The following is a 56,526-nucleotide window of genomic DNA, read 5'->3' as shown; positions in this document are numbered from 1 at the left end:
TCGCCGCCGCCGACCACATCCCGTGTGCGATCGCCCGGGGGAAGCCGAACGCCTTGGCGCCCAATGCCGAGGTGTGGATCGGGTTCTGATCACCGGAGGCGTTGGCGTAGCGGGTGATCGTCTTCTGGTCCACCTTCCAGGTCCGCAGCGGGGGCGGCGGCACCTCTTCGGGTTTCGGTTCGGGTTTGGGGCCGCCCGACAGCGAGGTCTTCTGCTGGTGCAGGAAGGTGGTGACCTGCCGCCACACCAGTTCCCGGCCCACCCGGATCTCGCTGATCGCGTCGACCAGCAGGCCCTTGGGGTGTTCGCGCAGGTTCTCGATATGCGCGGTGATATCGAGCGGTTCGCTCACCGAGATCTCCCGGGTGCGTTCGATCAGGTTCTCCGCGTGCACGGCACCGACCGCGACGAACGGGAAGTCGCGCTGCACCACGAGTTTCATCACCAGCGGGAAGGTGATGATGAACGGGTAGGTCAGCGGCAGGGTGTCGCCGAAACGCAGACCGGTGGCCGCACAGTAGGCCGCCAGGTGCTCCGGGTCGACCCGGTAGCCGTCGAGCCGGACTGCGCGGTCCGGGATCTCGGATTTCCGCGACGAGACCAGCGGTATCGCGCCGAGCACGGCCTGTGCGTACAGGCCGCCGTTCTTCGGTGGTGCGTCGAGGGTGATGGTCTCGGTCATCACGCGCCGATCATGCTCTGGCCGCAGACCCGGACGATATTGCCGTTCACCGCGTTCGAGGCCGGGCTGGCGAAGTAGGCGATGGTTTCGGCGACGTCGATGGTCTGACCGCCCTGGTTCAGGGAGGCCATCAGCCGGCCGCCCTCCCGGGTGGCGAGCGGGATCGCGGCGGTCATGGCGGTTTCGATGAAACCGGGCGCCACCGCGTTGATGGTGATGCCCTTCGCGGCCAGTTCGGGGGCCTCGGCGTTCACCATGCCGATGACCCCGGCCTTGGAGGCGCCGTAGTTGGTCTGCCCGCGGTTACCGGCGATACCCGCGATGGAGGAGACGTCCACCACGCGGCCGCCTTCTTTCAGCGCGCCCGCGGCCACCAGTCCCTGGGTGATGCGGTGCGGCGCGGCCAGGTTCACGTTCAGCACCGCGTTCCAGCGGCCCTCGTCCATGTTCGCGAGCAGTTTGTCGCGGGTGATTCCGGCGTTGTGCACGATGATGTCGATACCGCCGAAACGTTCGGTGGCGAATTCGGCGAGCCGCTGCGCGGCGTCGGGGGCGGTGACGTCGAGGGCGAGCGCGGTGGCGCCGACTTTGTTCGCGGTTTCGGCCAGCGCCTCGCCGGCCGCGGGGATATCGGCGACGATGACCTTCGCGCCGTCGCGGGCGAAGACCTCGGCGATGGTGGCACCGATACCGCGGGCGGCGCCGGTGACCACGGCGACCTTGCCGTCGAGCGGCTTGTCCCAATTCGCCGGCGCGACCGCGTCGTCCTTACCGACGCGAATCACCTGACCGTCCACGAACGCCGATTTGGCGGACAGCACGAACCGCAGCGTGGAGGCGAGGCCGGTGGCCGCCGGGGAGGCGTCGGGGTGCAGGTACACCAGCTGCGCGGTGGCGCCGCGCAGCAGCTCCTTGCCCACCGACCGGGTGAAACCCTCGAGCGCGCGCTGGGCGATCTGGCCGTCCACGGTGCCGGCGAGTTCAGGCGTGGTGCCGATGACCAGGACCCGGCCCGACGGCGCGATACTGCGCATCGCCGGCTGGAAGAACTCGAACAGCTGCGACAGGTCCTCGATGCTGCCGATACCGGTGGCGTCGAAGACGAGTGCGCCGTATTTGGTGCCGGTGGTGAGGGAATCGGCGAAGGTGTAGTCCTCGGCCAGCAGTGCCCGCAGCGGTTCGGCGACCCGGCCTTTACCGCCGAGCAGCACCGGCCCCGGCAGCGGCGGCTCACCGGCCACGTAGCGCCGCAGCTTCTCCGGTTTCGGCAGGCCCAGCTTGTTCGCGAGGAACCCGCCCGGCGCGGAGTTGACGAACGATCCGTAGAGGTTGGGTGCACCCTTGCTCTTGGCTGCCACAGTTCCCACCTTTTCTGTTGCTCGATGTGGTGTGTCGGAAGTCGCCGGAGGCGGTGTCGACATTGAACTTACTCCAGAGTAAGTTTATCGTAAACCGAGCGCGGGCGGGCGTCGGAAGCCGCGGCGCGCAGCCGCGGCCCGGGCCCGGAGCACCCGACCCTCTCGCCAACTCGACAACCTGGGAGACCCGAGTGACCACCACATCCCGTTCGACCCGTCCGGTAGCGATCCTCGGCGGTAACCGCATCCCGTTCGCGCGTTCCGACAAGGCCTACGCGCACGCCTCCAACCAGGACATGTTCACCGCCACCCTGGACGGGCTGGTGAGCCGTTTCGGTCTGCAATCGGAACGGCTGGGCATGGTCGCCGGCGGCGCGGTGCTCAAGCGGGTCGGCGAGCACGGCCTGATCCGGGAGAGCGTGCTGGGTAGCCGGCTCAGCCCCTACACCCCCGCCCACGATCTGCAGCTGGCCTGCGGTACCGGCCTGCAGGCCGTCGTCACCGTCGGCGACGCGATCGCGGCCGGCCGCATCGAGGTGGGTATCGGCGGCGGTACCGACACCACCTCGGACGCGCCCATCGGGGTCAGCGAGCGGATGCGCGAGTGGATGCTGAACATCAACCGCGCCCGCACCAATGCCGAGCGGCTCAAGTTGGTCGGCCAGCTGCGCCCGGGCATGGTCGGTATCGAGATCCCGCGCAATGCCGAACCCCGCACCGGGCTGTCGATGGGCGAGCACGCCGCCATCACGGCCAAGGAGTTCGGGGTCTCCCGGGACGCCCAGGACGAACTGGCCTATCTCTCGCACAAGAATATGGCCGCCGCCTACGAGCGCGGTTTCTTCGACGATCTGGTGACCCCGTTCCTCGGGCTCACCCGCGACGACAACCTGCGCCCGAACTCCTCGCTGGAGAAGCTGGGCACGCTGAAGCCGGTCTTCGGGGTGAAGCTGGGCGACGCCACCATGACGGCGGGTAACTCCACTCCCCTCACCGACGGCGCGTCGGCGGTGCTGCTGTCCAGCGACGAATGGGCGGCCGAGCGCAACCTGCCGGTCCTCGCGCATCTGGTGGACAGCGAAGTCGCCGCGGTCGATTACATCCACGGCCCCGACGGCCTGCTCATGGCCCCCACCTACGCGGTCCCGCGGCTGCTCGCCCGCAACGGCCTGACCCTGCAGGATTTCGATTTCTACGAGATCCACGAGGCCTTCGCGTCGGTGGTGCTGGCCACGCTGCAGGCCTGGGAATCGGATCAGTACTGCAAGGAGCGGTTGGGCCTCGACGGTGCGCTCGGCTCGATCGACCGCACCAAGCTGAACGTCAACGGTTCCTCGCTGGCCGCCGGGCACCCGTTCGCCGCCACCGGCGGCCGCATCGTCGCCCAGGCCGCCAAACAACTGGCGGAGAAGGGGTCGGGCCGGGCGCTCATCTCCATCTGTGCGGCGGGCGGCCAGGGCGTGGTCGCCATTCTCGAGCGCTGAACCGGCCGGGTCCGGGTCCGTCCGGCGGGTGAAGGAAGCGCCCACAGCCGGACCGGCGCAGGGGACAGGAGGTGCCCCGATCGGGAAGGTCGGGGCACCTCCGTTCCCGGTGTGCCCGGTGTCGCGCGTACGCGGTCCCTTCAGCGTGATCGTCGATATCGAACGAGGCAGGTCCGGGGCGCCGAGCGGTATACCCGCCGGTGATCCGGGCGGCCGGCAGTGTGTCTTTCCGGTCAGCGGGGGAGAAGCCGGCACGGGCACCGGGGCCGGGAGGTCCGGCGCAGTCGACGTCGGTGTCGAGGGGGCCGCGGGCAGGCGAGTCGATCGGTGCAGTCCGCGCCGGCCGTTCGTGGCGGTCGACGGCCTAACTCTGTCCGGGCAGCTCATGATGCCCGCCGAAGGCCTCACGCATCGCGGACAGTGTCTTGTCCGCGTACGCCGATTCACCCCGGGAAGCGAAACGCTGGAAGAGCGCCGCCGAGAGCACCGGCGCCGGTACCCCGATATCCACCGCGGCGTCCAGAGTCCAGCGTCCCTCGCCTGAATCGGAGACCCGGCCGCCGAAGGAATCCAGATTCGGGTCGGCGTGCAGCTGGGTCGCCGTGAGGTCGAGCAACCACGACGCCACCACCGACCCGCGCCGCCAGACCTCCGCGACCTCCGCGATATCGATGTCGTACCGGTAGTACTCCGGATGTTCGAGGGGGGTCTCCTCCGCGGAGTACTCGCCACCGGCGCGGGTGCCGTAATCGGCCTTGTGCATGATGTTGAAGCCCTCGGCGTAAGCCGCCATCACGCCGTACTCGATCCCGTTGTGCACCATTTTCACGAAATGACCCGCCCCCGCGGGACCGCAGTGCAGGTAGCCCTCTTCGGCCGGGCCGGGCTCGCCGGTCCGCCCCGGGGTGCGCGGCGCGGCCGCGACCCCGGGCGCGATGGACCGCAGTAGCGGTTCCACGTACCGCACCGGCGCCGCCTCGCCGCCGATCATCAGGCAGAACCCGCGGTCGCGGCCGAACACGCCGCCCGAGGTCCCGATATCGAGATAGTGGATACCGAGCGGCGCCAACTGCGCGGCCCGGGCGATATCGTCGTGGTACCGGCTGTTGCCGCCGTCGATGACGATATCTCCGGGTTCCAGTAGTTCCGCCAGCTGATCGACCGTGCGACCGGTGAGACCGGCCGGGATCATCACCCACACCACGCGGGGTGTGTCGAGGTCGGCGACGAATTCCGCCAGGTCGGTGCTGCCCCGGAAACTGTCACCGAGTTCGGCGGTGAGGTTGTCGATCACGTCGGCGTGGCGTTCGCAGCCGACCGCCGTATGCCCGGCCGCGACGACCCGCCGCACGATATTGGCCCCCATCCGGCCGAGCCCGATCATGCCCAACTGCATCTCGCGTCCCCTTACTGATAGAGGTCGGATCGCATGCCGTCCCCGATTGTGCCCGCACCTCGAGAACTTTCGTCGGGATCGCGTGTAACGACCCGCGCGCGGCACCGATATACCGGTCGGCTCCGTGCATTCGCCTGACCCCCGACCCGGCGACTGCACGGGGCCACTTCGCTGTCCAGGGCTTGGTTCGGGCGATATGTCCCAACTGCGACGTCGGAGGCTGTCCAGATGGCGCAGCTGTGATCGATCCGGCACTGAAGATTACAGTTCGGACAACTATCGTTGGCGAAGGCTCGCACCCCGCGAGTCCCCGAAGTATCGATTGGGGAGGACGGTTCGTGAGCAGCGAATCGAACACCGAACGAGGTGACAGACGCGACCACGGCCGCCCGCAGCCGACCGACGGCGGCCTACGTCAGCTGCTCGACACCGGCCGCGCCCAGCAGGGTCAGCAGTCGGCCCCACCCACCGAGCCGGTCGAACAGGCCGGCAATGTCGCGCCCGGTTGGCGCGGGGGGAGTTCCTGGTTGAATCCCCGCGCCGGGTCCGCGGCGCAGCGGTCCGAGGCGGACCAGGCCCCACCGGCATCGGGTCCGGCTTCCGGCAGTGGCCCCTCCCGAACCTCGCCCCACGCTCCGGATGTCTCCCGCCCGGCCGAGCGCCCGGGACCTCCCGGCCGCGGACCCGGCGCTCCGGCACCGTCTGGTTCAGGGCCGGCGCCCGGCGGTGCCGAACCCGCCCCCACCGGCGCGTCCTCGGCTCCGGGTGGACCTACGGGCCCCACCGCTGCGGGCCGACCGTCCGGCCCCGGCCCGCGCTCCGGCCCCGGGCAGGCCACGCCTGCCGGCTCCGCCCCGGCCGACCCCACCGGACCCGAGTACACCACCCAGCAGTTCGCGCGACCCACTGCCGCGTCTGCACCCGCCGTCTTCGCCGACGCGGACCCGGACGACGCACCGACCGAGGTCTTCGATTCGAGCGCGCTGACCCAGCGGCTCTCCGGCGGACCGTCCTCCTGGCCCGGCCATCCGAACAACCCGACCAGCGCGGACATCCTGGCGCAGGGCGAGAAATCGGGGCCGCCCGGGCCGCCGCGTGGTCCGGGCAAGGGCCGGGGCACCGGCGGGTCCGGTGACGACGACGGTCGTTTCGCCGGTGCCCGCACCTGGCTGCGCGACTCCGCGAACGCCCGGCGCGTCCTGCTGGCCGCCGCGATCGTGTTCGGTGTCGCCCTCGTGGGCTATATCGCCGACCTGGTGATGACCTCGGGCAAGATTCCGCGCGGCGTCGAGGTCGCCGGGGTCGCCATCGGCGGGATGGACCAGGACGCCGCCCGCGCGAAGCTGCAGGAAACGCTCGACCCCCGGTCCGGCGAAGCGGTCCCGGTGAAGATCGCCGATGTGCAGACCGAACTGGTGCCCGCGGCGGCCGGTCTGGGCGTGGACTGGGACGCGACCTGGGAGCGCGTGGGCGGTCAGCCGCTCAACCCGGCGTCGCGGCTGCTGTCCTTCGTGGCCACCCGCAAGGTCACGGTGGCCAGCTCGGTCGACGAGACGGCGCTGGACCGCACATTCGAGGAACTGAAGGTGCACGACCAGCCGCCGGTCGAGGGCGGTATCCATTTCGAGGGCACCCGGCCGGTCGAGGTGAACCCCGTCTCGGGGCGGGTCCTGGACATCGCCGCGGCCCGCACGGTCCTCACCGAGCAGTGGGCGACCGCGAGCACCCTGGATCTGCCGGTCGCCGTGGCGCCGCCCGCCGTCCGCCAGGACGCGATCGACGCGGCCATGCACCAGATCGCCGAGCCCGCGGTGAGCGCGCCGGTGTCCTACACCGGCAAGGGGAACGGCACCGCCGGTCTGAGCCCCGAGCAGATCGCCACCATCGTCGGTTTCGTACCGGACGGGCACGGTGGGCTGCGGGTCGAGTTCGACCACAAGGTGGCCACCGACCTGCTGGCCCCACAGCTGGCCGCCACCGAGGTCGAACCCAAGGACGCGACTTTCACCTTCGCCGGTGCGCCCACCGTCGTCCCCGCCGTGGTCGGCGACAAGATCAATTGGGCCAAGACGCTGGAGCAGCTGCCGGCGATGCTCGCCGCGACCGGCGCCCCGCGCACCACACCGGCGATCTACGAGCGCATCGAGCCCAAGCTCACCACCCAGGCCGCCGAGGCGCTCGGTATCAACGAAACGATGGGCGAGTTCACCACCAGTGGTTTCACCGGCCCGTCCGGGGTGAACATCCGCACGGTCGCGCAGGAGGTCGACGGCGCGGTCGTCAAACCGGGCGACACCTTCTCGCTCAACACCCACACCGGTCCGCGTACCGCCGCCGAAGGCTATGTGGAATCCGGGATCATCGACCACGGCCGCCCCAGCAAAGCCGTCGGTGGCGGGATCAGCCAATTCGCCACCACCCTCTACAACGCGGCCTATTTCGCGGGCCTGGAGGACGCGGGCCACACCGAACACAGCTACTACATCTCCCGTTACCCGGCGGCCCGGGAAGCGACCGTGTTCGACGGTGCCATCGACCTGCAGTTCCGTAACAACACCCCGCACGGCATCTACATCCAGGCCTTCGCCGACAGTTCGGAAGTGACCGTGCGCATCTGGGGCACCAAAACGGTGAACGTGGAATCGATCACCGGCGACCGGACCAAGCCGACCGAACCGGAGACCATCACGCTGCCCGAGGGCGACGACTGCATCGCCTCGACGGGCGCACCCGGGTTCACCATCTCCGATACCCGGGTGATCACCGATATCAACACCGGCGCGGAGATCTCCCGCCACACCCGGACCGTGAAATACGACCCGGTGCCGGAGGTCAAGTGCGAGTCGCCGGACAAGGAGAAGCAAGAGGAGGCCGGCGACGAGCCGAGCGGCGGCAGCCGGCCCAGCGGCAGCGCGCCCAGCAGTCGGCCGAGCAGTCGGCCCGGATCTCGCTGAGAACAGCCGGCCCGGATCTCGCTGAGAAAACCGACAGTGCCCGCCCCGGCAACCGGGGCGGGCACTGTCGTCTCCGCGGGGGTTACAGCGGGGTGCGCATCAGCAGCACGTTGTACTGGCGGTGCACGGTGAGCAGGAAGTACAGGTCGCTGCCGGTCTGGTACGGGAAGATCATCGGCGCGTAGGCCGTCGGCAGGGCGGCGGCTTCCAGCAGCACTCGCGGCGTACTCCACGGACCCTCCGGCGCGTCCGCGGTGCGCAGCACCACCGAGTTGAACGGGTCGGTCGTCAGCATCACGAATTTGCGCAGATGGTCGTTCCACTGCACCGACAGCTCGGCCACCCCGTCGACGACCGGCGCGGCGGCTGCGGCATCCCCGGGCTTCCAGCCGTGCCCGTCCCAGTACTCGTAGACGTCGATATTCGCGATATCGGCCTCCCGTACCCGGGATACGTACCCGGGATGGTTCCGGCCGGCCGGGGTGCCGTATCGATATACGAATCCGTCGTCCTTCACGAACGCGTTCTGCTGGAACCGCTCGTGGCCGTCCACATTCGCCCGGCGCGTGGTCGGCAGCTGGGCCCAGGTCCGTCCACCGTCGCCGGACGCGGCGAGCGTGGCGAAGTTGGTGGTCCACAGACCGTGATCGCCCCACTCCTTGACCGACATCATGCTCAGGTACTGCACGCCGCCCACCGAGACACCGGCGGTCGGGATCAAACTGATCTCGATCCCGGGAATCTTCGGGCTGGGCAGCGGATTCGGCACCGCCCCGTCGAAGACGATGCCCTGTGCCGGATCCTTGGTGTGGCTGAAGAACAGGGCATTGCTGGTCCACGCCCACACACTGCCGGCCAGCAGGTTCGGCACGCCCAGCCCCGCGGAATCACCGAACGCGGTCAGCAGCGTGCCGGCCCCGTCGTCCCACATCACCCCGAGATCGGTGCCCAGCACATTCACCTGCTGAGTCCTGTTGGGGCTGTCCATACCCGTCACCTGGTAGACGGCCTGGGTGTCACCGGGCAGCGTCGGCAGACCGCGGGGTTCGCCGTTGATACCGGGGATCGGATTCACATTGTTCGGATCCGCTGTCGCCGGACCGGCCAGCACCAGGGCCGCGACGGCACCGGCGACCCCGGTGCGCACTAGAACGGACAGCGGGCGGGGGGTCATTCTCGATGTCCTCCTGCTGGGTGGCGAGGTGGTTCAGGGGGTCATCTTGCCATGATCAGAGCCGCCCCGGGGGGTGCCGGGTTTTCGGCGCCGCCTTCGGCATCACGGGGTCCAGGCCCCCGAACGCGCTGGTCTGGCGCGACGAATAAGGGCAGGCGCAGCAGAGCGCCGAGGACATCATCGAGCACTACTGGAGAGCAACCTCTCTCGGCGGGCTCCGGTCGTGTCGAATCCGGCGAGCTCCGCTTCGGTCAGCTCGATCTCGGCGCCGATCTCCTTGCTCGGGTGGCCACGCACCGAGGGGTCATGTCAGCGGCGCGACGGCCCAGCGGGCAAGGTCGTTCGTGATGGCAGCTACGTGGTCGGGTTCGAATGTGGTCGCGGTGACGGATAACTCGGCGACGCGATCGGTGCGGAAACCCCGTACGCCTCCACGTGTTCTGCACCATCCGACGAGGTACCAGGAGCCACCACCTCCTTCGAGCGTGGCGTACGGCTCGACGAGGCGGGGAGCCGGGTCGTTCTCGTAAAGGATCTCCACGAGGGTGTGGTCGCGGACGGCATCGAGCCAAGCTACCGACGGTATGGACGATGACGACCTCGGGGTGCCAGGGCACCAGGTCGTGGACGGTGCGTTCGAGCTGTTGGGTGGAGGGCAGTCGGGTGGGGCCGAGTATCTCGATGGTGGCGGTGTCCGATTGCAGGGTTACGTCGGTGACCTGGGCACCGGGGACCCCGGCCAGCCAGCCGCGGGCGGCGTCGGCGACCTGTCTCGCCCACAGCGTGGACAGTGAGTTGACGACCATCGGGACGGCCACGATCACCAGCCCGGTGGCCAGGACGGCGTAGGCGCGGCCGCGTCGCCGTGCTCCGGTTCCGGCTTCGTGGGCGTATCCGGTGGCCACGAGTACCAGGGTGGCGGTGATGATCATCGCGACCATGTTCGAGGCGAACAGTACGAACGCGCCCAGCGCGAGCCCGGGCGCGTGCGAGCCCAGTCATACCCCGACCACGGCCAAGGGTGGGACCAGTGAAATCGCGATGGCGACTCCGGGCAGTACATCGCCGACATCGCGGCGTACCAGTGCGATCACCCCGACCAGGCCGGTGGCCAGTGCCGCGGTCAGGTCCGTCAGTTTCGGTGAGGTGCGGCCGGTGACCTGTGAGTTGGCCAGCACGCTGGTCGGGTTGGGTAGGAGCTGGGCGAATACGAAACCGACCGCGATCACCAGCACGATCCCGGCGGCGACGAGCAGCAGACTCCGGCCGATGAGCGCGCCGCGGCCGGTCGCGATCCCCAACCCCACACCCAGGATCGGCACCGACAGCGGCGCGACGATCATGGCGCCGATCACCGTGGCGGTGGAGTCACCGGCCACACCGGAAGCCGCGATGACCCCGGAGAGGGTGAGCATGATCCAGAACGCGGACCGTTTCGCGGTCCTGTCACCGGCGCCGAGGTCCAGGCGGTCGGTGAGCTCGGTCAGGGTCCGGCGCTGACCGGCCGGAACCAGCACCGTCACGGCCGGCCACCTGGGAGCGACCCGCTATGCGGGCATACCGGAGTGATGTTCACAGCGGCTCACCTCACAATCCTCGGCACGACGTAGCGGCAGCGTGGAGAAGGCTGTCCACCACAGTCGATCGGCGGCGGATGGGCACAACGCTATCCCCGGCCGGGCGCACCGCAGATCACCTTGCCAGGGCGAGTTCCATCGACCTCGCTCGATCACCGCAGTACACGCGATCGAGGGGCCGAGTCACCTCGATTCATCCTGTCCGGGTGAGGCGTGTCGGTGTGCTCGGTGTCGATCATGAGGCCATGACAGCAGAACCCGAACTCGGACCGGTGGAGTTGGTGGTGCTGTCGTTTCCCGGCACCCGCATCGACGACGCGGTCATCACAGCATTTCGTGAGGTGCTCGACCGCGGCTCGGTCACGATCGTCGACCTGGTCTACCTGAGGATGGATTCCACCGGCGCAGTGCGCCAGGTCGAGGTCGACGAATCACTGACCGACACCGGCCTCGACGGGCTCACGGTGCAACCACGCGGCCTGATCAGCGACAAGGACCTGCAGGTGGTGCGTACGGCCATGGATCCGGGCACCTGCGCGGTGGTGATCGTCTATGAACACAGCTGGGCGCGCACCTTGGCTGCCACTGTCCGCAACGCCGCGGGTGAAGTCGCTCTGCACGTGCAGGTTCCCCGCGACGCTGTCACCGCGGCACTGTCACCGGCATAACAGGGAAGAGGAGACGAGCTGATGGTTTTTCGTGGAGCACGCGTCGGCCGGCCCGGACTACTGGGCACCGTGGCCCGCACCGCAGTGGTGGCCGGAACCGCACGAGCCACCGCCAACGCCGTCGACCGCCACGCCCAGCGCCGCGCAGCCGAAAGCCAGGCCTACTACGACGAACAGCAATCCCCGCCCCCGACCACAGTGGCACCACCAGAATCCGATTCCCGAGATCTGGTGTCGAAGTTGCAGCAGCTCGGGCAACTGCACGCCGATGGAGCGCTGACCGACACGGAGTTCGCCGAGGCGAAACAACAACTGCTGCACTGATCTGCCCAGATGTCGAGCTTTCCGGGGCTCAGCGGCAGCAGTTGGGGTCGAGCACAGTGCAGAGTGCGGTGAGGGCATCGCGGCGGGCCCGGTGCAGCACACTCATGCCGTGGCGCTCGGACTCGATGAACCCGGCCTTGCGAAGTTGGGTGAGGTGATGGCTGACAGTCGATTCCGACACCCCGACTGCCGCGGCGAGGTCGCCGCCGGTGCGGCCGGTGCCGGGGTCGGCGAGCAGCAGCGAGATGAGCTTCACGCGAACCGGGTCGGCCAGCGCCTTCAACCGCAGGGCGACGTGTAGGGCCGCCTCGTCGTCGACCGGGCCGGCGGCCACGGGCGCGCAGCAGACGGGTGCGGTGATATCGAGGACAGGCAGCGCTTTCGGCATGCACCCGATCCTACCCGCGCTTATTGACTTATGTCGAAAAGGTGGCAGACTGGCTGCTGTCAGATATTCGATATATGTCACACAGGTGGTGGTCATGATGTCCCGGATACAGCTCGCTCTCGACGTCGACGATCTGGAGACCGCGGTCGGGTTCTACTCGGCCCTGTTCGGCACCACACCGGCGAAGGTGAAACCCGGCTACGCCAACTTCGCGATCACCGAACCGCCGTTGAAGCTGGTGCTCATCGAGAACCCCGGCCACGGCGGCAGCCTCAATCACCTCGGTGTCGAAGTCGAGTCCTCGGAGAAGGTCCACTCCGAGATCGCCCGACTGTCGGAGGCGGGACTGTTCACCGAGGAGCAGATCGCGACGACATGTTGCTTCGCCACCCAGGACAAAGTCTGGGTGACCGGGCCGAGTGAGGAGCGGTGGGAGGTCTACACCGTGCTGGCCGATTCGGAGTCCTTCGGCGCCGCGCCGGAGTTCCCCGAGATCTCCGACAAGGAAGCGGTGCAGGCGTGTTGTGGCACCGACGGCCGTGGTGACACCGAGACCGTCTGCTGCACCCCGGCGTGAGCACGGCAGTAGCGGCGCCGGCGCCGCGGTTGCCGATGCTGGACCGGCTGCTGCCGGTCTGGATCGGTGTCGCGATGACCGCGGGGTCGGCGCTGGGCCGCCTGGTACCCGGTCTGGGTGAGAGCCTCTCGGCGGTCGAGGTGGACGGGATTTCGCTGCCGATCGCGGCCGGGCTGCTGATCATGATGTATCCGGTGCTGGCCAAGGTCCGCTACGACCGCCTGCACACCGTCACCGGGGACCGGCGCCTGCTCGCGGGGTCGCTGTTGCTGAACTGGGTGCTCGGGCCGGCGTTGATGTTCGCGCTCGCGTGGCTGCTGTTGCCGGACCTGCCCGAATACCGGACCGGGCTGATCATCGTCGGCCTCGCCCGCTGCATCGCGATGGTCATCATCTGGAACGACCTGGCCTGCGGGGACCGGGAAGCCGCCGCGGTCCTGGTCGCGATCAACTCGATCTTCCAGGTGTTCATGTTCGCGGTGCTGGGCTGGTTCTACCTCTCGGTACTTCCGGGCCGGCTGGGTCTGGAGCAGGCCGCGATCGAGGCCTCGCCGGTCGATATCGCGGTCTCGGTACTGGTGTTTCTCGGAATCCCGCTGGCCGCCGGATATCTCACCCGCCGAATCGGGGAGCGAACCCGGGGCCGGGACTGGTACGAAACCCGGTTGCTCCCGAAGGTAGGGCCGTGGGCGCTGTACGGGCTGCTGTTCACCATCGTGATCCTGTTCGCCCTGCAAGGCGAGCAGATCACCGCCCGCCCGCTCGCTATCGTGCGGATCGCCGTGCCGCTGCTGATCTACTTCGCGCTCATGTGGGGCGGCGGCCTCGCCCTCGGCACGGCCCTGCGGCTCGGATACGCGCGGACGGTAACGATGGCGTTCACCGCGGCGGGCAACAACTTCGAGCTCGCCATCGCCGTAGCGATCGCTACCTACGGCGCGGCCTCCGGCCAGGCCCTGGCCGGTGTGGTCGGCCCGTTGATCGAGGTGCCGGTCCTGCTTGCCCTGGTCTATCTCTCTCTTGCCCTGCGCCGGCGTCTCGCCCCGGCGCCTCTCGGCTGAAAGGCGTCCGTCCTCATGGTCTCTGCTCCGAGCGTGCTGTTCGTGTGCGTCCACAACGCCGGACGCTCGCAAATGGCCGCCGCATTCCTCACCCACCTCGCCGGGGACCGGGTTCAGGTCCGCTCCGCCGGCACCGCACCCGCTGACACCGTCAACCCGGTCGCGGTCGAAGTCATGCGCGAGGCCGGGATCGATATCTCTGCCCGGACTCCGACGGTCCTGACCGCCGATACCGTCGAATCCTCGGACGTGGTGATCACTATGGGTTGTGGGGAGACCTGCCCCTACTTCCCCGCGATCCGCTACCTCGACTGGCAACTCGATGACCCCGCGGGCGCCGACCTCGCGATCGTGCGTCGGATCCGCGACGACATCGAGCACCGAGTCCGCAGTCTGCTCACCGAACTCGGAATCCCCGCGGGGACGTAGACATCGGACGGAACGCCTCCGGGCGGGCGACCCCCGGCGGCGTTCCGCTGTATCAGCTCCGTAGTAGTTCCGTATCCCCAGCGGTCGGCAACACCCAGACCTCCCGCTGCCCAATCGGCCTGGATGACCACATGCCGGTCCACAGCGCTCCGTAACAACGCCAGGAACACGATCGTCGCCGGCGCCGCGGCCGCCCCCACCCCCAGCGCGGCCCGGTCCCGGAGCAGGCCTTGTCGCGCGAGCACACCCTCGGCCCCGGGCGCAGTCGCCGCCCAGGTCGTGGTGGGTGGTCGCCGAGACCCGGGCGACTCGGGAGAGCGATCATGTACGTACGGAGACCGAACGCCGGCTCCGTGGTTCGGTTGATCAGGCGGGGAACACCACAGCGACGGTGGATTACTCGGCCGCCGAGGCGTGCGCGGCGACGACCCGCCAGCCGCGAGAGTCGTCGTACGCCCAAGTGCGGGTGTAACGCATCCGGGCCGCGAATGGTGACCCGTGAACGCTTCCCTCGACGAGGCCGAGAAACCACGTGACCCCGGTTGTCCCTTCCACCAGGACAGTCAGCTGTTCTTCCTCGAGCTTGTCCACGATCTGAGCTCTGGTGCGGTGCAGCTCGAGATCATCGGCCTTGGTGGCCGTGTCGGCGCCGAGCGTGAAGATCAACCGATCATCGAGTAACTCATCCAGCACCTGGACATCCCCAGCCAGCTGCGCGGCCTGAAGTCGCCGTTCGGCTTCTCGTAAGTCATTCTCCATGGCCCATACCCTGCCAGCTCGGGGTCGGCCGAACCCGTCCGTTTCGCTGACAGCAGACCTACGCCCGCGGATTCCGGACCCGACACCACTGCGCCGTCGATGCTCTGGCCCTGAGTGTCTCCGCTTTCGTCCGCTGGAGTTCGCCTGCCCGGCCACTACGGCCGGGAAAATGCCGTGGACGGGCCCGTGCTCAGCGCGGGCGGGCCACGTTCTGGGGGAACTGTCCCTGTACGTTGCCGGCTGGGTCGTAGAGACCGACGAGGACGGTGTAGCCGCCCTCCGCGGCGTACCCGATACCGAGTCGGGTGCTGGCCTTCCACACCAACTGTGTGAAATGGCCCGTCGCCATGCTGAAACCGGGCTTGTCGAAGTCGTAGTCCTTGATCTCGTCGTACCACATCGTCGTGCCCATCCGGACAAAGGAGACAGCGTCCCAGCTGCCCTGTCCCCCGACGAGGTTCTCTCCGGCCCCGTTCTTGTAGGGGCAGCTGTGATCGATCGCCTTCTTGGCGGCGTAGTACTTCGCGCATTGCGTGGCCTGGTTGTTCAGGCTCTGGGTCGAGGTCATGGCCGGGGAGCCGTGCTCGGCCCGGTAGTTGTTGTGCAGGGTGAGCCCGGTCTGCGCGTAATCGCTCTGTCCGGCGGCAGGGCCCCCGCCGGTGACGAGCGCGGCGAGCATCACCGCGGCAACAACCGATACCGATCGACCGACACGCACGACAACCTCCCGAGTCAGAGCAGGACACAACAGAAACGAATCACACCGACCTCGGAACCTGTACGGCCGTGAGCGTTTCGGAATCAGGCGAGCATACCCGCGCTCGCTGCACTGCTCCGCGAATCCTCCGACACGCACTCGACCCGGCAGCAGGCAACCCGAGAAGGCGGTCCAGCAAAGGCCGGGCAGTAGTGTCCCGCTGACGCCTCGACGCGGCGGTTACCGTGCGAGCGGCCGACCATCGATGAACAGGAGATGCTCAACGGTCGGCCTTCCGTGGAAGGCCGACCGCATATCGCATGAGTGAAGCTCGAGTCCCGAGGCCGAACCGGCGAGAACTCAGAACGCGGCTTCGTCGAGTTCCATGATGTCGTTGTCGAGGTTGGCCAGGACAGCGCGAGTGGCGGTCAACTCCGGCAGGATGTTGCGGGCGAAGAACTGTGCCACGGCGACCTTGCCCTGGTAGAAGCTCTTGTCCGCGCCCTCGGCGCCCGCGTCGAGGGCCGCGCCCGCGACTTCGGCATGGCGCAGCAGCTGCCAGCCGATGAGCAGGTCGCCGACCGAGAGGAGGAAGCGGACCGAGCCGAGGCCCACCTTGTACAGCTCGTCGGGCTGCTCCTGAGCGCCCATGAGATGTCCGGTGAGGGTGGCGGCCATGGCCTGCACATCCTCGAGCGCGGTCGCGAGCAGTTTCCGCTCACCCTTGAGGCGGCCGTTGCCCGCCTCGGAGTCGATGAACTTCTGGATCTGGCCGGCGACGTGCGCCAGGGCCGCTCCGCGATCGCGAGCGATCTTGCGGAAGAAGAAATCCTGGGCCTGGATGGCGGTGGTGCCCTCGTACAGCGAGTCGATCTTGGCGTCCCGAATGTACTGCTCGATCGGGTAATCCTGCAGGAACCCGGAACCGCCCAGGGTCTGCAGCGATTCGGTCAGGTACTGATAGGCCCGCTCGGAGCCGACGCCCTTGACGATCGGCAGCAGCAGGTCGTTGACGCGGGCGGCGGTGTCGGCGTCCGCGCCGGAGACGGCGGCCGCGATATCGGCGTCCTGGTGGGCGGCGGTGTAGAGGTACACCGCGCGCAGGCCCTCCGCGTAGGCCTTCTGGGTGGCGAGGCTGCGGCGCACATCCGGGTGGTGGGTGATGCTGACGCGCGGCGCGGTCTTATCGCTCATCCGGGTCAGGTCGGCGCCCTGGACGCGCTCCTTGGCGTACTCCAGTGCGTTCAGGTAACCGGTCGACAGGGTCGCGATCGCCTTGGTGCCGACCATCATTCGCGCGTGCTCGATGACCTCGAACATCTGCGCGATGCCCTGGTGGACCTCGCCGACCAGCCAGCCCTGGGCCGGCACACCGTGGCCGCCGAAGGTGACCTCGCAGGTGGCCGAGACCTTCAGGCCCATCTTGTGCTCGACATTGGTGACGAAGACGCCGTTGCGCTCGCCCAGTTCGCCGGTCTCGTGGTCGAAGTGGAACTTCGGTACGAAGAACAGCGACAGACCCTTGGTGCCCGGGCCGGCGCCTTCGGGACGGGCCAGCACCAGGTGCATGATGTTCGGGAACAGGTCGTCGGAGTCGGCCGAGGTGATGAAGCGCTTCACGCCTTCGATATGCCAGGAGCCGTCCTCCTGCTGCACCGCCTTGGTGCGGCCGGCGCCCACATCCGAGCCGGCGTCGGGCTCGGTGAGCACCATGGTGGCGCCCCAGCCCTGCTCGACGGCGATCTTGGCCCACTTCTTCTGCTCTTCGGTGGCGTTGTTGTAGAAGATATTGGCGAAGCCGGCGCCGGCGGCGTACATGAAGGCCGCGGGCTGGGCGCCCAGCACCAGTTCGGCGATGGCCCAGTAGGCGGCGCGGGGGAATTCGATACCGCCGAGCTCGGGGTCGACGGAGTAGGAGTCCCAGCCGCCTTCCTGCAGGGTGCGGTAGCTCTTCTTGAACGATTCGGGGAGGGAGACGGTATGGGTCTCGGGGTCGAAGACCGGCGGGTTGCGGTCGGCGTCGGCGAAGGATTCGCCCAGCGGTCCCTCGGCCAGGCGACGGACCTCGTTCAGCATCTCCTTGACGGTGTCGGCGTCGAGGTCGCCGTACGCGCCGGACTCCAGGATGCTGCCCAGGCCGAGCACCTCGAAGAGGTTGAACTCCAGGTCGCGGACGTTGCTCTTGTAATGACCCATTGTGATACTCACTCTCCGTTGAGTCGGGTGCGGTCGGTGTTCATACCGTTCCCGCCCGTCGGTTGCCGTCGGGTAGCTGTCGGATAACGGCAGGCTACTCGCGGGTAACTTATTCATTATATTACCGGTGAGTAAGGCAGTCGGCAACGGCGTCGCGTCGCATTGTGATGCGCGGAACAGGCACGGCGCCCCGACCAGCGGTTTCGCCCCGATCTCGGTGGGCGGCGGACGAGGCTCGCGGACATAACGGCCTGGTCGACGCACCTCCGCCCGCGCGCGGGTACGCGGATCGCGGCGGGCTCGGGCCGTTAGGGTGGGGCGTGCGGATCGAGACGGACTCAGGGCCCGCGGAGGCCGAGGTCGATTACCCGGACATCCCGGCGTTTCTGCTGGTCTTCACCCATGGTGCGGGCGGCGGGGTGGACTCCGCCGACATCACGACGGTGCGTGATACCGCGCTGGCCGCCGGCGGGGTGGTGGCCCGGGTGCTACAGCCGTACCGGGTGGCCGGGCGGCGCGCCCCCGGCAGACCCGAGCCCCAGGATCGCGCGTGGGTCGACCTCATCGCCGCGTTGCGCGCGCAACTCGGGCCGGAGCTGCCCCTCGTGCAGGGTGGGCGCAGCAACGGCGCCCGGGTGGCGTGTCGGACCGCGGTCGAGGTGGGTGCGCGCGGGGTGGTCGCTCTCTCGTTTCCGCTGCATCCGCCCGGAAAGCCGGAAAAATCCCGCCGGGACGAACTGCTGGCCGCCGGCGATATCGAGGTGGTGGTCATCAATGGCGGAAGCGACCCGTTCGGGGTTCCCGATGCCGCCGATGCCGCCGAGGTACGGGTGATCCCGGGCCAGCCGCATTCCTTCCGGAAGGGCTTCGACGCCATCGCCGAAACCCTCGTGCCATGGTTCCGGCGGTGGGGTTCCTGACGTCGCGGTCGGGTGCGGCGTGGTGCCCCGGCTACTGCTCGGGCAGGGGTTTCCGTGCCACGACCAGGGCGTCGATCGCGTCCCCGCCCTCGGTCGGGCGCAGCACCTCCTGGGCCGTGTCGATATCGAGCCCGGAATCGGCACCGAGATCGGCCACCACGTCCTCCGGAGTGAACAGGATCGCCGGATCCTGGGGACCCCCGTAGCCCCGGTCCGGGTTCTCGCGGTGATGACCGAGCACCAGCAGCGTCCCCCCGGGGGCGAGTGCGGTCGCGGCCTGCCGGAGCAGACGCCGGCGCTCGGGAGCCGGGAGGTGTAGGAACACCAGCAGGATCAACTCCCACGGGCCGGCGAGATCGAGGGCGGGATCGGTCAGGTCGGCGCACTGCCAGGTGATCCGTTCCCGGATCGACCGCGCGAGGCGGGTCGCCACCGTGCGGCCCTTGTCGATGCCCACCTGCGAGAAGTCGACGCCGTGTACCCGCCACCCGTGCGTGGCCAGCCACAATGCGTTCCGGCCCTCGCCACAGGCCAGATCGAGTGCGCGGGGCAGTTCCGGTACCTCCCCGTCGGGGCCGGGCAGACGTGGTACGCGCCGGTCCAGACCGTGTACGAACTCCACCACCGTGTTGTTCGGGGGTGCGCCCCACACCAGTTCGCTCTGCACGTAGCGCGCATCCCATTCGGCCGCCTTCATACGGCCAAGTGTATGGAGGCGGCCGGGCGGCCGGGGGCGGTCAGGCCGCTGCGGGTTCGGGTAGCCAGCGCACCGGGGTGGTTTCGCGGATGTGGATCAGCGCGTCGAAGGCCTCGCGCAGTGATTCCACCCGGAAGCGGGCTTCTTCGTCGCGGGCCGGGTCGTACACGCCGCTGATCACCCGCAGGCGGGCAGGCGCGGCGGCCCAGGACCGGACCGCCGCGGGCGCGCCGTCGCCGAGATCGACGAACCAGGCGGGCAGGTCCACGCTGCCGAGGGTGGCGTCGAGCAGATCGGGCAGCGGATCGGGCGCCTGGGCCACACCGAGGTCGCCGTGGTGGAAACCGATAGCCACCGACAGGTACGCCGAACCGAAATACGAGCGCAGCCGGGCGCCCTCGGTGCGCATCGGCGCCGCGGCACCGGCACCGGCACCGGCACCGGCGCCGACACCGGGCGCGGTCGCCGCCGTGTGCGCTGTCCCGTCCCAGTACACGATCCGGGCGCCGGTCCGTGCGTGATGATCGATCAGAGTCCGGGCCGGGTCGGGGTCGCCGCCGCCGAAGCCGCCCCGGCCCGCCACACTGCGCTCGTGGAAATCGACGATCGAGCGCAGCAGTTCCAGCGCGCTGGTGAGTTCGGCCGCAGCGTCGGTATCGGCCGGCCGGGGCAGCGACTCCACCAGGCCGAATGCGGCGCGGGCGTCTTCGGCGAACGGGCGTCCGGGATGGATACCCTGGTGGCGTTGTACGTGCTCGTCGATCCGGTGCGCGGTGCGGATCGGCGCCAGATGTGATTCCAGTTCCGCGAGCCGGCCGGGCGCCCAGCGACGCACCCGGGCGAGCACTTCGTCGTAGTCGGACGGTTCGGCCGCCGGTGGCTGCACGCCGATGACGCCGACCGGGTCGTCGGGGTGGGCCAGGTTGTAGGCGCGGATCCATTCGAGAGTGGCGACGGTTTCGCTTGTGCGCAGCGGCCGCCAGGCGCCGGCGAGGGCCCGGTGGGCATCGCCCGCGCCGGTGCGGACATAGGCGTCGAGGTGCGCGCCGGACCGGGCGTTGTCCTGGAGGGCCAGCGTCCGGAAACCGTGGTGAGTGACCAGTACCCGGAAGATCCGGTCCCGGACGCCGTAGGTCTGCCGGGAGAACCGGGTGGATTCGCCGAGTCCGATCACCGTGGCCGCGGCCAGGCGGTCGGTCAATCTCCGCAGGTCCGATCCGGTGTCGGCGGGGTCGGTGCCGAGTATGGGCTGCGCCGCGCCGCGCAGCCACTCGTGCACTGCGTCGATGGCGTCGGTCGGGTTCGAGGTGGTCACGAGGGGCTCCTGAGGTCTCGGTGGAGTATCGCGAACCAGCCTCATACCTGAACTATTGTTCATGTCAAGTCCGGTATCCGGATCGAACCGGGACTCTCACAGCTGTGTGCGCATCAGGACCACGTTGTACTGGTTGTGCACCGTGGTGAGGAAGTAGAGATCGTCTCCGGTCTGGTAGGGGAAGATCGACGGTGCGTATGCCGTGGGTAATTCACGAGTATCGATCAATACCCGCGGTTCGCTCCACGGCCCGGCCGGGGACGGCGCGGTTCGCATCACCACCGAGTTGAAGGGGTCGGTGGTGAGCGAGACGAATTGCCCGAGGTGGTCGTTCCACATCACCGACAGTTCCCCCACACCGTGCATGATCGGCTGTGCGACATTCACGTCGCGTTTCCAGGCACCGCCGTCCCAGTATTCGTAGGCGGCCAGATTCTGGATTTCCGGCTCGCGGACCCGCGAGATATAGGCGGGATTGTCGCGCCCTGACGGGGTGCCGTAGACGTAGACGAAACCGCCGTCTCTCACGAAGGCGTTCATCTGGAAATTCCGGTTCGCGCCCTCGTTGGGCCGGCGGGTGAAGGCGAGGTCGGCCCAGGTTTCACCGTTATCCGCCGACGCGGCCAGCCCGGAGTAATTGGTGGTCCATTCTCCGGGGGTGTCCCACGTTTTCACCGACATCAGGCTCATGTACTGGACGCCGCCCACCGAGATGCCGGCCGTCGGAATGCGGCTGATTTCCAGCAGTGGGATCTTGGGGCTGGGGATCAAGTCTCTGGCCTGGCCGAACACATCCCGGACGACACTGTCGAAGAAGATCCCTTGGCGCGGATCCTGGGTATGGCTGCGCACGAGTACATTACTGCGCCAGGCCCACATACTTCCCGCGAGAAGATTGGGGAAACCGACCCCGGCGGTATCGCCGAAGGCGGTCAGCATTTCCCCGTGCCCGTTGTCCCACATGATGCCCAGATCGGTGCCGAGCATGTTGTAGTTGTGGGTGCCGTTCGGGCTCGCCATACCGGTCACCTGGAAAACGGCCCGAGTGGCTCCGTGCAACTGGGGGAGACCGTTGGTGCCGTTGAGTACGGGAATCGGATTGATGGCGTTGGGATTCGCCGTGGCCGGTGCGGTGACTGCGATCAGTGCAGCCGATGCGCCCGCCAGCACAGAAATAAGTATCGAGCGGGTTCTCTTCAAGTCCGTCGGACCTCCGGGTCATGTCAAAGACACCGCGCGCATATGCGCGGCGTCTCGATGGATACACGGAACATTTCGACTGGCTGGCAGAACTCGGGTCATGCTATCAGTGCATCAATCCTGATCAGACGCATTGTGGGCGGTTCTGCGCCGGTGTCATCGGTGGCCCGGCGGCGGCATTGTCCGGCTTTCGGTGAGGTGGTCGCGGGATTTCGGTTACCGGGCGACATAGACCGCTCCATGGTCTAATCGAAAGTTAACCGCGGATTTCAGCGGGAGACTTCAGTGAGGAAGCGGAGGACGCATGCTGCCAGCCGGAATGGACCCGCGCACACCGGTGCTCGTCGGCGTCGGACAGGTTGTGCACCGATCCGGTGAACCGGGCCTGCCCGGACCCGTCGAACTGGCGGCCGAATCACTGCGCCGGGCCGGCGCGGACAGCGGGACCGGGGACGCGCTGCTGCGTTCGGCGGATGTGATCGCCTCGGTGGCCCCGGTGAGTCGCCAGTACGCCGACCTGGGTGCGCTCGTCGCCGCCGACCTGGGTGCCTCGCCGAAGCGGACGCTGCAATCGGCCCCTTACGGCGGGGACGCCCCGCAACGGCTGCTCAACCTGCTGGCCCGCGAGATCGCCGAGGGCCGGTCGGATATCGCCTTGCTCTGCGGGGCGGAATCGGTCGCCTCGTGGAATGTGGCGAAACGGTCCGGGGCCGATCCGGGCTGGCCGGAGCAGGACGAGAACGCCCGCCCCGACCAGATCGTCGGCGCCGACGACGCGCCCAACACCGAAATGGAGCTCGCGGCCGGATTGTGGGGCCCGATCTATGTGTACGCGCTGATGGAATCCGCCATGCGCAATCGGCTCGGCCTCGACGAGCAGACCCATCTGGCCCGGATCGGCGGGCTGTGGTCACGCTTCTCCGCGGTGGCGGCGCGCAACCCGTACGCGTGGCTGCCCCGCGAACGCGATGTGAGTGAACTGATCACCACCGGACCGGACAACCGGATGGTCTCCACCCCGTATCCGAAGCTGCTGATGGCGAACCTGACGGTCGATCAGGGCGCGGCGCTGATCCTGTGCAGCGCCGCGGCGGCGGACGCGGCCGGGGTGCCCCGGGATCTGTGGGTGTTCCCGCACGGCGGCGCCACCGCCACCGACACCTGGTTCCTCTCCGAACGCACGGATATGGCCGCGTCCCCGGCCATCGCCGCGGCCGGCCGGGCGGCGCTGGGCGGCGCGGGCGTCGGCATCGACGATATCGCCCATATCGACCTGTACTCGTGCTTCCCGGTGGCCGTGCAGGTGGGCGCCGCGGCGCTGGGACTGTGCATCGACGATCCGGCGCGTCCCCTGACCGTGACCGGCGGCCTGACGTTCGGCGGCGGCCCCGGCAACAACTACACCACCCACGGCATCGCCACCATGGCCGAGATCCTGCGGCGCAATCCCGGCGACTACGGCCTGACCACCGCGCTCGGCTGGTACATCACCAAACACGGGGTAGGGGTCTACTCGGCGAAGCCGCCCGCCCAGTTGTTCCACCCGGTGGAGGCCGAAGTGCCGGTCGCCCGGCGGGAGACCGCGCCCGGCTACACCGGTCCGGCGGTGATCGAGGCCTACACGGTTCCGTATCGCAAGGGCGGTGCGGGGGACGAGCCCGAAGCCGTTGTGGTGAGTGCGCTGAACCCCGCCGGTGCCCGCATACTTGTCCGGGCGACGGACAGCGAGACCATCGCGGCGGTCACCGCGGCCGACCGCTTGGGCGCCGCCATCGAGATCACCGCCGTCGACCGTTTCATTCTGCGTAGCGAGAGGACCGCCTGATGACCGAGACCGTGCTCCTGGACCGGTGCGACGCGATAACCGTGCTCACGGTGAACCGGCCCGCGGCGCGTAACGCCATCGATCTGGCCACCGCGAAGGCGATCGAGGCGGCACTCGACGAGTTCGAGGCCGATGATTCGGCCCGGGTCCTCGTGTTCACCGGCGCCGAGGGGACCTTCAGCGCCGGAATGGATCTCATCGCCATGACGCGCGGTGAGGTGCCGGTGACCGAGCGCCGCGGCCCGCTCGGGATCGCCTCCAAGCCACCGGCGAAACCGATGATCGCCGCGGTCGAGGGTTTCGCGCTGGCCGGCGGATTCGAACTGGCTCTCTCCGGTGACCTGATCGTCGCCGCCCGCGACGCGAAATTCGGTCTACCGGAGGTGAAACGCGGTCTGGTCGCGGCGGCCGGGGGCGTCATGCGGCTGACCCAGCGGTTGCCGCGCAGTATCGCCGCCGAACTGGCCCTCACCGGTGGGCGGATCAGCGCCGAACGTCTCTACCAGCTGGGTCTGGTCAACCGGGTGACCGAACCGGGTGAGGCGCTGGAGGTCGCATTGGAACTGGCCGGTGAGATCGCCGCCGCCGCCCCGCTGGCGGTGGCCGCGAGTAAGCGGATCATCGACGAGACCCCGGACTGGACCGCGGCGGAGGGCTTCGCCAAACAGGGTGAGATCGCCCTGCCCGCCCTGGTTTCCAAAGACGCGGCCGAAGGCGCGCTGGCCTTCGCGGAGAAACGCGATCCGGTCTGGCAGGGACGCTGAGGCTCGGATTCGGACCGGGCCGCCGTACGGGCCGGCCCGGTCGGCGCGCGGCTGCCCGGGTATGCCGGGTCCTGGTTCCTCCGGGCGCACCGACCATGGACGTTGATGACGGCGTGTCCAGCCGACCGAGGCGAAGACCTCCCGGGGGGCCCACCACTCCGGGAACGTCCTCGGCTACGCGGCATCGTCGCGCAGAGTGGGTAGCCAGTCCAGGAGTACCCGGGCGCAGCCTTCGGGGTCGTCGTAGAAGGGGGTGTGGCCGCTGCCCGCGAGCGTGATGTGCCGGGCTGCCGGCAGTACTTCCCGGGCCCGCCTGCTCTGGGTGGCGTAGGTGAGCAGGATGTCGCGGTTCCCCCAGGCGATCGTCACGGGGACCTCGGCGAGCGCGGCGGGGTCGTGCAGCCGCGCGTCGGTGAACGAGTCCAGGGCCGGGGAGAAACCCAGGGAGTCGATCGCACCGCGCGCGGTGTCCAGCGCGACCTGGGCGCTGACGGCCCACGGTTTACCGAAGACCAGGCCCAGGAAGGCCGTCCGGCCGGCCGGAGTACCGAGCACCTTGGGCATGGCCGGGCCGAGGAGGCGACCGAGTTTTTTGGACCGGCCCAGCGACTGCTGGCACCAGATCCGGCCGGCGGTGTCCCAGAAGAAGATCGGGGAGAAAGCGGTGACCGAGCGGGCCAGACCGCGGGCTGCCAGATTCAACGAGATGCCGCCGCCCATCGAATTGCCCGCCAGATGGGGTCGCTCGAGGCCTTGTTCGGCCAGGAAGCCGGCGAGTGCCTCGGTGAGCGTGTCCACGGTGGTGCGCGGGAGCGGGGCGGAACCGCCGAAGCCGGGCAGATCCACCGCGATCACCTCGTAGTGGGCGGCCAGGGCGCCGATGACCGGTTCCCAGACCTGCCACCTGCTGCCGACACCGTGGACCAGCACCAGTGGTTCACCGTGGCCTTCGCGATGGTGCTCGAGGATCGTCATGTTCGCCGCTCTCCGATCGGGACGCGATTCCGGGTCTCAGCCTAACAGCAGGCGCGGGCCTTCAGTTGGCTCCGCGCGGGCGCGCGGGCCCTGGGAAGACACGGCTCGGTCAGCCCCTGAAGGGGTCCGCTGCTGTGAATCACAGGCGAATTCCGGCCCCGGGTTGCACGCCGTATGTGAGTGCGACTACACACATGCGTGGACGTCGGCGGGTGGCCGCGGGTGCTGTTCCCCGGCCGACACGGCGTCCGTGCGATACATCTGAGAGAGGAACCCGGTGCGGAAGACCCTGATTGCCGCGACTTTCGTTATTTTGCCGCTGTTCGCGGCGGCCTGCGGTAGCGATACCGACTCCGCGCCGGCGCTGACCGAAGCGGACATGTCCAAATCCCTGCAGGAAAAGGGACTCCAGGACCCCGCTTTCGCCGACTGCGCCGCGAAACTGTACATCGACGAAGGCATTTCGCAGGACGGCCTGCGGACCATGGTCAGTGACAAATTCGATACCCGCATGGCGGATCCGGAAACTCTGGGCATGAGCACGGAGGACGCCGACAAAGCGCGGGCAGCGACCAACAAAATCATCTCCGAATGCCTCGGTAAGGGTCAGTAGCAGTTGTGCGGAAATGATTCTCGCTGAGCGCAATACTGCTTTCGGGAATCACTTCCCAGCAGCATGCCTGCATGACACCACAGAATCCGCCCTTCGCCGCGGCCCGTACGGCCGCGGTGATAGGCGCCGACCCGGCGGGCGTCACCGCCGCGCTGGGGTTGCTCGACGCCGGATTCGACGTCGCCCTCTACAGCGATCGTGACCAGAACGCGTTGCGCAATCGAACCCGGCCGGGTGCGCGGGCCGTCGCGGTGGCTCCGCAGCCGACGGGGCCGGCCGGAAGCGGTCGCCGTCCGGGCCGGGCGGCGCGGCCGGCCGGCCGTATCGCCTTCGACGGGTATGTCGGCGTCACGGTCGACAGTTCGTTCGAGACCTCGGGGCGGATCACCTCCTTCGTGGAGCGCGGCGGTGCCTTCCTGGTGGAATCGGTGACCCCGGAATCGCTGGGTGCGATCGCCGCGTCCACCGATCTCACCCTGGTCGCCGCCGGTCGCGGCCGCCTGGCCGGGTATTTCCCGGCCGCCGCGGACCGTCCCGTGCACCGGGGCTCGCCACGGTCCCTGCAGGGGCTCTACGTACTCACCCGGACCACCGGTTCCGATCGCGTCGAGCCGAACCCTCCCGCCGCGGGGCCGAGAATGGTGCACTGAGAGCACAGCACCAGTCGAGTCCGGCCCGAGCCGGAGACAGGAGGCTCCGGCATGTCCGTGGCAGTCGTGGTCGGTAATCCGAAACCGGTATCCCGAACCCTCTCCGCGGCCGTGGGCCTCGCCACGGCACTGCGCCCGGATGCCGAGCCGGCGGTCATCGACCTGGTCGAGTTCGGGCCCGGCCTGCTGAGCTGGGGCGATCCCGCCGTCACCGAGGCCGCCCGCACCGTCGCCGCCGCCGAGCTGGTCGTCTTCGCCAGCCCCACGTTCAAGGCCACCTACACCGGTCTGCTGAAACTCTTCCTGGAACAGTTCGACGGCGGCACCGGCCTGGCCGGAGTGCTGGGCGTGCCCTTGATGCTGGGTGCCGGTCCCGCGCACGCGCTCGCCCCCGACCTGCTGCTCAAACCGGTCCTGGTGGAACTCGGCGCGACCACGGCCCTGCCCGGGTTGTATCTGTCCGACCGGACTTTTGCCGAGGACGGCGTCCTGGACGCCTACGCCGAGCGATGGCGCCCCGTGGCGCAGGCGTTGTCGGCCACGTCGACCCATTCGAAGTGAAGGGCTGATCATGAACGATGTCTTCGAAACCCCCGCCGACGGAACCGGCCTGCGTCGCGCCTTCGCCAACTTCCCGAGCGGGGTCGTCGCGGTCTGCGCCGAGGTCGACGGGAAACCGGTCGGCCTGGCGGTCAGCACCTTCGTCCCGGTCTCCCTGGATCCCCCGCTGGTGTCGTTCTGCATCCAGAACAGCTCTTCGACGTGGCCCAAGCTGGTCGACGCCGGCTATCTCGGCCTGAGTCTGCTCGGCACCGACCAGCAGGACGCGGCGCGTTCGCTCAGCTCCCGGACCGGGGACCGCTTCCGCGATCTCGAGCTGCACGAGGGTACCGGTGAGGCGGTGTTCATCCAGGGCGCCTCGGTATGGATCGAGGGGTCGCCCGAAGCGCACGTACCGGCCGGCGACCACACCGTGGTGATCCTGCGGATCAACCGGCTGGCCATCCACCCCGACCGCGACCCCCTCGTCTTCCACGGCTCGCGGTTCCGCCTGCTGCACGCCAGCTGACCGGCACGGCCGCGGCGGTGCGCCCGCCGTCGGACGGCCGCGCGCCGCGCACGCGAATATCCGGCGGCGAAACCGGCGGCAATTCGCTGGAGGAGTGCGCCCGGCTTTGCGAGAGTAGCGGGATGTCACAGTTCACCAGCGAGCCGCCGGCGTGCTTCGATTCCTTCGACGGAACCCGCATCTATTACCGGCGGATGGGGTCCGGCTCGCCGGTGATCATGATCCACGGGTCCGGCGGCGGTCTGCACTCGTGGCAGCCGGTGGCCGAACACCTGGCGGACCGGTTCGAGTTGTGGCTGCCGGCCCGCCGCGGCTACGCGCCGAGCGGGCCCGGCCACGCCCCCAAGCACTACGCCGACGAGGTGAGTGATCTCGGGGTGATCATCGATATGATCGGCCGCCCCGCCCACCTGGTGGGGATGTCCTACGGCGCCACAGTCGCCCTGCACGCCGCCGCGTCCGGACTTCCGGTCCGCTCGCTGGCGCTGTGGGAGCCCCCGCTGTACGCGGCGGGCGCGGAGCTGGCCCCGGTCCTGACCCGGTTCGAGGAACTCACCGCGACCGGCCAGCGCGGCCGCGCGGTCCGGCTGCTGGCGGAGAAGGTGGCCCGGGTGCCGGCGGCGCTGCTGGAGGCCGCGGGGGAAACCGAACCGGACGAGAACGAGCCCGACGACTCCTACGGCTGGAGCCGCGATCTCGAGTCGATGATCGCCGATACCACCTATCTCGAACGCTGGTCGAGCCTCACCACCCCGGTGTTGCTGATGCGCGGTGCCGATACCTGGCAGCCGATGCCGGAAACCGTCGAACGCCTGGCCTCGGGCATGCCGCACGCGCGAATCGTCACGTTTCCCGGGCAGACCCATTTCGCGCCGTCGACGAGCCCCGAGGCCGTGGCGAGCACTCTCGCGGAATTCCTGTACTAGATCCGCAGGACCGCCGCGAGCTCGGGGCACAGCACATCCACGCTGGTTCCCAGTACCCAGCCTTCCTGGAAACCGGCCGGGACGCCCGCGTCGCCCAGCTGCCGGCGGGCGGTGCGGCTGCCGTCCGCGGTGGGGTTCGCGCGCAGCGTCCCGCAGGCCTGTGCGCCCAGGGCCGCGGCATCGGGGCGATCGGCACCCAGGACGGCCAGCCTGGCGTGCAGTACCGACTCCGGTGATATGCCGGGGGCCGGGACGGCCTGGGCCGCGGCCCCCGAGACGGTGCCGGCGACGGTCAGCGCGATTCCGGAAAGCACGGCGAAGGCACCGGCGGACAGATATTTCAGCAAAATGATCTCCTCTATTCGTGAAACCGGGACCGCCCGGGAATTCGGGTCGTCACGGTGTATGGCCCCGGCCCCGTTCGGCCGGCCGGGCGCCTTTCACGAATCACATCATTCCCCAGTGGTGACGAATCCGAACGCATTGCGCGGGAATGGCCCTCGTGCGTCGATGCCGTGACCTGATGGGGTCACTCCGGGGGGTGTGCGTTCGCGGGTGCCTCGGCCATCAGCAGCGGTGAGTCGTTCATCGGCGCCTCATCGATGTATTCCAGCCGAGGGTGTAGGCCGGCCAGTGCGGCCGGATCGTCGACCCGCAGTGGAACCGGGTGTCGTACTTGGGCGACAGCTTGTTCGGGTGTGGACGACCGCCGGCGGTCGTGGCCGCTGGCGGACCTGCCCGGCGGAAACATCTCGCCGACCGAGGATCTCATCGAGATGTTGCGCGTGTCGACGCCGCCTACGACGAGTTTCGGCGGCTCGGTCTCGCCGGTCAGAAAGGCCAGTCGGCGTTCCTGCCCCGCTCCAGCAATGGGATCGTGTCGAAGCCCTTGTCCGTCAGCCCGCCGAAGGTATGCCGGTTCGGCCCACCCGCAGCGTGGCCATACCGATATCCCGCCAGGTTCCAGGTGTACAGCGGCACCGACGCAGGCAGCGCGCCCCCCGGGTCGCCACCCCCGCCGGCCTGCTCGTCGGTGAGGATCACCACCCGGTCGTGCCGGTCGAACGTGGCCTGAACTGCGCCTGCCGTCGCGGTGCCGTTGCCGATGAAGTAGCCGTCACGCTGCCACCGGTCGATCGCCCGCAGCAGGGACTCGCCCGGCTGGAGCTCGAACCGCATCCCGTGGTCGGAGTAGGAGATGGTGTCGGTGCTGTGGCAGCGGCGGGCCAGGGCCAGCCCGAATACCACCGCTGCATCCCACCGTTTCAGGGAGCCGTCCTTGGAGAACCCTGCGTTCATCGAACCCGAGGTGTCGATGAGGATCAGAGTCCGGCCCGACAGCGCCGGGATATTCGCCACCGCCGCGTCGAGCGCCAGCTCCAGCGGATAGCTCCACCGCAGCGACGGGGCCGCGCGGTAGGCGGACAGGAACCGCATCGGCAGCTGCCGGGACTTCGCCACCTGCTCCGGATCCGACAGCCGAGCAGCGACCTTCGCGGCCACCGCGTCGGAGACCCCGGCCTGATCGAAGTTGCGGAGATTCCGCAGCAATGCCATGTACCCCATCGACGGGATGATCGACTCCCACAGATCCTTCGTCCACGGCCCGTTCACCAGGGACGGCACAGCCTCCCAGGTGACCCCGGCCGCGGACAAACGCTCGGCGAGGGAGCCGGTCTTCGCCAGGCTCCGGATCTCGTCCGGTCCCAGGGCCCGCAGGCGCGCGTTCGCCCTCAGTACGCCGAGCTCCTCGGGAATCGTCAACCCTTCGATCCCTATGCGCGCCTCGATGGCGTACTTGAAAAGCGCCGACTGCCCCTCCGACCGCGGGTCGACATGCGCCAGCTGCACGACGTCGGCGAACCGCACCCCGCGCGACTCGCTGTCCCACTTCAGGTAGGTGCGCTGGTTGTAGAGCCGGGCAGCGGCGTCGGCGACGCCACGCTTCACGGCCATGGGGAGCCTACGGCCGTAGTGGGTGTGCCAGTAGCTGATGAATTCACCGGGCTCGTCGGCGCGCTGGAGTATCGAAGCGATGAGCGCACGCGATCCGGGCTGCCCGGCCGCCAGCGAGGCCTTCGTGCCCTCGGCTGCCAGGACCAGGGAAGCGGACCGCAGGTTGGCCTCGCCCCGTAGCCAGCGCGCGAAACGGGTGAGCCAGTCGAAGTCGGTAACTGCGATCTGGCGGACCAGCTCGGAGAACCGGGAATCTCGGTTGCCGGCGGCCTCATAGAAGGTGCTCTCGCCGACCATGTTGGTGACCGCGAGAAGGAATAGTTCGGACTGTGCGTCCCGCGCGTACCCGGGTTCGCCTTCGTAGGTGGTGCCGGTTGCGGTGGAATCTGTCCGGATCGGAACATGTCCCACAGGGCGGGCGGTGCTCACGTTGAACTTTGCCATGCTGTTCCCCTCGTGGAGGAGAGTACAACTTCAGGGGCTCGCGCGTGTGGGCCCTGAGAAATAGTTGGTGAAGGACTTGTTCGATTGCTCTACCGACTGAGCTACAGGAGCAAGCTCCTGGCTGGACTCGAACCAGCGACACATCAACTAAGAAGTAACCCTCACCTGCGCAACAGGTCCCTACGCGAGGTGTGAATCGCCCGAGAAACAGACGGCAGAAGTAACGTTGGCGTCCTGGGCCGCTAGACGACAGGAGGCAAGCCTCCCGGCGGGATTCGAACCCGCGTTACCCCTTGAGCAGAGGAAGTAACTCCCACCTACGCAACGGGCGATACGCACTCTGAAGTTGTGCTCCCGAGAAAATAGTAGCCCGAGGTACGGATCTCATCCCAGAGATGGAGTAGCCCCGGATCTTCGCAGCGGAAGTAGGTCCAATGTAGCGCTTACCGCCGGGATCCCGAGCCAGTTCTGGGGAGCGTCAGTTACCGCCGATTTATGGCACTGCCTGCCAATATGCTGGCAGAAGAAAGCCCGTCCCCTCGAAGCGCCTTCGCGATGGCCGACCTACCGTCCCACCAGATCGGTGATTCAGGCTCCGCCGAGGACGAGTGCAATCGTCACCAATGCCGTGATCACTGCCGGTCCCGAGCCCGTCCGAACAGGGTGACGGCCAGCCGTCGATAACACCGCCTCTCCGTGCGGGGTGGGGTGAGGTGCCGTTGCGCGCGAGGATGAAGCCGATTCAGTCGACGGCCGGGAGGTCTGGGCATCGGGCCGGGTTCGACGCCGCCGGTGCCGAACAAGATATCGACGGCGGCCGTGGCCAGGCTGTTTCGGACGCATCTGGAGGTTTACTCATTGGCGTAGCCGGCATGCGACGGCTGTACCGGAAAAGTCGACGAGATGGCCGCGGTGGCCACGACGTCGCCGCTGTGCGGATAACTGGTCATGAGCCCGAACGCTTTGGAGTTCCGTCCACTTCGACGGATTCGGCAATCAGCGCATCGGTTGGGGACCACGGTGTTGTGCCCGCGCTGCAGTTATCGGGTCCACCCTGGTCCGTGTGGGCTTTCGGTGGAGCCGGTGACGGGAATCGAACCCGCGCCGTCTGCTTGGGAAGCAGAAGTTCTGCCATTGAACTACACCGGCATGCGCCCACAGGCGCGAAGGGCAGCTTAGCAGAGGCCGGGCCGGAGCTCTAAATCTTCCGGTTCACGCTCCGGCCGTCCGCACTCTCTGGGTCAGCGTTCGGACCAGACGCCGAGCTGGTTGCCGCTCGGGTCGGTGAAGTGGAAGCGGCGGCCGCCCGGGAAGTCGAAGGGGCCTTCGGTGACCGTGCCACCGGCCGCTCCGACGCCGCGGAGGGTGGTGTCGAGGTCGTCGGAGTACATCAGGACCAGGGGGCCGGCACCGGTGCCGGCCTCGTCGGAGACGGCAAGCCCGCCCGCTTCCCCGTCGGAACCGTCGAAGCGGCGGATACCGGCGTAGGTGGGCCCGTAGTCGTTGAACTCCCAGCCGAACGCCGACCGGTAGAAGGTCTTGGCGGCGTCGAGGTCGGTGACGGCGAGTTCGATGTAGTCGATGCCGTGATGGGTGTGCGCGCTCGTCTCGGACATGGGCGTACCTCCTGATTCGCTGCGGGTTCACCGGGCGGTGGATGGGCTCCGCCCGACGGGTGGAGTATGCCCGGGGGCGGTGACAGGAAACTGGACCGCGCGGACCGGGGGGCTCGCCTCGCGGGGCGGTCGCTACGCTCGTGGCGTGCTGCTTTCCGATCGTGACATCCGGGCGGAGTTCGCCGCCGGACGGCTCGGGCTCGAACCGTTCGAGGACAACCTGGTTCAGCCGTCCAGCATCGATGTGCGGCTGGACCGGATGTTCCGGGTCTTCAACAACACTCGCTACACACATATCGACCCGGCGCAGCGCCAGGACGAGCTGACGAGCCTGGTGGAGCCCGCCGAGGGGGAGCCGTTCGTGCTGCATCCGGGTGAGTTCGTGCTCGGGTCCACCCTGGAGGTGTGCACCCTGCCCGACGATCTGGCCGGGCGGCTGGAGGGCAAGTCGAGCCTGGGACGGCTGGGGCTGCTCACGCATTCGACGGCCGGTTTCATCGACCCCGGCTTCAGTGGGCACATCACCCTGGAGCTGTCGAATGTGGCGAATCTGCCGATCACCCTGTGGCCGGGGATGAAGATCGGGCAGCTGTGCCTGTTCCGGTTGACCAGTCCTGCCGAGAACCCGTACGGCAGCGCGGGCGCCGGGTCGAAGTATCAGGGGCAGCGCGGGCCGACGCCGTCGCGGGCGTACCTGAACTTCCCGACGCCGAGCCGGTGAGGATGCTGCGGGTCCGTCCGTGAGGTCGGCGGGCCCGTGACGGAGTCCCGGGCGATCGGGGGCGGCGTCACTGTGCCCGCCGAGCCCGTGCCGGAGCCACTCCGGGCGCGGATCGCCCGTGGGGAGTGCGAGACGTGGCCGATCAGCTCACGCGGCCGGTCGCCGGCCTTCGTCACGAACGCCGAGCGCGCCATGGTGATGCTGCTCGACGGCGCGGGGATGGGGGCGAGACGTGCGGGCGGATCCGGGGGTCGAGGGCTGGAGCGAGGGGTCCGTGCTCGTCGCCACGGGGGCCTGGCCACCGGACGCGCACCGGGTGGCCGATCACTGAGCCGATGCCGCTACGGGTGGTCCGCGCGCGGTCCGAGCACGAGGTCGGTGGTGCGGGCCAGCACCTCCGCGCGGTCGGTGCCGTCGAGCGGATCGGCGGCCAGGAAGTGCATACCGATCCGCGCGCAGAAGGCGAGCAGGCTGCGGGCCTCGACTTCCACGGGATCGGTGAAATAGGTGCCGATCATTTCGCGCAGTAAGGCCATGCGCTGGTTGTCCACCCGGCGCAGGCGGGCCGCGACCTCGTCGTCGCGCCGGGCCCAGTCGCGCACGGCGAGGTCGATGGGCAGGAGTTCGGGGGAGAGGGTGAGTGCGCCGGCCCGCTGGATCCTGGCCCGGGCGTCGCCACCTTCGCGCGCGACACTTTCCAGTACATCGTCGATGCTGCGCCGCTCCCAGGTGTCCAGCATCGCCTCGAGCAGCGCGTTGCGGTCGGCGAAGTACCCGTAGAAGCCGCCCTTGGTCACGCCGAGCGATTTCGCGAGCGCTTCGACGCGGACGGCATCGGGGCCGCCCCGGGCCAGGGTGCGTAACCCTTCGTCGATCCAGCCGGCGCTCGTCGTCCGTACCGCGCCCATGTGTCTCCCTTCACGCACCGCGATCTATACGCCACCGTATATTCGCGCTACTGTTTATATACGCCAGCGTATAACAGGAAGTGGGTGTCGAAGATGACCGAGAATTCCGAGCTTCGCCCGACCGCCGAGCCGGTCGCCCGCCGGCAGCACGAGATCGGCGAATCGGTCCGGGCGCACAGCGGTATGGCGGTATACGACTACGCCGACCAGTTCACGATCGATACGCCGCCCGGCGCGGCCGCGACGCCGGAAGAATGGGCACGCACCGCTCTCGGCGACGTGGCCGGCGCGCGGGGGCAGTTCGTCTGGCGGGTCGTGCTGGGGCTGCGGCTGCGGCGCCGATCGTCGGCCGGACAGGTGGCCGGCTGGCCGATCGTCGAACGCGGGGCCACCTGGATCACTCTCGGCGCCCGATCGTGGCTGATCAGCGGGCGTCTGGTGCTCGAACTCAGCGACGGGACCGCGTCGGTGGCCACCTTCGTCCACTACGAACGCCGGCTGGGTGAACGGATCTGGGCCGCTGTCTCCCCGGGGCATCGGCGTTTCGCGCCGGTCCTGCTCACCGAGGCATCACGGATCCTGTCCCCGCGATGAGGACGTGGCCCCTCCGGGCTCGGCGGCCGGGTCACGGGTAACTGTCCGGCGCTGCTTCCGCGGCGCCACCGGCCAGCAACGCGGCGGTGATCACCGAGGACAGCGGGGGCAGCAGGCCGTCGCGTTCCGGCGGTACGACCCAGTTGCACCCTTCGCGGTTCCAGCGGCCCAGCCCGGTGGGCAGCATGACGGCGCTCCCCACGCCCGGGATGTCGATATCGATGCGCTGCAACATCTCCACCACCTCCGGATCCGGCCGCCGGTCCGGATAGGCAAGGAAGCTCCAGCGAATCTGGCGGGCGAGCATGGGGACTCGGATCTCCCGGGAATCCAGCAGGTCGCGTACGGCTTTCGCGCGCTCGATCGGTAGGTGGACGACGCAGGCCCGGCTGGTGATCGGCAGCATGACGAAACCGCCGCGCTCGGTGGCCGGTAACCCGAATGCGTGGCGATAGTACGCGGCCCAGTCGTCGACCGTTCTGAGCTTTTCCACGTTCACGGTGAACCCCTTGCCTCCTGCTGCCGAGCCTCCCTGGCGTGCCGAGCCACGGCCTGTGCCGGTCTCGCCGACCTGTCTTTCCAGGATCTCGTCCGCACCGGCGCGCCGGAAGCGCCTACACGCTCCCGTTCCACTGCCCTTGCGCTGCCCTTGCCCGTAGTGGCGGGATTCCTTGTGGTTGCAGTCACATTCGGCTCGTACCCTGGAGAAGGCAATCGTTCGGAAAGGGTGACAACGTGGTCGGCCAGTGGTCTGGAAGGGAGGCCCGGGCGCTTCGCGAGGCCAAGCGGATGAGTATCCGGGAGTTCGCGGCACATCTGGGTGTGCACGAACGACTGGTGTCCAAATGGGAGGCCGGGGGCGAACGGGTGCATCCGCGTCCGGTCAATCAGGCTGCCCTGGATACCTGTCTGGCCCGCTCCGACGATGTCGAACGGAGCCGGTTCGCGGCGTTGAGCGTCCCCGAACCTGTTCCCGGTCCGCTCCCGGACGCCGGCCGGTACGCCGCGCCCGGCGGATATTCCAATGACGCCGAACTCCTGGCCCTCATCGATACCGGTGCGGCCCGCGGGGAAGGACTGGCGGCGATTTCGGAGAGGGATCTGATCATGGCGGCAGCGCACGAGGCGAGCGAACACGCGGGCCGGGCCGAGAGCACGAATATCGGTCCGAGCACGCTGGACCAGCTCGACGCCGATGTCACGCGCATCGCGAACGACTACGTGCACACCCCGCCCATGCCGATGATGGTGGAGATGCTGCGGGTGCGGCGCCGGGTGTACCGGCTGCTGGAGGGCCATCAGCGTCCCTCGGATACCGGCCACCTATATCTGTTGGCGGGCTCGCTGTCGGGGCTGCTCGCCAACGCGAGTACCGATCTCGGCTACCTCGATGCCGCCGGGGAACAGATCCGGGCTGCCTGGGCCTACGCGGAACTGTGCGGTCACAATGGGTTACGGGCCTGGGCGCGGGGGATGCACGCGCTGATCGAATACTGGTCGGAACGGCCGCACCGGGCCCTGCAGCTGGCGCAGCACGGCCAGGAGTACGCGGATTCGGCCACCGCCGCGGTGCGCCTGCACAATATCGAGGCGCGGATCTGGTCGAAGATAGGGAGCACCGCCGACACCGAACGGTGCCTCCGCGCCGCCGCCGACGCGAGTGCCCGGGCCGGAGCCGACAGCCTGCACGACGAGGTGGGCGGAGTGTTCGGTTTCTCCGACGCCAAAGCCGGCTATTACGCGGGCGCGACCTATATCCATCTCGGCCTGGCCGAACCCGCCTTGGCGGCCACCGAGCGCACCATCGAGCTCTACCGGACCGGCCCGGCGCGGCAGCGCTCCTACGGCGCCGAATCGCTGGCGCGCGTCGATTCGGCCGCCGCTCATCTGATCAACGGCAGCCTCGACGGCGCCGCGGCGGCACTGCTGCCCGTCCTGGCCCTCGACGAGGACAAACGGATCGCCCAATTGGAGGAACGCCTGACGGGCCTGCGGCGCCGGATCTGCGCGCCGGCCTTCCGCGGGGTCGCCGAGGCGCGGGCGCTCGACGAGCGGATCGAGGAATTCTGTGGATCGACGGCGTCGCGCAGCCTGCCCCCGGGTAGCGGGTAACCGGCCCTCTCGGTCCCGCGGGCGGGGAGCTGATCGAGCGAGCGCGGGTGCGCTGGGATATCGCCGGGGTTTCCCGGCCCGGTGCGGGCCGGGGCCCCGGTGCGCTCGGCTCGCGCGGCGGTAACGGTCCGGGGCCGGGCCGGGGCGGACCGGATATCCGCTTGCTCCTGGTGGCACCATGGATCGGGTGAGTACTGGCCATTCGCACCCCGCGCCCCGGATTCTGGAGCAGTCCAAGAAGCTGCAGAATGTCGTCTACGAGATCCGTGGACCGGTACACGCACACGCGGCACGGCTCGAATCCGAGGGTCACCGGATCCTGAAGCTCAATATCGGTAACCCCGCGCCCTTCGGCTTCGAGGCCCCCGATGTGATCATGCGGGATATGATCGCCGCCCTGCCGACCGCGCAGGGGTACTCCGAGTCCAAGGGCATACTGCCCGCTCGCCGGGCGATCGTGACCCGCTACGAGCTGGTCCCCGGCTTCCCGGAGCTCGATGTCGACGACGTCTACCTCGGCAACGGGGTCTCCGAGCTGATCACCATCACCATGCAGGCGCTGCTGGACAACGGGGACGAGGTGCTGATCCCGGCCCCCGACTATCCGCTCTGGACGGCGATGACCAGCCTGGCCGGCGGCACCCCGGTGCACTACATGTGCGATGAGGCCAGTGGCTGGCAGCCCGATATCGCCGATATCGAATCGAAGATCACCGAACGCACCAAGGCGCTGCTGGTGATCAATCCCAACAACCCGACCGGCGCGGTGTACTCGGCGGAGGTGCTGCAGCAGCTCGTCGACCTGGCGCGTAAGCACCGGCTGCTGCTGCTGGCCGACGAGATCTACGACAAGATCCTCTACGACGACGCCAAACACATCTCGCTCGCCACGCTGGCGCCCGATCTGTTGTGCCTCACCTTCAACGGTCTGTCCAAGGCCTACCGGGTGGCGGGGTACCGGTCCGGCTGGCTGGCCATCACCGGGCCCAAGGAGCACGCGGCCGGGTTCCTGGAGGGGGTGGATCTGCTCGCGTCGTCGCGGCTGTGCCCGAATGTGCCCGCACAGCACGCCATTCAGGTCGCGCTCGGTGGCTATCAGAGCATCGAGGATCTGATCCTGCCGGGCGGGCGGTTGCTGGAGCAGCGTGATGTGGCCTGGGAGCGATTGAACGCGATTCCCGGCGTGTCGTGCGTGAAACCCAAAGGCGCGCTGTATGCGTTCCCTAGGCTGGACCCCGAGGTACACGAGATCCACGACGACGAGAAACTGGTTCAGGACCTGCTGCTACAGGAGAAGATCCTGATGGTGCAGGGCACCGGTTTCAACTGGCCGCACCATGATCATCTGCGGATCGTAACCCTGCCCTGGGCACGCGATCTGGCCGTCGCCATAGAGCGTTTCGGCAATTTCCTCGCGAACTATCGACAGTAGCGAGGCGGGTTACCCCGGGTTAAAACCGACCTTCCATCCGGAATAAACCCAATTTTCCGAACCTACTGGCACAAAAGAGGATGCTGTGTGTACAGTGGTCCTCGGCACTTCAAGTGCCCGGCCAGGTTGTCTACCCCCCCTGGGCAACCTGGTCCTCGGGTTAGGCCGCCTACCCCCCTGGGCCGCCTGCCCGCGGGCGGCGGAGACATCCCCCTGCTCTCCGCCGCCCCTTCCCGAGGTCCTCGGAATTCAGCGAAATCGCAGCGTAAGCCGCATCTGCCGGTAACATGAGCCGATTGCGGATCCTCTAGGCTGACCGGGGTGAGCGACCACCATCACCATCACGACCACTCCGCGCCGATCGCCATCGGCGCGACCGCGGCCCGCGTCGTGGTAGGTCTGCTGGTCGCAATCGGCATCATTGTCGTCGTCGCCACCATCGCCCTGTGGCCCGACCGCCAACAGGTCGAGATCCCGCTGCCCATGCAGAACGCCGACGGGACCGCGGTGGTCACCGAAGCCGGGAAGGTGATCCGGCAGGATCTCGGCGCCTGCGGCAGTCCGTCCATCGGCCGGGTCTTCGACGGGGAACCCCAGCCGCCCACCATGCAGGTCTATGACTGCCAGCGCAGTCTGATCGCCATCGAATCCGGTCCGCACGAGGGCAAGCACACACTGCTGGAAATCGCGCCGGGCCCCGGGCAACCCGATCTGGCCGCCGGCGACGACCTGCGGATCGTGCGGCAGACCGGGCCGGACGGTACTCCCCTGTACTCGTTCGACGATTACGCGCGAGGGATGCCACTGAGCCTCATCGTGCTGGCCTTCGTCGTGGTGATCGTGGTGGTCGCCCGCTGGCGCGGGGTCCGTGCGCTGCTCGGCCTGGTTTTCGCCTTCGCGGTGCTGGTGGTCTTCCTGCTTCCCGCACTGCTCGACGGTAAACCCGCGATACCGGTCGCGCTGGTCGCCGGCTCACTGATCTTGTACGCGGTCCTGTACCTGGCGCATGGTGTGAATCTGCGCACCAGTTCGGCGCTGCTGGGCACCCTCACCTCCATGGTGGTGGCGGCGGTGCTGTCCTGGTTGACCATCGAGGCGACGGCACTGACCGGTCTGTCCGAGGAGCAGAACACCAATGTCGCGACCTACATCGAGCACGTCAGCATCACCGGTCTGCTGCTGGCCGGATTCATCATCGGTTCGCTCGGTGTGCTCAACGATGTGACCATCACCCAGGCGTCCGCGGCATTCGAACTCGCGGAACTGGACAAGAAGGCGAGCCGCCGCGAAGTGTTCGCCGCCGCCATGCGGGTGGGCCGCGACCATATCGCCAGTACCGTGTACACCCTGGTCCTGGCCTATGCCGGTGGAGCGCTGCCGCTGCTGCTGCTGTTCAGCGTCGCAGGCCGGCCGATCCGGGATGTGCTGGTGGGCGACGCGGTGGCCATCGAGATCGCGCGGTCGGCGGTCGGCGGTATCTGCTTGGCGCTGTCGGTGCCCCTGACGACAGGTATCGCGGTCATGCTGGCGCGGCCCTTCGGCAACAAACCCGCCGGCGGTCCGGCCGCTCCGGCCCGGAAGGCCGGAGCCGCCCGGCGCGCGGATACCGGTACGCACCGGAAGGTGCCCCGCCCCGGCGGTTCCGAAGGCGGCGCGCGGAAACGGTCCGGCCGTGGTTATCAACCGTGGCCGACGACCGGCGAACAGCCACGGGTACCGCGCGGCGGCTCCGGCGATCAGCGCCCCGGTTCCCGCACCGGTGAGACACCGGTCGAAAGGGGTGGGCAGTACGGGCCGCCGCGGTCCGCGCAGCGGTATCCCGGCCGGCCGGAGCCGGGGGACCGGCAATCCGGACCGGCGCGTCCCGACAACCAGTGGCCGTACAGCGGTGAGCAGCGCGAGACGCGTCGGCCGCGCTCGGGCCGGGCCGGCCCCGGCTACGGCGAGGGCTGACCGGTCGGGTCGGCCCGGAGAGTACGGCGCCTCGGCCGGTCAGCGGGTCGGGGGCGGCGGTGGGAACAGCGGGGGGAGCGTCGGGACGACGATCGGCGGCAGACCCGGCACCTGGAAGGTGTTCGGGCCGTTGGTGGTCGTGGGCGCCTCGGTCTCCCGCGGGGCCGCCACCGGAGGTGGCTCGGCCAGCGATTCGTGTTCCGGCGCGGTGGTCAGCGACGCGCCCGCCATACCGGGTCGCGCCGTAGGCGAGGCCGACGAGGTCACCGGCGGTGGGGTCGTACCCTCGACGGTGGTCGATTCCTGGCGGAACATGTGCTGGCCGTAGCCGAGACCGATACCGATCGCGGCCACCACCACGAGTGCGCTCACGGCCACCGCGGCGGCGCCGAGTTCACGGCGCCGCTGTGGAGGTTCGCGAAAAGAGCGCCGGGGCAGCAGCTTCTGCGGGATCCGGAGCGCGACGGTCGGCGGATCCTCCTCCGGCGTCAGCTGCGGGGCCGCGGATCCGACCGGGCGCGCCGCCACGGTCTGCGGCGCCGCGGCGGCGCCGCTGGGGTATTTCTCGAGGCCGGGCCGTTCGGGGACGGCACCGGTGTGCGCGACCGAGCCGGCCGGCAGGTCGACCGCGGTACCGGCGGGCGGGCCGAAGATACCGGGTTGCGGCATCGGCACATTCGGTCGTGAGACCGCCGGAGCGGCGACGGTCGCTTTCGTGGCCGCGTCGCCCGGTGTCACCGGGGGGATGTCGAGTTCGGCCCCGAAGATACCGACCTCCGGCGCGGGCGGCGGGGCCGTGATATCGGCCGGCCGCACCGCGGCGGTCGCGAGCGACGGCACCGGACCGTCCGAGCGCGGCGGGGCAGTGGCCGGCCGCGATTCCGGCGCCAGCCGCGCCAGCAGGGCGGCTCCACGCGCCGTCGCCGCCTCCGGCTCCGGCGGCACCAGCACCGGCATCTCCAGGATTTCCCGGAGTGTGCGGCTGACCAACGGGATACGGACGCCACCGCCCACCGCGAGAACAGCCTGCACCGCACGGCCCGAACGGCCGATGATCTCGCGGGTGGTGTGCACCGAGGTCTCGACGGCCCGGCCGATCAGGGCGGTGAAATTCTCCTGGGTGAGCAGTACCGGTCCGTAATCGCTGGGCAGTGCCACCGCGGAGGTCCCCGAAAGTTTCTCCTTCGCCGCCCGGCACAGGGCATCCAGCCGCGCCAGACCGTCCGGATCCGGCGGATGGGCGATCCGGCCGGAATTGATCTGCTGTTCGCGGATGAGTGAATCGAAGTATTCGCCGCTGATATCGCCGGTGCGTTCGGTGTACACGATCTGCCCCTCGGCGACCTCCACGACGGTGACCGACAGACCCGACGCGCCCAGGTCGTAGACGCCGAGCGTGCTGACGCCGGCCAATGCGCCGGAGGCGGTGGCGAATTCTATGGTGGCCCCGATATCGGGCACGATGTCGTAATTGTCGAGCCCGTGCTCGGCCATCGCCACGTGCATGGCCTCGGCCTGTAGTTCATCGCGGCAGGCCAGCACGGTCCGGACGATCCCGGGATCGGAGTTCAACGCGGCGGCCACCGAGAGCGCGGCCCGCTCGGCGCTCGGGGTCTCGGGCGGTACGACGAAGGTGCGCAGCTCGAACGACTGTGGGTCGGGCGTCGCGGCGCCCGCCGGTGGGCGCGCCAAGCGGATCGCGCCGGTTCCCACCGACACTCCCAATGCTGAACTCATCGGCAGCCCATCCGTACTTCCCGCTTCACGATCTGCGAGCGTCGCCCGGTCGATGGTGACGGCTCATCCCCCGAATCACTCTTCCGACACTACCGCTCGGTCCCGTCGCCGCGGGAGGCAGCAGTCACCGGCGTGAGCCCACCGGCCCCACGATGCTACGGGGTGCCCAGCCCCGCGTACACCCATCCGGCCGAGCGCCAGGCGGCCCGATCGAGACAATTGCGACCGTCGATGATCGAGCGTGTCCGCACCACGGCGTCCAGATCCCGCGGGTGCAGCTGTACGAACTCGTTCCATTCGGTGAGGACCAGCACCACATCGGCGCGATCACAGGCTTCCACCACCGAGGTGGCGTAGTTCAGGGTGGGGAATACGCGCCGGGAGTTCTCCAGGGCCTTCGGGTCGTAGACGGTGACGACCGCGCCGTGCAGCTGCATCATGCCGGCCACGTTCAGGGCGGGGGAGTCGCGCACATCGTCGGATTCGGGTTTGAAGGCGGCGCCGAGCACCGCCACGTTCGCCCCGAGCAGCGATCCGCCGCAGGCACGGGCCGCCATATCCACCAGCTTCGTGCGGCGGCGCATATTGATGTTGTCGACCTCGCGCAGGAAGGCCAGCGCGTGGTCGGCGCCGAGTTCTCCGGCCCGGGCCATGAAGGCGCGAATGTCCTTGGGCAGGCAACCACCGCCGAAGCCGAGCCCCGCGTTCAGGAAGCGGCGGCCGATGCGGGCGTCGTGACCGAGGGCGTCGGCCAGGACCGTGACATCGGCACCGGTGGCCTCGCAGACCTCGGATACCGCGTTGATGAAGGAGATCTTGGTCGCCAGGAAGGCGTTGGCGGACACCTTGACCAGCTCCGCGGTGGCCAGATCGGTGAGCAGGAAGGGGACCTCGGCGGCCAGTAGCTCCGCGTACAACTCCTCGACCACTTCGCGCACCCAGGCCGACCGCTCGCGCTGCTCGTCCACGCCGAGTACCAGCCGGTCCGGCCGCAGGGTGTCCTCGACCGCGAAACCCTCGCGCAGGAATTCGGGATTCCACGCGACCTCCACGTCCACCGAGGCCAGGGCGCGGGCGCGGCGACCGAGTGCGGCGGCGGTGCCCACCGGCACAGTGGATTTGCCGACGATCACCGTGGGACGGGTGATGAGCGGTGCGAGCGTATCCACGACCGCGTGCACATATTTCAGGTCGGCGGCGTACTCGCCCTTCTTCTGCGGGGTGCCGACCCCGAGAAAATGGACATCGGCATGGTCGGCCGCTTCGGCATAGGAGGTGGTGAACCTGAGCCGGCCCGCGTCGAGATTGCGGCGCAGTACCGCCTCGAGGCCGGGTTCGTAGAAGGGAGTGACACCGTCGGAGAGTTTCGCGACCTTGCCCGGGTCGATATCGACCCCGATCACATCGTGCCCGAGCTCGGCCATACACGCTGCGTGCGTGGCCCCCAGGTACCCGGTTCCGAAGACTGTGCATCGCATGATCGATTGGTAATCCCCGTCGGTGCACACACCAGAAAACCGAGGCGAGGTGCCGGTCAACAGCAGGTGTACACCGGGCGACGCGGTCCGCCGAACGGTGCTGAGCAGGGCATACGTCCGCGTCGGCGGCGGCCGCGTGCTCCCCGCGTACCGTCGTTTTCGCCCCGGAGTGCGTGCTGTGTGACGCCGCGAGCGCTGCGGCGGCGTGCGGTCCGCGTGCCGCGCTTTCGTCCGGGCACACGCGTCCTGTGGATCTCTGTGGATGGACCGTGCCGATTAGGATCGCGGCCGTGCGCCGCCGACTCGTCCTCGCCGCGGGGGTGGTCTCTGTCGTCGTACTGGTCTTCGGACTGTGGCCGGTCTATGTGAGTCCGCAGCGTGAGGAGCCCGCGCCCGCCGATGCCATCCTGGTGCTCGGCGGCGCCCACGACGGACGGGAAGAACTGGGGCTACGGCTGGCCCGCGCTGGATACGCGCCGCGGGTACTGATCTCCAACCCGTACGAGGACAGCCCGCTGGTGAACCGGATCTGTCACGGCGGGTACAGCTTCGAGGTGGTCTGTTTCGATCCGTCACCGCGTACGACCCGGGGAGAGGGACGCTATCTCGCCGACCAGGCGCGGGAACACGGCTGGGAGCGGGTCATCGTGGTGACCTTCACCCCGCATATCTCCCGGGCCAGGTTCGTGCTCGGGAAGTGCTGGGACGGGCAGCTGCTGTTCGTGGACACCCGCCCGCGGCTGTCGGTGCCGCGCTGGGCCTACGACTACATCTATCAATCGGTGGGGTACGCGAAGGCGGTTTTCGAGGAGTGCTGTGTGCGGTCGGATAGGTGACCATCGAGCACTCACCGGGCTGTGGGCCTACCCACGTGTCGAGGCGGAGGCCCGCGCACACCTCGTCTACTCCGGATGTCACATTCGGGACCGGGGCCGAAGGCCCACGGTGTCGACCCGGCCGACACGGTGCCGGCCTTCATTCGCGCAGTCGCCGCAGACCCGGCGGGGCCGCACTCCGCGTCGCTGCAGGTGGTCCGGACGAACCTCGGCTTCGGGATCCTCCGGACCACTCCGCGCTCGGTCGCTGCGCTTCTTCGCTCTGTCGCTCCGGAACCGGGGCCCGCACCGATCACGGAGGTGGTGCTCCGGTGGTGGCGGACACGGGAGCCGCGCAGATATGAGGGCGTATGCCTTCAGTTTGACGCGGTACCGGTGACCTGGCTACATTCGCACTAGCGCCGGTACTCACCGGACCCGCTGCGACGACGCATGAAGCCTTCGGGAGCGTGTATGGATTACGACTGGTCGGAGGCCGAGCGGGCCTTCCGAGACGAGGTACGAGCGTTCCTGGCCGAGAAGCTGACACCCGAGGTGAGTACCGCGGGCCGGCTGATGACCAGTGTCTACTCCGACCACGAAGCGAGCCTGGAATGGCAGCGCATCCTGCACGAGCGGGGTTGGGCCGCGCCGCACTGGCCGGTCGAGTACGGCGGTTGCGACTGGTCGCTCACCCAGCACTACATCTTCAGCCGGGAACTCACCCTGGCCGGCGCACCCGCGCTGTCGCCCATGGGCATCCGAATGGTCGCCCCGGCCCTGATCGCGTTCGGCACCGACGAGCAGAAGGATTACTTCCTGCCCCGCATCCTCACCGGCGAGGTCTTCTTCTGCCAGGGCTACTCCGAGCCCGAAGCCGGGTCCGACCTGGCCGCGCTGAATATGTCCGCGGTCTCCGACGGCGACGACTTCCTCATCTCCGGCAGCAAGATCTGGACCACCCACGCCACCGAGGCGAACTGGATCTTCGCGCTGGTCCGCACCTCGCGTGCGGGGAGGAAACAACAGGGCATCACCTTCCTGCTGATGGATATGACCGCGCCCGGTATCGAGATCCGGCCGCTGGTGATGAGCTCGGGCGAGCAGGTGCAGAACCAGATCTTCTTCGACAATGTGCGGGTGCCCAAGAGCAATGTGCTCGGGCAGATCGACGACGGCTGGACCGTCGCCAAATACCTGCTGGTCCACGAGCGCGGCGGCGGTGCCATGGCCCCGGCGCTGCAGGCCATGGCCCAGAACATCGCCACCGCGGCGGCCGGACAGCCCGGCCGGGGCGGTAACCCGCTCAGCGAGGACCCGCATTTCGCCGCCCAGCTCGCCGACGCGCGGATCCGCACCGAGGTGCTGGAAGTGCTGGAGTTCCGGACCCTGGCCGCCATGGCCCAGGGCAAGGATCTCGGCACCTCCTCGTCCATGCTGAAGATCCTGTCCACCGAGCTCAGCCAGCAGCTCACCGAACTGGCGCTCACCGCCGCCGGACCGCGCGGGCGGGTCTACCAGCCGCACGCCACCGCGCCGGGCGGGCCGATCGCCGAATACACCCCGCCCGCGGACGGTTACCTCAGCGGCGCCGAGTGGCAGGCTGTCGCGCCGCTGCGCTATTTCAACGATCGCGCCGGTTCGATCTACGCGGGCAGTAACGAAATCCAGCGAAATATCCTCGCCAAGGCAGCATTGGGGCTCTGATGGACTTCACCTTCACCGACGAACAGCAGATGCTGCGCGACGCGGTCTCCGGTTTTCTCGCCGCCCGATACGACCTGGTGAAAAGCCGTACCGCGGTCAAATCCGGTCCCGGCTGGCAGCCCGAGATCTGGCGCGGGCTGGCCGAACTGGATGTCCTGGGCCTCACCCTGCCGGAGGAATTCGGCGGTTCGGGCGGCGGCCCGATCGAGGGCATGATCATCGCCGAGGAATTGGGCCGCGCCCTGGTCGTGGAACCCTATGTCGACACCGTGGTGGTCGGCGGAGGGCTGCTGCGCCGTTCGGGTGGCGAACGGGCCGGTGAGCTGCTGCGTGGCATCGCGGACGGCACCGTGCGGCCGGCCTTCGCCGCGCTCGAACCGCAGTCCGGCGAAGCGCGCCACGATGTGGCGACGACCGCCCGCCGCGACGGCGACGACTGGGTGATCGACGGATCGAAGATCGTGGTCACCGGCGTGCCCGTCGCGACACATCTGATCGTCTCCGCGCGCACCTCCGGCGAGCGTCGTGATCAGGACGGGATCTCGCTGTTCCTGGTCGAATACGATCCCGCCGCCCCGCCGGCCGGTGTCGAGGCGCACCAGTACCGCACCATCGATGATCGCGCCGCCGCCGATCTCACCTTCAGCGAGGTCCGGGTGCCCGCGAGCGCGTTGCTGGGCGAGGAGGGACAGGCGTGGCCCGCGATCGATGCCACGGTGGACGAAGCGATCGCCGCGGTCGCCTCCGAGGCCGTCGGCCTGATGCGCAAGGTGCTCGACGACACCGTCGAATACACCAAGCAGCGGCAGCAGTTCGGGGTGCCGATCAGTAGCTTCCAGGCGCTACAGCACCGGATGGTCGATATGCTGATCGAACTCGAGCAGAGCGTCGCCGCCGCCTATCTGGCCGCCTACGCGGTAGAAGCCGAACCCGCCGAACGGGCCCGCGCGGTCTCGGCCGCCAAGGTGACCATCGGCCGGGCCACCCGTTTCATCGGCCAGAATTCGGTCCAGCTGCACGGTGCGATGGGTATGACCGAGGAACTGGCCATCGGCCACTACTTCAAGCGGCTCACCGCCATCGAATACGAATTCGGCTCCAGCTCCGATCATCTCGCGCGCTATATCGCGGCGACGAAAATCTGATCGGACCGCACCGTGCTCACCCGTGCGCCCGAGCGCGGTGCGGAAGGTCCGGTCGCGTGGTGGTTCGTCCAGAGGGGGCTCACCGCGCGACCGGGACCGGAATCAGTATTCGAGTTCCGTCCACGGAATTGTTATGGGAAAGGGGAATTCGATGCGTATGCCGTCCGGGTCCCCCGGGCTCCATTCGCCGGCCAGGAGATAGTTGGCCGACCGGAGCGGGCGCACGCCTCCGGGCAACCGCCCGGGTCCGGTCTCCAGCCCGTAGGCGCGAACCGTTGCTATCGCGCTCACTTCGCGGGCCAAGGTGACCTCCCAGTACCAAGGGATGCCTGCGCTCGCGTACCGGCCTTTTTTCGCCTCCATATCGGTTTGAGTATTCGACGGTGACAGAACCTCGCCAACCAGCAGCGTGGTACTTGCCCGGATATCTTCGAACGGCGTCCTCGGACACCGGCACACCAGGAAGTCCGGGGTCAAAAAATCGGACTTACCGTGACTACCCAGGAATACGTTGGTCTCGGTTTCGACTCGCCAGCAATGTTGCGGGTCTGCTGCCATGGTCTTCCGGGCGCAGCTTTCGAGAGCATTCGTCAGGCGGCGGCTGAAAGCTTGGTGTTCCATGGGCCCCCGGCGTAGCCATACCACTCGCCCGTCCCACAGCTCGATCTGCTCGGCGATCTCTTCGGGTAGCTGCTCGAGTTCCTCCCAGGTCATGTACTCGGGAAGCTCGGGCCGTTCGGTGTGCGGCAGGGACATGGCACCATCGTATGCCTGGTCAGGCCCGTATTCGCCGCATCGAGCGGAACCCGGTCACCCTGTCGCGGCCCGGATCGCCGTCTCGACCGCCGAGAACGGCCCGGGCCCGGTGATCCGCAACGGGTGCGTCGGCTCGAGGTTGGGCTGGGCCAGGAACCGGGGGTGGGATCCGCGGTTCGGCTGTCCCGCGTGGACCAGGAACGGGTGGCAGAGGTAGACGTCGCCGGCGCGGCCGGTGGCGTGGGTGGTCGGGAGGTCGGCGGTGGCCGGGTCGGCCCGGGCGGCGAGCTCGCGGGCGTCGAGACCGGCGTCGCCTTCCGGTTCGAGTATCCGGGCCACCTCTTTGTGCGAGCCCACCCGCAGCCGGGTGGGTGCCTCCCGCTCGCCGGTATCGGAGAACAGGAACAACATCAGCAGCGCCCGGCCCTTCGAATGGATATTGATCCGCCAGCTCAGATAATCGGTGGGCGACGAATCGGGGCCGGGGAAACTGGCGTCGACATGCCAGCCGTCGAGTACGGCCGTCTCCTGACCCGGGAAGCGGATCACGAAACCGCCGAGACTACGGCGCGGCGCCCAGCGCCCGGGACCGACGAGCGCGTCGTAGGCCGAGCGCAGCCGCGGGGTGGCCGCGGCGGAGACGAAGGGTGCGCTCGGGTAATCCGGCCGGAAGGCCGCCGGGGTGGGCCAGGTGGCGGGATCGTCGGGGCAGGCATCCAGGTCCTGCCATATAATCTCGCGGCACTCCTCGGCGAGTGCACGTGGAAATGCGTCGGGGACGTGGACATATCCGTTGTCGATGAAGGAGGCCACCTGTACGTCGTCGAGCACGGGCTCCATTGCAGCCGGTGCCGATGCCCCGCGCCAGTGATTTTCCCGCACGCCGGGGTCATACGCTCTGCACGACGGCGCCCGCTGCGACCCTCCACCGAACGCCCGAGCCGACCTGCGCGGCCGGCCCTCGTTTCCATCGGTTCCGGAATACCGTTGCGCCCGCCCGACTTGGACCCGGATATGACGAGTACGCAGTTCGATCCGCGCACCCTGCTCAGCGAGAGCCGGCTCGGCGTCCTGGCCACCATCAAATCCAACGGTCTGCCGCAGCTGTCCCCGGTGACCCCCTACTACGACCGTGCGGCCGAGACCATCTACGTCTCGATGACCGAGGGCCGGGCCAAAACCGTGAACCTGCGTCGTGATCCGCGGGCGGCGCTGGAGGTCACCCGGGCCGACGGCTGGGCCTGGGCGACCGCGGAGGGCACGGTCACCCTCACCGGCCCGGGTGCCGACCCGCACGGACCGGAGGTGGAGGCGCTGGTCGACTACTACCGGAAGGCGGCGGGCGAACACCCGGACTGGGACGAGTACCGGACGGTCATGGTCGCCGACCGCCGGGTCCTCATGGAACTCGCGGTGCAGAACGTGTACGGCGCTGCGTTGCGCTGAGTCGCACCTTTTCCCCGGCTCCGCACGGCGGTCGTACCGCTCGTGTATCGGCCGGTGCGCGTGGGCGGGTGCCGGTCGGCACCGCGGGCCGCGTGCCGTTTCCCGTGTGATCGCCGAGGCCCGCCGCTCGGCATCGGTTCCGAGCCGAAGACGTGCGACCACTGAATCTGTGCTCGGACGGCGCGCTCACACACGACGCGGCGACGGACGAGCCTGCGAACTCCACCGTGCCGGAATCAAGGTCCGGGAGTCGGTTCCTCGAGGGTGGGGGCGCCCGCGGGCGCCCGGGCGTCCCGGCCGGACGGTGGCACACCCGAGTCGAGCAGGATCGAGGCGAGGAGTTCGCGGGAACGGGCCAGGTCCGAGGCCAATGCGTCCATTCGGTCGATCTCGGTCTGCAGGACCGCGACGACTTCCGCGCGCGGCTCGATCCTGCCGACCGCGTCGCGGGTGCACGGCAATACCCGGCGGATCACCTCGGTGGTGAGCCCCGCAGAAAGCAGAGCCGAAAAACCTCTGCTTCAACCCATCAGACGCTCGAAATGCCACGGTCCTCGCAACTCCTACAACTCGTAGGTGTTGCGAGGACCGCTAGAACCCGCGGGTTCCGCCGGGCCCTGCTGGTATTCGTACTGTTCTGGTCAGCCCTTGCGGCCCGGTGCCCTGGCGCCGGATTTGAAGCCCAGCGCACCCGGCTTGGCCGGCGGCGGGGTCGCCCCCGAACCGTTGCCCGCGCTGCCGTTACCGGCGGCTCCGGTCTCGGTCGTGGCCTTCGGCGTCGTTTCCTCCGTGCGCTCCGGTGCCGATTCGGCGGGGGCTTCCGAGGACGATTCCGCGGTGGTCGCCGAGGACGATTCCGCGGTGACCTCGGCAGCCGGTGTGGCGGTGGCCTTCGGCGCCGGCGCTTTCGCACCGGGTGCCTTGGCGCCCGGGCGCTTGAATCCGGATTTCATCGCCAGGCCCTTGGCCGGTTTCGACGGCTTGCTCTCGGCGGGAGCCGCCGCGGTGGCCGATTCGGCGTCCGATTCCGTGGCCGATTCCGTGGCCGGAGCCGTCTCGGCCTTCGGGGCCGCCTTCGCGCCGGGCGCCTTGGCGCCGGGCCGTTTGAATCCGGATTTCATCGCCAGGCCCTTGGCCGCGACCGTGGGTTTGGTTTCGCTCGGTGCCGAGCTCGCGGTGGTGTCTGCGGACTCCTCGGTAGCCGGTTCGGCGGCGGGAGCAGAGCTCTCGGCAGCGGGCTCTTTCGCGCCCGGTGCTTTCGCGCCCGGCGCTTTGGCGGCGCCCTTCATCGCCAGACCCTTGCCGCCGGGTGCCTTCGCGGCACCCTTCATACCCAGACCCTTCACCGGCGGAGCGGTGGCGGCCTCGGCGGTCTCCTCGACTGCGGGAGCGGGTTCGGCCTTGGCCCCGGGCGCCTTGGCCGCGCCCTTCATCGCCAGACCTTTGCCGCCGGGGGCTTTCGCGGCACCCTTCATACCGAGGCCCTTGGCGGCCGGTGCCGCCTTGTCCTCGGTTCCGGCCGCGGGTGCCGCGGCTTCGGCCCCGGGCGCCTTGGCGGTGCCCTTCATGCCGAGTCCCTTACCGGGTGCTTTGGCCGGGCCCTTCATGGCGAGGCCGCCGCCCTTGGGCGCCGCCTTCTCCACCGCGGGCGCGGCTTCGGCTTCGGCGGCGACCGGTTCGGGTTCCGGTTCGGGTTCGGCCTTGGGCTCCTGGACCACCGTGAGATTGGCGGTCAACTGGTCCGGCTGCTGCCGCTCGATCGACTCGAGCATCAGCTGCGCGACGTCCACGACCTCCACGCCTTCGCCCTGTCCGGACTCCTGGCGGGCGGTCACACCGTCGGTGAGCATCACCCGGCAGAACGGGCAGCCGGTGGCGATCTTGGCCGGTGAGGTGGTGAGCGCCTCGTCCACGCGGTCGATATTGATCCGCTTACCCAGCTGCTCTTCCATCCACATACGGGCGCCGCCGGCGCCGCAGCACATGGACCGTTCGCCGTGCCGGGGCATTTCCACCAGGGTGGATCCGGAGGCGGCCATCAGCTCACGCGGAGCGTTGTAGACCTTGTTGTGCCGGCCGAGGTAGCAGGGGTCGTGGTAGGTGACGTTCTGCGAGACCGGGGCCACCGGGACCAGCTGCTTACCGCGCACCAGCCGGTTCAGCAGCTGGGTGTGGTGCACGACCTCGTAGGTGCCGCCCACCTGCGGGTATTCATTGTTGAGCGCGTTGAAGCAGTGCGCGCAGGTGACGACGATCTTCTTCTTTTCCTGCTCGACGCCCTCGAACACCGAGTTCAGCAGCTCGATGTTCTGCATCGCCAGCTGCTGGAACAGGAATTCGTTGCCCGCGCGCCGGGCCGAATCGCCGGTGCAGGTCTCCTCCTGGCCGAGCACCATGAATTTCACCCCGGCGGTCGCCAGCAGTTCGGCGACGGCCTTGGTGGTCTTCTTGGCGCGGTCCTCGTAGGCGCCGGCGCAGCCGACCCAGAACAGGTATTCGTAGCCGTCGAAGCTGTCGGCGTCCTGGCCGAAGACGGGGATATCGAAGTCCAGCTCGTTGATCCAGTTGAGCCGGTCCTTGGCGTTCTGGCCCCAGGGGTTGCCCTTGTTCTCCAGATTCTTGAACAGGCCCGCGAGTTCGGACGGGAAATCCGATTCGATGAGCACCTGGTAGCGGCGCATATCGATGATGTGGTCGACGTGTTCGATATCGACCGGGCACTGCTCCACGCAGGCGCCGCAGGTGGTGCAGCTCCACAGCACCTCCGGGTCGATGATCCCGTTCACCTCGTGGTCGCCGACGAGCGGGCGCTCGGCCTCGGCGCGCGCGGCCTCGGAGACCCGGGCCAGCTTCTTCTCGTCCGGGTTGCCCTCTCCGTCGACCAGGCCGACCTCGTCGCCGCCCATGTCCTTGCTGCCACCGGCCAGCAGATACGGCGCCTTGGCCCGGCCGTGGTCGCGTAGCGACATGATGAGGAGTTTGGGTGACAGCGGCTTACCGGTGTTCCACGCGGGGCACTGCGACTGGCAGCGACCGCATTCGGTGCAGGTGGTGAAGTCCAGCCAGCCCTTCCACGAGAAATCCTCGATCCGCCCGGCGCCGAGAGTATCGGTGTCGGGGTCGACGTTCTCCATGTCCAGGGCACGGCCTTTGGACATCATCGGTTTGGCCGCGCCCAGGGCGACATCACCGTCGTCCTCACGCTTGAAATAGATGTTGAAGAAGGCCGAGAACCGGTGCCAGGCCACGCCCCAGGTGATGTTGCGGCCGACGAAGTAGAGGAAGGCCATACCGGACATCAGCTTGATGAAGGCGAAGATCGACACCAGAGTGGGGCTCGCCGGCAGCAGCTTGGCGACCTGCATGGTGAAGAAGTCGGTACCGGCGTGAGCGTGCCCGTAGGTGGCGAGCTTGCCCGCCTTCACGAAGATCATGCCCAGGCCCTCGAGCAGGACGATGGCCTCGATGACGTAGGCGGGGCCGAACGCGGAGCCGCTGAACCGGGAAAGCCGCTCCGGTACCCGCGGATGGTTCAGCTGGCGGATGACGATCAGCGTCACGATGCCGACGACGGTTCCGATGCCGAGGATCTCGTCCCACAGGTGATAGATCGCCGTGTTGCCGATCAGCGGCCAGTGGAAGGCCGGATCGAAGGTCTGACCGTAGGCCTCGAACCAAAGGATCGCGCCACCCAGGAACCCGATCATCACCAGCCAGTGTGCCCAGCCCACCGTCCGGAATTTGTTCATCCGGGTGTGGGCCAGGAACTCCACCAGCATCTGCTTGAAGCGCGGGAAGAACGGTCGCCAGCGGTCCGGGGCGGGCTGGCCCAGCATGATGGCGCGGACGATATCCCGGACGCCGCCGAAGAACGACGCCCAACACAGCAGGCTGAGCGCCGCTCCCAGGGTGCCCAGCGTCACTGTCAGGGCATTCATGTCGCGACCTTTCTTTCGAAGCAACACGAGGTAGGGGGAACTGAGCAGTACCCCGTCCGGCTCGTATCGTAACCGCCAGTAAGTTACCCACCAGTAACTAATGGTGTCCACTGTACGATCTGCGTCAGCCCTCCGGTGCGCCTGCCTGGGCTTATCCGCATGGATCGCGGCGTGATCAATATCACTCTTTTCAGTTTGCTGCCCAAAGCGCATAAGGGCTGATTAACACCGTAAAGGGCCGGTTGCCGAGGGTAGTGATAAGCCCAGGCTTACCGGCGGGATTCTTACGCTTGGGAAACGAATCTCGCCATTTGACAGTGCATTCGACTACGCTCAGCCCGATCTATCATGAAGCGTGACATCTCATAACGCTCGGGGAGGATTCCGGGTTCGGTCACATCGACCACCTCGCGTTGAGATGGGACGCACCACACCCGATTGGAAATGGATGACAATCCCGAGATCCACTGTGATCGCCGCACTGGTCACCGGTTCGCTCGCTATGGGCTTCGGCACAGCTCACGCCGATCCGGCCCAGGCCCCTGCACCGGAAAAGCCGACGCCTGTCAACTACTCCCTGCAGCTGGTGGAGAAGACGGTCGTCGCGACTCTGCAGGGGGGCTCGTTCTCGATTGTGGAGAAAGAAGTGGAGCCCGTGTCGGACCCGGCCGTCACCGAGGGCGGCGAGGCCGCGGCCCCGGAGAAGGACGAGTTCGTCGAGGTAAAGGACAAGCTCGGCAACCTTCTGGTCTCCTGGCCGCTTGATTTCTCAGTCGCGGGTACCGAGGTTCCGGTGAAACCGGTGCTCAAGAACGATGACACCGTCCTCGAGCTGACGCCGGAGAAGACCGATATCCAGGTCGCGCAGCCGGTGAACGCGGTGAACTTGACCGCGAAGCCGATCGCGTCGCCTTCGGAGAACCAGTCGGCGATGAACGAGTTCACCACCCAGTTCTCCCTGGCCACCGCGGTGGGCGGATTCCTGGGTACGGCGATCGGCGTCGTGGCCGGCGGTATCGTCGGCTGCATCCTCGGTCTGCCCCTCTTCGCGGTGGGCTGCATCCCGGCCGCGGTCGCCGGCGCCGGTATCGGCGGCATCCTGGGCACCGTGGCATTCGGTGGCCCCGCGCTCGCCGTGGCGGGAATGGAACTGATCAACACCATTCAGGCTCCCGCCGGCACGAGCAAATGGGCCAATGACGGCAAGCCCGTCACCCAAGAGGAGCCCGCTCCCGCACCCGCGGAGAAGTAACCCCGTTCATCCGGACAACCGAAAGGGCCGACAGCTTGTGAACTGGCCCCCGGAAGTTGGACCTGGTTTCTAAAGGCTAGGCAGTGAGGGCCTGGGCTCGGTACTGGACCGGGCTCAGGCCCTCACGTGTTGTTGAGGTCCGGTCGTTGTTGTGCCAGTCGATATAGTCCTCCAGCGCGGTGGTGAAGGCATTGATGCTGAGGAAGGTGGCGTGGTGGAAGTTCTTCTTTGCGGTGGCCGAAGAAGCTCTCGATCACAGCGTTGTCCAGGCAGTTGCCCTTGCGTGACATCGATTGGGTCGCACCGCTTCGGCAAGCAGTAGACGCCAGGACTCGTGCTGGTAGTGGTAGCCCTGGTCGGTGTGCACCAGCGGTGCCTGGTTCGGGAGCAACGTGGCCAGAGCGTTCTCAAAGGACGTGTTGGTCAGGGCCAGGTTCGGAGAGATAGACCAGGAATAGGCGATGATCTGCGATCGAACAGGTCCATCACCGGAGACAGGTAGACCTTCCGGTCCGCCACGGCGAACTCGGTGACATCGGTGACCCACTTCTGGTTCGGTGCCTCGGCGGTGAACTCGCGTTTCATCAGGTTGGGGGTGACTTTGCCGGCTTGGCCGCGGTACGAGTTGTAGCGCCGTCGTCGGCGGACCCGACACATCAGACCCAATCGGCGCATCAGTTTGAAAAGGGTCTTCTTCGCGACTCGCCACCCGTTTTTGACCAGTTCCACCTGGACCCGGCGGTGCCCGTAGCGGCCCTTGGCCGCCGCGAAGACCTCACCGATCGCGGTCTTCAGCCCCGATTGTGTTCAGTCGGGCCTGATGGTAGAAGAACGTCGAGCGGGCAAGACCGGCCGCGCTCATTAGCAGATCGAGGCGGTGTTCGGCCTTGAGTGCGATGACCGGGCGGACCTTCACCGTCGTTCTTGCGCCCTCGAGGCCCTCAATTTTCTCGGGTAGGCAACCTCGGCCTTGAGTCGCTCGTTCTCCCGGCGCAGCCGCGTGAGCTCCGACTCTTCGACAGCCGGGGCGCCGGAGTCTGCCCGCGGGCGTCCCCTCGGCCTGGGCCATAGCGCGTCCTCGCCCCCTTGCGGTACAACCGCGCCCACGTCTCGACCAGCTTCGGGGAGGAAAGATCGAACTCCCTGGCCATCGAGACCTTGGTCTCCCCAGCCAGGAAACGACGAACCAGCTCCATCTTGAACTCGAAGCCGAATGACCTCTTGGTCGGCTTGGCCACTAGCGCACCACCTCCACGAACCCGCCACCGGTCATAGAGCCGGTCGATCGCCGGAGCACTGACGTCCAGACCTCGAGCGACTGACTTATTGCCCCAGCCGGCTTCGAACAAGGCTACCGCTGCCGCCTGCTGGTCCCCAGACAGCGAACTTCGTGCAGACATGACTGCTCCCCGGTAGTCGGAACTGAATTCTCAGTCCAACTTCCGGGGAGCAGTTCACTTGCCGCTGTCGGCCCTTTCGGTTGTACGTCTAGGGGATTTGATTGCGCGGCCGGGAGGTCTGTTGCTGCCGACGCGGCGACGAGAGCCATAAACGGGTAGGTCCGTTGGGTCCGCGCCCCGCTGGATCGGGCTATTGGGCAGCCCGCGCCGGGGGCGGGGCGGAGTTCCGCAAGAACGATGCCGTGGAGCTCTGGGGCCCGCGGCCAGTGGCAGCTGGGAAGGGCAGGGGTCCCGGACAGGCGAGAGGGGGGGGGGCCGGGACGCCGGCGCCCCCCCCCAGGAAGGGTGGACGGGGGGGGGGGCCCCCCGCGGGGGGGGACCCGGGCGGAGGTTTAAGACCCCCGGGGGGGTGGTGTTGGCCCCCGGGCGGGCGGGCGC

Annotated in this window: 50 protein-coding genes, 2 tRNA genes and 3 pseudogenes (1 of these 55 only partly in view); 25 read left to right on the top strand and 30 right to left on the bottom strand. The window is 68.3% G+C overall.

Going from position 1 to position 56,526, the window contains the following annotated elements; genetic code table 11:
• On the bottom strand, positions 1–682 hold the 5' portion of the coding sequence (locus tag ABZV91_RS17545; RefSeq protein WP_355242348.1) for a MaoC/PaaZ C-terminal domain-containing protein. It extends 179 nt beyond the left edge of the window; the window shows 682 of its 861 coding nt (coding positions 1–682); its start codon is at positions 680–682; the stop codon falls past the left edge of the window.
• Positions 682–2,040 carry a 3-oxoacyl-ACP reductase gene (locus ABZV91_RS17540; protein ID WP_355242317.1) on the bottom strand — a complete coding sequence of 453 codons (1,359 nt, stop codon included), beginning with the start codon at positions 2,038–2,040 and terminating at the stop codon, positions 682–684. The genes ABZV91_RS17545 and ABZV91_RS17540 overlap by 1 nt, the downstream gene beginning before the upstream one ends.
• 191 nt (positions 2,041–2,231) lie before the next feature.
• Here ABZV91_RS17540 and ABZV91_RS17535 point away from each other — a divergent pair, with 191 nt between their 5' ends.
• Positions 2,232–3,524, top strand: coding sequence for an acetyl-CoA C-acetyltransferase (locus ABZV91_RS17535; RefSeq protein WP_030524856.1), 1,293 nt, complete (start codon positions 2,232–2,234; stop codon positions 3,522–3,524).
• Between the two features lie 364 nt (positions 3,525–3,888).
• On the opposite strand, the gene gnd is transcribed toward ABZV91_RS17535, so the two are convergent.
• Positions 3,889–4,920 (bottom strand): phosphogluconate dehydrogenase (NAD(+)-dependent, decarboxylating), encoded by a 1,032-nt coding sequence (gene gnd, locus ABZV91_RS17530; RefSeq protein ID WP_355242313.1) that lies wholly within the window; start codon positions 4,918–4,920, stop codon positions 3,889–3,891.
• 338 nt (positions 4,921–5,258) lie between these two features.
• Between gnd and ABZV91_RS17525 the strand changes: the two genes are divergently transcribed.
• Complete coding sequence (locus tag ABZV91_RS17525) at positions 5,259–7,874, top strand: VanW family protein (protein ID WP_355242310.1); 2,616 nt, start codon at positions 5,259–5,261, stop codon at positions 7,872–7,874.
• Positions 7,875–7,956: 82 nt separating this feature from the next.
• Here ABZV91_RS17525 and ABZV91_RS17520 read toward each other — a convergent pair whose 3' ends face one another.
• The 3 genes and pseudogenes from ABZV91_RS17520 to ABZV91_RS17510 all read right to left on the bottom strand — a co-directional run.
• Positions 7,957–9,048: a DUF4185 domain-containing protein gene (locus ABZV91_RS17520; protein ID WP_355242307.1), complete on the bottom strand. Its 1,092-nt coding sequence runs from the start codon at positions 9,046–9,048 to the stop codon at positions 7,957–7,959.
• A 304-nt stretch (positions 9,049–9,352) separates the two neighbouring features.
• Positions 9,353–9,589 (bottom strand): WYL domain-containing protein, encoded by a 237-nt coding sequence (locus ABZV91_RS17515; protein ID WP_355242345.1) that lies wholly within the window; start codon positions 9,587–9,589, stop codon positions 9,353–9,355.
• Positions 9,590–9,620: 31 nt separating this feature from the next.
• Positions 9,621–10,571, bottom strand: a pseudogene (locus tag ABZV91_RS17510) (DUF389 domain-containing protein); the annotation flags it as partial.
• 299 nt (positions 10,572–10,870) lie between these two features.
• Between ABZV91_RS17510 and ABZV91_RS17505 the strand changes: the two are divergent.
• Both ABZV91_RS17505 and ABZV91_RS17500 read left to right on the top strand, forming a co-directional pair.
• Positions 10,871–11,293, top strand: a complete 423-nt coding sequence (locus ABZV91_RS17505) for a DUF6325 family protein (RefSeq protein ID WP_355242304.1) — start codon at positions 10,871–10,873, stop codon at positions 11,291–11,293.
• Positions 11,294–11,314: 21 nt separating this feature from the next.
• Entirely contained in the window at positions 11,315–11,617 is a 303-nt protein-coding gene (locus ABZV91_RS17500; RefSeq protein ID WP_355242302.1) for an SHOCT domain-containing protein, read from the top strand.
• 28 nt (positions 11,618–11,645) lie between these two features.
• On the opposite strand, the gene ABZV91_RS17495 is transcribed toward ABZV91_RS17500, so the two are convergent.
• The gene (locus tag ABZV91_RS17495) at positions 11,646–12,005 is read right to left on the bottom strand and encodes an Rv2640c family ArsR-like transcriptional regulator (protein ID WP_355242299.1); all 360 of its coding nucleotides are present in this window, start codon (positions 12,003–12,005) and stop codon (positions 11,646–11,648) included.
• A 97-nt stretch (positions 12,006–12,102) separates the two neighbouring features.
• On the opposite strand from ABZV91_RS17495, the gene ABZV91_RS17490 reads away from it, so the two are divergent.
• From ABZV91_RS17490 to ABZV91_RS17480, 3 genes are read left to right on the top strand one after another with little or no spacing between them, the layout of a single operon-like run.
• On the top strand, positions 12,103–12,582 hold the full coding sequence (locus tag ABZV91_RS17490) for an ArsI/CadI family heavy metal resistance metalloenzyme (RefSeq protein WP_355242343.1): 480 nt from the start codon (positions 12,103–12,105) through the stop codon (positions 12,580–12,582).
• Between the two features lie 35 nt (positions 12,583–12,617).
• On the top strand, positions 12,618–13,643 hold the full coding sequence (gene arsB, locus ABZV91_RS17485) for an ACR3 family arsenite efflux transporter (RefSeq protein ID WP_355242340.1): 1,026 nt from the start codon (positions 12,618–12,620) through the stop codon (positions 13,641–13,643).
• Between the two features lie 15 nt (positions 13,644–13,658).
• Entirely contained in the window at positions 13,659–14,072 is a 414-nt protein-coding gene (locus ABZV91_RS17480) for an arsenate reductase ArsC (RefSeq protein ID WP_355242297.1), read from the top strand.
• Positions 14,073–14,468: 396 nt separating this feature from the next.
• Here the strand turns inward: ABZV91_RS17480 and ABZV91_RS17475 are convergent, their stop codons facing one another.
• The 3 genes from ABZV91_RS17475 to ABZV91_RS17465 all read right to left on the bottom strand — a co-directional run bounded on the left by ABZV91_RS17475 (position 14,469) and on the right by ABZV91_RS17465 (position 17,724).
• The gene (locus ABZV91_RS17475; protein WP_355242294.1) at positions 14,469–14,831 is read right to left on the bottom strand and encodes a nuclear transport factor 2 family protein; all 363 of its coding nucleotides are present in this window, start codon (positions 14,829–14,831) and stop codon (positions 14,469–14,471) included.
• A gap of 190 nt (positions 14,832–15,021) precedes the next feature.
• Positions 15,022–15,549: a CAP family protein gene (locus ABZV91_RS17470; RefSeq protein ID WP_355242292.1), complete on the bottom strand. Its 528-nt coding sequence runs from the start codon at positions 15,547–15,549 to the stop codon at positions 15,022–15,024.
• Positions 15,550–15,888: 339 nt separating this feature from the next.
• Positions 15,889–17,724 carry an acyl-CoA dehydrogenase gene (locus tag ABZV91_RS17465; RefSeq protein WP_355242337.1) on the bottom strand — a complete coding sequence of 612 codons (1,836 nt, stop codon included), beginning with the start codon at positions 17,722–17,724 and terminating at the stop codon, positions 15,889–15,891.
• A gap of 320 nt (positions 17,725–18,044) precedes the next feature.
• On the opposite strand from ABZV91_RS17465, the gene ABZV91_RS17460 reads away from it, so the two are divergent.
• Positions 18,045–18,644, top strand: coding sequence for an alpha/beta family hydrolase (locus ABZV91_RS17460; protein WP_355242289.1), 600 nt, complete (start codon positions 18,045–18,047; stop codon positions 18,642–18,644).
• Between the two features lie 31 nt (positions 18,645–18,675).
• Here ABZV91_RS17460 and ABZV91_RS17455 read toward each other — a convergent pair whose 3' ends face one another.
• From ABZV91_RS17455 to ABZV91_RS17445, 3 genes are all read right to left on the bottom strand, one after another.
• Positions 18,676–19,341: a class I SAM-dependent methyltransferase gene (locus ABZV91_RS17455; RefSeq protein WP_355242286.1), complete on the bottom strand. Its 666-nt coding sequence runs from the start codon at positions 19,339–19,341 to the stop codon at positions 18,676–18,678.
• A 40-nt stretch (positions 19,342–19,381) separates the two neighbouring features.
• Positions 19,382–20,656, bottom strand: a complete 1,275-nt coding sequence (locus ABZV91_RS17450; RefSeq protein WP_355242283.1) for an erythromycin esterase family protein — start codon at positions 20,654–20,656, stop codon at positions 19,382–19,384.
• Positions 20,657–20,752: 96 nt separating this feature from the next.
• Positions 20,753–21,826: a DUF4185 domain-containing protein gene (locus tag ABZV91_RS17445; protein WP_355242280.1), complete on the bottom strand. Its 1,074-nt coding sequence runs from the start codon at positions 21,824–21,826 to the stop codon at positions 20,753–20,755.
• A 334-nt stretch (positions 21,827–22,160) separates the two neighbouring features.
• On the opposite strand from ABZV91_RS17445, the gene ABZV91_RS17440 reads away from it, so the two are divergent.
• The gene (locus ABZV91_RS17440; RefSeq protein ID WP_355242277.1) at positions 22,161–23,681 is read left to right on the top strand and encodes an acetyl-CoA acetyltransferase; all 1,521 of its coding nucleotides are present in this window, start codon (positions 22,161–22,163) and stop codon (positions 23,679–23,681) included.
• Positions 23,681–24,445 (top strand): crotonase/enoyl-CoA hydratase family protein, encoded by a 765-nt coding sequence (locus ABZV91_RS17435; protein WP_039827216.1) that lies wholly within the window; start codon positions 23,681–23,683, stop codon positions 24,443–24,445. Before ABZV91_RS17440 ends, ABZV91_RS17435 begins: the two co-directional genes overlap by 1 nt.
• A gap of 174 nt (positions 24,446–24,619) precedes the next feature.
• Here the strand turns inward: ABZV91_RS17435 and ABZV91_RS17430 are convergent, their stop codons facing one another.
• Positions 24,620–25,420 (bottom strand): alpha/beta fold hydrolase, encoded by an 801-nt coding sequence (locus ABZV91_RS17430; RefSeq protein WP_355242273.1) that lies wholly within the window; start codon positions 25,418–25,420, stop codon positions 24,620–24,622.
• A 277-nt stretch (positions 25,421–25,697) separates the two neighbouring features.
• On the opposite strand from ABZV91_RS17430, the gene ABZV91_RS17425 reads away from it, so the two are divergent.
• From ABZV91_RS17425 to ABZV91_RS17405, 5 genes are all read left to right on the top strand, one after another.
• Positions 25,698–26,033: a hypothetical protein gene (locus tag ABZV91_RS17425; RefSeq protein WP_355242270.1), complete on the top strand. Its 336-nt coding sequence runs from the start codon at positions 25,698–25,700 to the stop codon at positions 26,031–26,033.
• Between the two features lie 71 nt (positions 26,034–26,104).
• Positions 26,105–26,683, top strand: a complete 579-nt coding sequence (locus ABZV91_RS17420) for a hypothetical protein (protein WP_355242267.1) — start codon at positions 26,105–26,107, stop codon at positions 26,681–26,683.
• A 51-nt stretch (positions 26,684–26,734) separates the two neighbouring features.
• Positions 26,735–27,244: an NAD(P)H-dependent oxidoreductase gene (locus ABZV91_RS17415; RefSeq protein WP_355242264.1), complete on the top strand. Its 510-nt coding sequence runs from the start codon at positions 26,735–26,737 to the stop codon at positions 27,242–27,244.
• 10 nt (positions 27,245–27,254) lie between these two features.
• Positions 27,255–27,752 (top strand): flavin reductase family protein, encoded by a 498-nt coding sequence (locus tag ABZV91_RS17410; RefSeq protein ID WP_355242261.1) that lies wholly within the window; start codon positions 27,255–27,257, stop codon positions 27,750–27,752.
• Positions 27,753–27,874: 122 nt separating this feature from the next.
• Complete coding sequence (locus ABZV91_RS17405) at positions 27,875–28,678, top strand: alpha/beta hydrolase (RefSeq protein WP_355242258.1); 804 nt, start codon at positions 27,875–27,877, stop codon at positions 28,676–28,678.
• On the opposite strand, the gene ABZV91_RS17400 is transcribed toward ABZV91_RS17405, so the two are convergent.
• The 5 genes from ABZV91_RS17400 to ABZV91_RS17380 all read right to left on the bottom strand — a co-directional run bounded on the left by ABZV91_RS17400 (position 28,675) and on the right by ABZV91_RS17380 (position 32,694).
• On the bottom strand, positions 28,675–29,025 hold the full coding sequence (locus ABZV91_RS17400) for a hypothetical protein (RefSeq protein WP_355242255.1): 351 nt from the start codon (positions 29,023–29,025) through the stop codon (positions 28,675–28,677). The two genes, ABZV91_RS17405 and ABZV91_RS17400, sit on opposite strands and share 4 nt — an antisense overlap.
• A 484-nt stretch (positions 29,026–29,509) precedes the next feature.
• Positions 29,510–31,078, bottom strand: coding sequence for a TROVE domain-containing protein (locus ABZV91_RS17395; RefSeq protein ID WP_355242252.1), 1,569 nt, complete (start codon positions 31,076–31,078; stop codon positions 29,510–29,512).
• Positions 31,079–31,337: 259 nt separating this feature from the next.
• A tRNA-Ser gene (locus ABZV91_RS17390) sits at positions 31,338–31,408 on the bottom strand.
• Positions 31,409–32,153: 745 nt separating this feature from the next.
• Positions 32,154–32,227, bottom strand: a tRNA-Gly gene (locus ABZV91_RS17385).
• 92 nt (positions 32,228–32,319) lie between these two features.
• Positions 32,320–32,694, bottom strand: a complete 375-nt coding sequence (locus tag ABZV91_RS17380) for a VOC family protein (RefSeq protein WP_355242249.1) — start codon at positions 32,692–32,694, stop codon at positions 32,320–32,322.
• Between the two features lie 145 nt (positions 32,695–32,839).
• Here ABZV91_RS17380 and dcd point away from each other — a divergent pair, with 145 nt between their 5' ends.
• Positions 32,840–33,415: a dCTP deaminase gene (dcd, locus tag ABZV91_RS17375; protein ID WP_039827206.1), complete on the top strand. Its 576-nt coding sequence runs from the start codon at positions 32,840–32,842 to the stop codon at positions 33,413–33,415.
• A 341-nt stretch (positions 33,416–33,756) separates the two neighbouring features.
• Here the strand turns inward: dcd and ABZV91_RS17370 are convergent, their stop codons facing one another.
• Positions 33,757–34,323, bottom strand: coding sequence for a helix-turn-helix domain-containing protein (locus tag ABZV91_RS17370; protein WP_355242246.1), 567 nt, complete (start codon positions 34,321–34,323; stop codon positions 33,757–33,759).
• A 93-nt stretch (positions 34,324–34,416) separates the two neighbouring features.
• On the opposite strand from ABZV91_RS17370, the gene ABZV91_RS17365 reads away from it, so the two are divergent.
• A complete protein-coding gene (locus ABZV91_RS17365; RefSeq protein ID WP_355242243.1) occupies positions 34,417–34,917 on the top strand; it encodes a hypothetical protein in 501 nt (166 codons plus the stop codon).
• A 31-nt stretch (positions 34,918–34,948) separates the two neighbouring features.
• On the opposite strand, the gene ABZV91_RS17360 is transcribed toward ABZV91_RS17365, so the two are convergent.
• Positions 34,949–35,416: a hypothetical protein gene (locus tag ABZV91_RS17360; RefSeq protein ID WP_355242240.1), complete on the bottom strand. Its 468-nt coding sequence runs from the start codon at positions 35,414–35,416 to the stop codon at positions 34,949–34,951.
• Positions 35,417–35,652: 236 nt separating this feature from the next.
• Between ABZV91_RS17360 and ABZV91_RS17355 the strand changes: the two genes are divergently transcribed.
• The 3 genes and pseudogenes from ABZV91_RS17355 to ABZV91_RS17345 all read left to right on the top strand — a co-directional run.
• Positions 35,653–37,029, top strand: a complete 1,377-nt coding sequence (locus tag ABZV91_RS17355) for a helix-turn-helix transcriptional regulator (protein WP_355242237.1) — start codon at positions 35,653–35,655, stop codon at positions 37,027–37,029.
• 187 nt (positions 37,030–37,216) lie between these two features.
• Positions 37,217–38,461: a pyridoxal phosphate-dependent aminotransferase gene (locus ABZV91_RS17350; protein ID WP_355242234.1), complete on the top strand. Its 1,245-nt coding sequence runs from the start codon at positions 37,217–37,219 to the stop codon at positions 38,459–38,461.
• Positions 38,462–38,782: 321 nt separating this feature from the next.
• Positions 38,783–40,006: pseudogene (locus ABZV91_RS17345) on the top strand (YibE/F family protein); the annotation flags it as partial.
• A gap of 447 nt (positions 40,007–40,453) precedes the next feature.
• On the opposite strand, the gene ABZV91_RS17340 reads toward ABZV91_RS17345, so the two are convergent.
• Together ABZV91_RS17340 and ABZV91_RS17335 are read right to left on the bottom strand one after the other, a co-directional pair.
• Positions 40,454–42,151 (bottom strand): Hsp70 family protein, encoded by a 1,698-nt coding sequence (locus ABZV91_RS17340; protein ID WP_355242232.1) that lies wholly within the window; start codon positions 42,149–42,151, stop codon positions 40,454–40,456.
• A gap of 155 nt (positions 42,152–42,306) precedes the next feature.
• Entirely contained in the window at positions 42,307–43,629 is a 1,323-nt protein-coding gene (locus tag ABZV91_RS17335) for a UDP-glucose/GDP-mannose dehydrogenase family protein (RefSeq protein ID WP_355242229.1), read from the bottom strand.
• 269 nt (positions 43,630–43,898) lie between these two features.
• Here ABZV91_RS17335 and ABZV91_RS17330 point away from each other — a divergent pair, with 269 nt between their 5' ends.
• From ABZV91_RS17330 to ABZV91_RS17320, 3 genes are all read left to right on the top strand, one after another.
• Positions 43,899–44,465, top strand: a complete 567-nt coding sequence (locus ABZV91_RS17330) for a YdcF family protein (RefSeq protein ID WP_355242226.1) — start codon at positions 43,899–43,901, stop codon at positions 44,463–44,465.
• Positions 44,466–44,918: 453 nt separating this feature from the next.
• Positions 44,919–46,151 (top strand): acyl-CoA dehydrogenase family protein, encoded by a 1,233-nt coding sequence (locus tag ABZV91_RS17325; RefSeq protein ID WP_355242223.1) that lies wholly within the window; start codon positions 44,919–44,921, stop codon positions 46,149–46,151.
• Complete coding sequence (locus ABZV91_RS17320; protein WP_355242220.1) at positions 46,151–47,296, top strand: acyl-CoA dehydrogenase family protein; 1,146 nt, start codon at positions 46,151–46,153, stop codon at positions 47,294–47,296. The genes ABZV91_RS17325 and ABZV91_RS17320 overlap by 1 nt, the downstream gene beginning before the upstream one ends.
• Positions 47,297–47,398: 102 nt before the next feature.
• Here the strand turns inward: ABZV91_RS17320 and ABZV91_RS17315 are convergent, their stop codons facing one another.
• Both ABZV91_RS17315 and ABZV91_RS17310 read right to left on the bottom strand, forming a co-directional pair.
• Positions 47,399–48,052 carry a Uma2 family endonuclease gene (locus ABZV91_RS17315; protein ID WP_355242217.1) on the bottom strand — a complete coding sequence of 218 codons (654 nt, stop codon included), beginning with the start codon at positions 48,050–48,052 and terminating at the stop codon, positions 47,399–47,401.
• A 54-nt stretch (positions 48,053–48,106) separates the two neighbouring features.
• Positions 48,107–48,883 (bottom strand): phytanoyl-CoA dioxygenase family protein, encoded by a 777-nt coding sequence (locus ABZV91_RS17310; protein ID WP_355242213.1) that lies wholly within the window; start codon positions 48,881–48,883, stop codon positions 48,107–48,109.
• Positions 48,884–49,066: 183 nt separating this feature from the next.
• Between ABZV91_RS17310 and ABZV91_RS17305 the strand changes: the two genes are divergently transcribed.
• Entirely contained in the window at positions 49,067–49,498 is a 432-nt protein-coding gene (locus ABZV91_RS17305) for a PPOX class F420-dependent oxidoreductase (RefSeq protein WP_355242211.1), read from the top strand.
• Between the two features lie 236 nt (positions 49,499–49,734).
• Here ABZV91_RS17305 and ABZV91_RS17300 read toward each other — a convergent pair whose 3' ends face one another.
• Positions 49,735–49,959, bottom strand: a complete 225-nt coding sequence (locus ABZV91_RS17300; protein ID WP_355242208.1) for a hypothetical protein — start codon at positions 49,957–49,959, stop codon at positions 49,735–49,737.
• Positions 49,960–50,139: 180 nt separating this feature from the next.
• Entirely contained in the window at positions 50,140–53,436 is a 3,297-nt protein-coding gene (locus ABZV91_RS17295) for a (Fe-S)-binding protein (protein WP_355242205.1), read from the bottom strand.
• 448 nt (positions 53,437–53,884) lie between these two features.
• Between ABZV91_RS17295 and ABZV91_RS17290 the strand changes: the two genes are divergently transcribed.
• Positions 53,885–54,688: a hypothetical protein gene (locus ABZV91_RS17290; protein ID WP_355242202.1), complete on the top strand. Its 804-nt coding sequence runs from the start codon at positions 53,885–53,887 to the stop codon at positions 54,686–54,688.
• A gap of 76 nt (positions 54,689–54,764) precedes the next feature.
• On the opposite strand, the gene ABZV91_RS17285 is transcribed toward ABZV91_RS17290, so the two are convergent.
• The 3 genes and pseudogenes from ABZV91_RS17285 to ABZV91_RS17275 form a co-directional block, all read right to left on the bottom strand.
• Positions 54,765–54,851 (bottom strand): IS3 family transposase, encoded by an 87-nt coding sequence (locus tag ABZV91_RS17285; RefSeq protein WP_355242334.1) that lies wholly within the window; start codon positions 54,849–54,851, stop codon positions 54,765–54,767.
• A gap of 260 nt (positions 54,852–55,111) precedes the next feature.
• On the bottom strand, positions 55,112–55,273 hold the full coding sequence (locus ABZV91_RS17280; RefSeq protein ID WP_355242199.1) for a hypothetical protein: 162 nt from the start codon (positions 55,271–55,273) through the stop codon (positions 55,112–55,114).
• Between the two features lie 108 nt (positions 55,274–55,381).
• Positions 55,382–55,471: pseudogene (locus ABZV91_RS17275) on the bottom strand (hypothetical protein); the annotation flags it as partial.
• Between the last annotated feature and the right edge of the window lie 1,055 nt (positions 55,472–56,526).

Source organism: Nocardia sp. NPDC004568, assembly GCF_040609955.1.
In the GTDB taxonomy this organism is placed as follows: Bacteria; Actinomycetota; Actinomycetes; order Mycobacteriales; family Mycobacteriaceae; genus Nocardia.
Note: the sequence above shows the minus strand (reverse complement) of the source record. Positions and strands in the feature narration are given on the sequence as shown.

Bases quoted from the DNA above. Each gene is read 5' to 3' on its own strand.
- ABZV91_RS17500 (WP_355242302.1), top strand. From the start codon at position 11,315: ATGGTTTTTCGTGGAGCACGCGTCGGCCGGCCCGGACTACTGGGCACC.
- arsB (WP_355242340.1), top strand. From the start codon at position 12,618: ATGCTGGACCGGCTGCTGCCGGTCTGGATCGGTGTCGCGATGACCGCG.
- ABZV91_RS17325 (WP_355242223.1), top strand. From the start codon at position 44,919: ATGGATTACGACTGGTCGGAGGCCGAGCGGGCCTTCCGAGACGAGGTA.
- ABZV91_RS17490 (WP_355242343.1), top strand. From the start codon at position 12,103: ATGTCCCGGATACAGCTCGCTCTCGACGTCGACGATCTGGAGACCGCG.
- ABZV91_RS17395 (WP_355242252.1), bottom strand. From the start codon at position 31,078: ATGGCAAAGTTCAACGTGAGCACCGCCCGCCCTGTGGGACATGTTCCG.
- ABZV91_RS17410 (WP_355242261.1), top strand. From the start codon at position 27,255: ATGAACGATGTCTTCGAAACCCCCGCCGACGGAACCGGCCTGCGTCGC.
- ABZV91_RS17505 (WP_355242304.1), top strand. From the start codon at position 10,871: ATGACAGCAGAACCCGAACTCGGACCGGTGGAGTTGGTGGTGCTGTCG.
- ABZV91_RS17435 (WP_039827216.1), top strand. From the start codon at position 23,681: ATGACCGAGACCGTGCTCCTGGACCGGTGCGACGCGATAACCGTGCTC.
- ABZV91_RS17440 (WP_355242277.1), top strand. From the start codon at position 22,161: ATGCTGCCAGCCGGAATGGACCCGCGCACACCGGTGCTCGTCGGCGTC.
- ABZV91_RS17455 (WP_355242286.1), bottom strand. From the start codon at position 19,341: ATGAAGGCGGCCGAATGGGATGCGCGCTACGTGCAGAGCGAACTGGTG.
- ABZV91_RS17305 (WP_355242211.1), top strand. From the start codon at position 49,067: ATGACGAGTACGCAGTTCGATCCGCGCACCCTGCTCAGCGAGAGCCGG.
- ABZV91_RS17420 (WP_355242267.1), top strand. From the start codon at position 26,105: ATGACACCACAGAATCCGCCCTTCGCCGCGGCCCGTACGGCCGCGGTG.
- ABZV91_RS17495 (WP_355242299.1), bottom strand. From the start codon at position 12,005: ATGCCGAAAGCGCTGCCTGTCCTCGATATCACCGCACCCGTCTGCTGC.
- ABZV91_RS17295 (WP_355242205.1), bottom strand. From the start codon at position 53,436: ATGAATGCCCTGACAGTGACGCTGGGCACCCTGGGAGCGGCGCTCAGC.
- ABZV91_RS17475 (WP_355242294.1), bottom strand. From the start codon at position 14,831: ATGGAGAATGACTTACGAGAAGCCGAACGGCGACTTCAGGCCGCGCAG.
- ABZV91_RS17280 (WP_355242199.1), bottom strand. From the start codon at position 55,273: ATGAAACGCGAGTTCACCGCCGAGGCACCGAACCAGAAGTGGGTCACC.
- ABZV91_RS17380 (WP_355242249.1), bottom strand. From the start codon at position 32,694: ATGTCCGAGACGAGCGCGCACACCCATCACGGCATCGACTACATCGAA.
- ABZV91_RS17340 (WP_355242232.1), bottom strand. From the start codon at position 42,151: ATGAGTTCAGCATTGGGAGTGTCGGTGGGAACCGGCGCGATCCGCTTG.
- gnd (WP_355242313.1), bottom strand. From the start codon at position 4,920: ATGCAGTTGGGCATGATCGGGCTCGGCCGGATGGGGGCCAATATCGTG.
- ABZV91_RS17315 (WP_355242217.1), bottom strand. From the start codon at position 48,052: ATGTCCCTGCCGCACACCGAACGGCCCGAGCTTCCCGAGTACATGACC.
- ABZV91_RS17430 (WP_355242273.1), bottom strand. From the start codon at position 25,420: ATGACGATCCTCGAGCACCATCGCGAAGGCCACGGTGAACCACTGGTG.
- ABZV91_RS17320 (WP_355242220.1), top strand. From the start codon at position 46,151: ATGGACTTCACCTTCACCGACGAACAGCAGATGCTGCGCGACGCGGTC.
- ABZV91_RS17365 (WP_355242243.1), top strand. From the start codon at position 34,417: ATGACCGAGAATTCCGAGCTTCGCCCGACCGCCGAGCCGGTCGCCCGC.
- ABZV91_RS17405 (WP_355242258.1), top strand. From the start codon at position 27,875: ATGTCACAGTTCACCAGCGAGCCGCCGGCGTGCTTCGATTCCTTCGAC.
- ABZV91_RS17370 (WP_355242246.1), bottom strand. From the start codon at position 34,323: ATGGGCGCGGTACGGACGACGAGCGCCGGCTGGATCGACGAAGGGTTA.
- ABZV91_RS17465 (WP_355242337.1), bottom strand. From the start codon at position 17,724: ATGGGTCATTACAAGAGCAACGTCCGCGACCTGGAGTTCAACCTCTTC.
- ABZV91_RS17415 (WP_355242264.1), top strand. From the start codon at position 26,735: ATGTCCGTGGCAGTCGTGGTCGGTAATCCGAAACCGGTATCCCGAACC.
- ABZV91_RS17480 (WP_355242297.1), top strand. From the start codon at position 13,659: ATGGTCTCTGCTCCGAGCGTGCTGTTCGTGTGCGTCCACAACGCCGGA.
- ABZV91_RS17335 (WP_355242229.1), bottom strand. From the start codon at position 43,629: ATGCGATGCACAGTCTTCGGAACCGGGTACCTGGGGGCCACGCACGCA.
- ABZV91_RS17520 (WP_355242307.1), bottom strand. From the start codon at position 9,048: ATGACCCCCCGCCCGCTGTCCGTTCTAGTGCGCACCGGGGTCGCCGGT.
- ABZV91_RS17290 (WP_355242202.1), top strand. From the start codon at position 53,885: ATGACAATCCCGAGATCCACTGTGATCGCCGCACTGGTCACCGGTTCG.